The sequence below is a fragment of the Bacillus sp. AFS018417 genome (assembly GCF_002560985.1).
In the GTDB taxonomy this organism is placed as follows: domain Bacteria; phylum Bacillota; class Bacilli; order Bacillales; family Bacillaceae_G; genus Bacillus_A; species Bacillus_A rhizoplanae.
Genome location: NZ_NTTM01000032.1, coordinates 1 through 57,671 on the forward strand (window position 1 = coordinate 1; position 57,671 = coordinate 57,671).

53 protein-coding genes (1 of these 53 running past the window's edge) are annotated in these 57,671 nt (G+C 38.0%); 52 read left to right on the forward strand and 1 reads right to left on the reverse strand.

From position 1 onward, the window contains the following. Nucleotides 1-255: 255 nt before the first annotated feature. The 12 genes from coaBC to spoVM all read left to right on the forward strand — a co-directional run bounded on the left by coaBC (nucleotide 256) and on the right by spoVM (nucleotide 13,098). On the forward strand, nucleotides 256-1,461 hold the full coding sequence (coaBC, locus tag CN326_RS14120; protein WP_098309652.1) for a bifunctional phosphopantothenoylcysteine decarboxylase/phosphopantothenate--cysteine ligase CoaBC: 1,206 nt from the start codon (nucleotides 256-258) through the stop codon (nucleotides 1,459-1,461). Then, nucleotides 1,458-3,863 (forward strand): primosomal protein N', encoded by a 2,406-nt coding sequence (gene priA, locus CN326_RS14125; protein WP_098309653.1) that lies wholly within the window; start codon nucleotides 1,458-1,460, stop codon nucleotides 3,861-3,863. The genes coaBC and priA overlap by 4 nt, the downstream gene beginning before the upstream one ends. Before the next feature lie 11 nt (nucleotides 3,864-3,874). Continuing rightward, nucleotides 3,875-4,351 (forward strand): peptide deformylase, encoded by a 477-nt coding sequence (def, locus tag CN326_RS14130; protein ID WP_090912690.1) that lies wholly within the window; start codon nucleotides 3,875-3,877, stop codon nucleotides 4,349-4,351. 16 nt (nucleotides 4,352-4,367) lie between these two features. After that, nucleotides 4,368-5,312, forward strand: coding sequence for a methionyl-tRNA formyltransferase (gene fmt, locus CN326_RS14135; protein WP_098309654.1), 945 nt, complete (start codon nucleotides 4,368-4,370; stop codon nucleotides 5,310-5,312). Beyond that, entirely contained in the window at nucleotides 5,309-6,643 is a 1,335-nt protein-coding gene (rsmB, locus tag CN326_RS14140) for a 16S rRNA (cytosine(967)-C(5))-methyltransferase RsmB (RefSeq protein WP_098309655.1), read from the forward strand. Before fmt ends, rsmB begins: the two co-directional genes overlap by 4 nt. Nucleotides 6,644-6,647: 4 nt before the next feature. Next, a complete protein-coding gene (gene rlmN / locus CN326_RS14145) occupies nucleotides 6,648-7,736 on the forward strand; it encodes a dual-specificity RNA methyltransferase RlmN (RefSeq protein ID WP_098309656.1) in 1,089 nt (362 codons plus the stop codon). Between the two features lie 4 nt (nucleotides 7,737-7,740). Continuing rightward, complete coding sequence (locus CN326_RS14150) at nucleotides 7,741-8,493, forward strand: Stp1/IreP family PP2C-type Ser/Thr phosphatase (RefSeq protein WP_098309657.1); 753 nt, start codon at nucleotides 7,741-7,743, stop codon at nucleotides 8,491-8,493. An 8-nt stretch (nucleotides 8,494-8,501) separates the two neighbouring features. Beyond that, nucleotides 8,502-10,472, forward strand: coding sequence for a Stk1 family PASTA domain-containing Ser/Thr kinase (gene pknB, locus CN326_RS14155; RefSeq protein WP_098309658.1), 1,971 nt, complete (start codon nucleotides 8,502-8,504; stop codon nucleotides 10,470-10,472). 133 nt (nucleotides 10,473-10,605) lie between these two features. After that, nucleotides 10,606-11,487, forward strand: a complete 882-nt coding sequence (gene rsgA / locus CN326_RS14160; RefSeq protein WP_098309659.1) for a ribosome small subunit-dependent GTPase A — start codon at nucleotides 10,606-10,608, stop codon at nucleotides 11,485-11,487. Nucleotides 11,488-11,489: 2 nt separating this feature from the next. Continuing rightward, nucleotides 11,490-12,134, forward strand: a complete 645-nt coding sequence (gene rpe, locus CN326_RS14165; RefSeq protein ID WP_098309660.1) for a ribulose-phosphate 3-epimerase — start codon at nucleotides 11,490-11,492, stop codon at nucleotides 12,132-12,134. Nucleotides 12,135-12,310: 176 nt separating this feature from the next. After that, on the forward strand, nucleotides 12,311-12,952 hold the full coding sequence (locus CN326_RS14170) for a thiamine diphosphokinase (RefSeq protein WP_098309661.1): 642 nt from the start codon (nucleotides 12,311-12,313) through the stop codon (nucleotides 12,950-12,952). 65 nt (nucleotides 12,953-13,017) lie between these two features. Further along, nucleotides 13,018-13,098, forward strand: coding sequence for a stage V sporulation protein SpoVM (spoVM, locus tag CN326_RS14175; RefSeq protein ID WP_098309662.1), 81 nt, complete (start codon nucleotides 13,018-13,020; stop codon nucleotides 13,096-13,098). 73 nt (nucleotides 13,099-13,171) lie between these two features. Here the strand turns inward: spoVM and rpmB are convergent, their stop codons facing one another. Further along, on the reverse strand, nucleotides 13,172-13,360 hold the full coding sequence (gene rpmB / locus CN326_RS14180) for a 50S ribosomal protein L28 (protein WP_000124776.1): 189 nt from the start codon (nucleotides 13,358-13,360) through the stop codon (nucleotides 13,172-13,174). 373 nt (nucleotides 13,361-13,733) lie between these two features. Between rpmB and CN326_RS14185 the strand changes: the two genes are divergently transcribed. From CN326_RS14185 to CN326_RS14385, 40 genes are all read left to right on the forward strand, one after another. Continuing rightward, a complete protein-coding gene (locus tag CN326_RS14185; protein ID WP_098309663.1) occupies nucleotides 13,734-14,096 on the forward strand; it encodes an Asp23/Gls24 family envelope stress response protein in 363 nt (120 codons plus the stop codon). 22 nt (nucleotides 14,097-14,118) lie between these two features. Continuing rightward, the gene (locus CN326_RS14190; RefSeq protein WP_098309664.1) at nucleotides 14,119-15,795 is read left to right on the forward strand and encodes a DAK2 domain-containing protein; all 1,677 of its coding nucleotides are present in this window, start codon (nucleotides 14,119-14,121) and stop codon (nucleotides 15,793-15,795) included. Nucleotides 15,796-16,367: 572 nt separating this feature from the next. Beyond that, nucleotides 16,368-18,416, forward strand: coding sequence for an ATP-dependent DNA helicase RecG (gene recG, locus CN326_RS14200; RefSeq protein WP_098309665.1), 2,049 nt, complete (start codon nucleotides 16,368-16,370; stop codon nucleotides 18,414-18,416). Nucleotides 18,417-18,503: 87 nt separating this feature from the next. Further along, nucleotides 18,504-19,094 (forward strand): transcription factor FapR, encoded by a 591-nt coding sequence (gene fapR / locus CN326_RS14205; protein WP_098309771.1) that lies wholly within the window; start codon nucleotides 18,504-18,506, stop codon nucleotides 19,092-19,094. Beyond that, complete coding sequence (plsX, locus tag CN326_RS14210; RefSeq protein ID WP_098309666.1) at nucleotides 19,091-20,083, forward strand: phosphate acyltransferase PlsX; 993 nt, start codon at nucleotides 19,091-19,093, stop codon at nucleotides 20,081-20,083. The genes fapR and plsX overlap by 4 nt, the downstream gene beginning before the upstream one ends. A 15-nt stretch (nucleotides 20,084-20,098) precedes the next feature. Further along, nucleotides 20,099-21,043 (forward strand): ACP S-malonyltransferase, encoded by a 945-nt coding sequence (gene fabD, locus CN326_RS14215; RefSeq protein WP_098309667.1) that lies wholly within the window; start codon nucleotides 20,099-20,101, stop codon nucleotides 21,041-21,043. Further along, nucleotides 21,043-21,786, forward strand: coding sequence for a 3-oxoacyl-[acyl-carrier-protein] reductase (fabG, locus tag CN326_RS14220; RefSeq protein WP_098309668.1), 744 nt, complete (start codon nucleotides 21,043-21,045; stop codon nucleotides 21,784-21,786). Before fabD ends, fabG begins: the two co-directional genes overlap by 1 nt. A gap of 154 nt (nucleotides 21,787-21,940) precedes the next feature. Beyond that, complete coding sequence (gene acpP, locus CN326_RS14225; protein WP_098309669.1) at nucleotides 21,941-22,174, forward strand: acyl carrier protein; 234 nt, start codon at nucleotides 21,941-21,943, stop codon at nucleotides 22,172-22,174. Between the two features lie 60 nt (nucleotides 22,175-22,234). Next, a complete protein-coding gene (gene rnc / locus CN326_RS14230) occupies nucleotides 22,235-22,972 on the forward strand; it encodes a ribonuclease III (protein WP_098309670.1) in 738 nt (245 codons plus the stop codon). A 66-nt stretch (nucleotides 22,973-23,038) separates the two neighbouring features. After that, the gene (gene smc, locus CN326_RS14235) at nucleotides 23,039-26,608 is read left to right on the forward strand and encodes a chromosome segregation protein SMC (protein ID WP_098309772.1); all 3,570 of its coding nucleotides are present in this window, start codon (nucleotides 23,039-23,041) and stop codon (nucleotides 26,606-26,608) included. 15 nt (nucleotides 26,609-26,623) lie between these two features. Beyond that, on the forward strand, nucleotides 26,624-27,613 hold the full coding sequence (gene ftsY, locus CN326_RS14240) for a signal recognition particle-docking protein FtsY (RefSeq protein ID WP_098309671.1): 990 nt from the start codon (nucleotides 26,624-26,626) through the stop codon (nucleotides 27,611-27,613). 222 nt (nucleotides 27,614-27,835) lie between these two features. Then, entirely contained in the window at nucleotides 27,836-28,168 is a 333-nt protein-coding gene (locus CN326_RS14245; RefSeq protein WP_098309672.1) for a putative DNA-binding protein, read from the forward strand. 12 nt (nucleotides 28,169-28,180) lie between these two features. Further along, nucleotides 28,181-29,530, forward strand: coding sequence for a signal recognition particle protein (gene ffh / locus CN326_RS14250; protein WP_098309673.1), 1,350 nt, complete (start codon nucleotides 28,181-28,183; stop codon nucleotides 29,528-29,530). Between the two features lie 101 nt (nucleotides 29,531-29,631). Next, complete coding sequence (rpsP, locus tag CN326_RS14255) at nucleotides 29,632-29,904, forward strand: 30S ribosomal protein S16 (protein ID WP_090912726.1); 273 nt, start codon at nucleotides 29,632-29,634, stop codon at nucleotides 29,902-29,904. Nucleotides 29,905-29,918: 14 nt separating this feature from the next. Continuing rightward, nucleotides 29,919-30,146, forward strand: a complete 228-nt coding sequence (locus CN326_RS14260; RefSeq protein WP_098309773.1) for a KH domain-containing protein — start codon at nucleotides 29,919-29,921, stop codon at nucleotides 30,144-30,146. A gap of 120 nt (nucleotides 30,147-30,266) precedes the next feature. Next, nucleotides 30,267-30,782 carry a ribosome maturation factor RimM gene (gene rimM, locus CN326_RS14265; protein WP_098309674.1) on the forward strand — a complete coding sequence of 172 codons (516 nt, stop codon included), beginning with the start codon at nucleotides 30,267-30,269 and terminating at the stop codon, nucleotides 30,780-30,782. Continuing rightward, nucleotides 30,782-31,516: a tRNA (guanosine(37)-N1)-methyltransferase TrmD gene (gene trmD / locus CN326_RS14270; RefSeq protein WP_098309675.1), complete on the forward strand. Its 735-nt coding sequence runs from the start codon at nucleotides 30,782-30,784 to the stop codon at nucleotides 31,514-31,516. Before rimM ends, trmD begins: the two co-directional genes overlap by 1 nt. Before the next feature lie 142 nt (nucleotides 31,517-31,658). Continuing rightward, nucleotides 31,659-32,003: a 50S ribosomal protein L19 gene (rplS, locus tag CN326_RS14275; RefSeq protein ID WP_098309676.1), complete on the forward strand. Its 345-nt coding sequence runs from the start codon at nucleotides 31,659-31,661 to the stop codon at nucleotides 32,001-32,003. Between the two features lie 99 nt (nucleotides 32,004-32,102). After that, complete coding sequence (gene lepB, locus CN326_RS14280) at nucleotides 32,103-32,654, forward strand: signal peptidase I (protein ID WP_098309677.1); 552 nt, start codon at nucleotides 32,103-32,105, stop codon at nucleotides 32,652-32,654. A gap of 22 nt (nucleotides 32,655-32,676) precedes the next feature. Further along, a complete protein-coding gene (gene ylqF / locus CN326_RS14285) occupies nucleotides 32,677-33,540 on the forward strand; it encodes a ribosome biogenesis GTPase YlqF (protein ID WP_098309678.1) in 864 nt (287 codons plus the stop codon). Nucleotides 33,541-33,843: 303 nt separating this feature from the next. After that, on the forward strand, nucleotides 33,844-34,620 hold the full coding sequence (locus CN326_RS14290) for a ribonuclease HII (protein ID WP_098309679.1): 777 nt from the start codon (nucleotides 33,844-33,846) through the stop codon (nucleotides 34,618-34,620). Between the two features lie 191 nt (nucleotides 34,621-34,811). Next, nucleotides 34,812-35,972 carry an ADP-forming succinate--CoA ligase subunit beta gene (gene sucC / locus CN326_RS14295; RefSeq protein ID WP_098309680.1) on the forward strand — a complete coding sequence of 387 codons (1,161 nt, stop codon included), beginning with the start codon at nucleotides 34,812-34,814 and terminating at the stop codon, nucleotides 35,970-35,972. Between the two features lie 20 nt (nucleotides 35,973-35,992). Continuing rightward, a complete protein-coding gene (sucD, locus tag CN326_RS14300) occupies nucleotides 35,993-36,895 on the forward strand; it encodes a succinate--CoA ligase subunit alpha (RefSeq protein ID WP_098309681.1) in 903 nt (300 codons plus the stop codon). 89 nt (nucleotides 36,896-36,984) lie between these two features. After that, entirely contained in the window at nucleotides 36,985-37,857 is an 873-nt protein-coding gene (gene dprA, locus CN326_RS14305; RefSeq protein WP_098309682.1) for a DNA-processing protein DprA, read from the forward strand. A gap of 202 nt (nucleotides 37,858-38,059) precedes the next feature. Further along, nucleotides 38,060-40,138 carry a type I DNA topoisomerase gene (gene topA / locus CN326_RS14310; protein ID WP_098309683.1) on the forward strand — a complete coding sequence of 693 codons (2,079 nt, stop codon included), beginning with the start codon at nucleotides 38,060-38,062 and terminating at the stop codon, nucleotides 40,136-40,138. 51 nt (nucleotides 40,139-40,189) lie between these two features. Then, on the forward strand, nucleotides 40,190-41,494 hold the full coding sequence (gene trmFO, locus CN326_RS14315) for an FADH(2)-oxidizing methylenetetrahydrofolate--tRNA-(uracil(54)-C(5))-methyltransferase TrmFO (protein WP_098309684.1): 1,305 nt from the start codon (nucleotides 40,190-40,192) through the stop codon (nucleotides 41,492-41,494). Between the two features lie 65 nt (nucleotides 41,495-41,559). After that, entirely contained in the window at nucleotides 41,560-42,465 is a 906-nt protein-coding gene (gene xerC, locus CN326_RS14320; RefSeq protein ID WP_098309685.1) for a tyrosine recombinase XerC, read from the forward strand. 43 nt (nucleotides 42,466-42,508) lie between these two features. Further along, nucleotides 42,509-43,051: an ATP-dependent protease subunit HslV gene (gene hslV / locus CN326_RS14325; protein ID WP_098309686.1), complete on the forward strand. Its 543-nt coding sequence runs from the start codon at nucleotides 42,509-42,511 to the stop codon at nucleotides 43,049-43,051. A 22-nt stretch (nucleotides 43,052-43,073) separates the two neighbouring features. Further along, complete coding sequence (gene hslU / locus CN326_RS14330) at nucleotides 43,074-44,471, forward strand: ATP-dependent protease ATPase subunit HslU (RefSeq protein WP_098309687.1); 1,398 nt, start codon at nucleotides 43,074-43,076, stop codon at nucleotides 44,469-44,471. A gap of 76 nt (nucleotides 44,472-44,547) precedes the next feature. Further along, nucleotides 44,548-45,327, forward strand: coding sequence for a GTP-sensing pleiotropic transcriptional regulator CodY (gene codY, locus CN326_RS14335; protein WP_020059163.1), 780 nt, complete (start codon nucleotides 44,548-44,550; stop codon nucleotides 45,325-45,327). Nucleotides 45,328-45,677: 350 nt separating this feature from the next. Continuing rightward, entirely contained in the window at nucleotides 45,678-46,379 is a 702-nt protein-coding gene (gene rpsB / locus CN326_RS14340; protein ID WP_090912758.1) for a 30S ribosomal protein S2, read from the forward strand. Nucleotides 46,380-46,482: 103 nt separating this feature from the next. Next, entirely contained in the window at nucleotides 46,483-47,370 is an 888-nt protein-coding gene (tsf, locus tag CN326_RS14345) for a translation elongation factor Ts (protein ID WP_098309688.1), read from the forward strand. Nucleotides 47,371-47,435: 65 nt separating this feature from the next. Then, nucleotides 47,436-48,158, forward strand: coding sequence for a UMP kinase (gene pyrH, locus CN326_RS14350; protein WP_098309689.1), 723 nt, complete (start codon nucleotides 47,436-47,438; stop codon nucleotides 48,156-48,158). Nucleotides 48,159-48,160: 2 nt separating this feature from the next. Next, a complete protein-coding gene (frr, locus tag CN326_RS14355; protein WP_098309690.1) occupies nucleotides 48,161-48,718 on the forward strand; it encodes a ribosome recycling factor in 558 nt (185 codons plus the stop codon). Nucleotides 48,719-48,803: 85 nt separating this feature from the next. Continuing rightward, entirely contained in the window at nucleotides 48,804-49,580 is a 777-nt protein-coding gene (locus CN326_RS14360; protein WP_098309691.1) for an undecaprenyl pyrophosphate synthase, read from the forward strand. A gap of 17 nt (nucleotides 49,581-49,597) precedes the next feature. Then, nucleotides 49,598-50,386, forward strand: coding sequence for a phosphatidate cytidylyltransferase (locus CN326_RS14365; RefSeq protein ID WP_098309692.1), 789 nt, complete (start codon nucleotides 49,598-49,600; stop codon nucleotides 50,384-50,386). Between the two features lie 23 nt (nucleotides 50,387-50,409). Continuing rightward, a complete protein-coding gene (gene dxr, locus CN326_RS14370; RefSeq protein WP_098309693.1) occupies nucleotides 50,410-51,552 on the forward strand; it encodes a 1-deoxy-D-xylulose-5-phosphate reductoisomerase in 1,143 nt (380 codons plus the stop codon). Between the two features lie 18 nt (nucleotides 51,553-51,570). Further along, nucleotides 51,571-52,827, forward strand: coding sequence for an RIP metalloprotease RseP (gene rseP / locus CN326_RS14375; RefSeq protein ID WP_098309694.1), 1,257 nt, complete (start codon nucleotides 51,571-51,573; stop codon nucleotides 52,825-52,827). A 15-nt stretch (nucleotides 52,828-52,842) separates the two neighbouring features. Further along, on the forward strand, nucleotides 52,843-54,540 hold the full coding sequence (locus CN326_RS14380; RefSeq protein WP_098309695.1) for a proline--tRNA ligase: 1,698 nt from the start codon (nucleotides 52,843-52,845) through the stop codon (nucleotides 54,538-54,540). Between the two features lie 82 nt (nucleotides 54,541-54,622). Continuing rightward, nucleotides 54,623-57,671, forward strand: the 5' portion of a protein-coding gene (locus CN326_RS14385; RefSeq protein ID WP_098309696.1) for a PolC-type DNA polymerase III. 1,253 nt of this gene lie beyond the right edge of the window; only the first 3,049 of its 4,302 coding nucleotides appear in the window; it begins with the start codon at nucleotides 54,623-54,625; its stop codon lies off the right edge, out of view.

Genomic DNA, 57,671 nt, shown 5'->3' on the forward strand with positions numbered 1-57,671 from the left:
ACGGGCAGTTATCCCCCATCTATCTTTTTTTGCTTCTCACTCAATCTTGGGGTGGGGGTCTTACTGCCCGTTAATGCGGGACTAAGAGAGAAAGCGAGTGCAGGTTCTTCTCCATAGCAGCAATCTATATGTCGAAAAATCAAAATGGCTTCATATAGGATGGAGAATAACGGCAGCTTGTATTTTATGTTGTGATGGTGAATGATTTGAATTTCGAGTAGGACTAAGTTTCATGAAAGAAAGAGGACGAGACCTATGCTAAAAGGGAAAAAAATACTTTTATGTGTTACAGGAGGCATTGCTGTATTTAAAGCAGCTGCGTTAACAAGTAAATTAACACAGGCAGGTGCGCTTGTGAAAGTAATAATGAGTGAGTCGGCAATGAAGTTTGTTGCACCGCTTACATTTCAAGCGCTTTCTCGCCATGATGTATATACAGATACATTCGATGAAAAAGATTCAGCAGTGATTGCTCATATTGATTTAGCAGACTGGGCTGATGTTGTTCTTGTTGCACCAGCGACAGCAAACATTATTGGTAAATTAGCAAATGGTCTTGCAGATGATATGATTTCAACGACGCTTCTTGCAACTACAGCTCCAGTGTGGATTGCACCTGCCATGAATGTTCATATGTACGAAAATCCAGTTGTTCAAAAAAACATGCAAACATTAAAAAAATTAGGTTATACATTTATTGAGCCTGGTGAAGGATTTTTAGCTTGTGGATATGTTGCTAAAGGTCGATTAGAAGAACCGGAAAACATTGTAGCAATGTTAGAAGTACATTTTTCACAAGGGAAGCCACTTCAAGGAAAACGGATATTAGTGACGGCGGGACCAACGCGTGAGAAGATTGATCCAGTTCGCTTTATGACAAATTTCTCATCTGGCAAAATGGGTTATGCGCTTGCGGAAGTTGCGGCAAGTCTTGGAGCAGAAGTCATTCTTGTTTCTGGTCCAACAGCACTAACGCCACCTGCGAATGTAACAACAATACAAGTACAATCAGCGCAAGATATGTTAGAGGCGGTTTTACATCATTATTCCAATATGGATGTTGTGATCAAAACAGCTGCCGTTGCAGATTATCGACCGAAAATCGTTTATGATGAAAAAATGAAAAAGAAAAATGGCGATACGGTTATTGAACTTGAACGCACGATAGATATTCTTAAAACGTTAGGTGAACGAAAAGAACATCAATTACTCATTGGTTTTGCAGCAGAAACAACAAATGTTGAAGAGTATGCGACGAAAAAATTACGTGAGAAAAATGCTGACATGATTGTTGCTAATGATGTAAAAGCAGAAGGTGCAGGGTTTGGTACGGATACAAATATTGTTACGATGTATAAACGAAATGGCGCTATGATTAAATTGCCACTGCTAACAAAGCAGGAGGTAGCTAGAGAAATTTTACTACAAGTTGAAAAAATGCTGGAAGAGGATCCCGCATGAAATTTGCAAGCGTAATTGTTGATGTTCCAGCAAGGCAAACGGATAGGCCATTCGATTATATAATTCCTAAGCGCTGGGAAGATCTTGTCCAAACAGGCATGCGAGTTGTTGTTCCATTTGGACCACGAAAATTACAAGGATTCGTTATTGACATAAAAGATACAGTAGATGTAGATGTAAATAAGTTGAAAACATTGCATGAACTGTTAGACGTAACACCTGTATTGAATGCAGAATTGTTGCAACTTGGAAATTGGCTTACGGAAGAAACACTTTGTTTCACAATTTCAGCGTTCCAAGTTATGCTGCCAGCAGCGATTAAAGCGACATATAAAAAGCGGTTGCATCTCCATCGTTCTGAAGATATAGCTGAGAATGTAAAATTTCTCTTTCAAGGAAAAGAAAGTATCGATTGGAGTGTGCTCGATGAACAACCACATTTGTACCGTGCAGTCCAAACAGAAATTGCTAAAGGAACAGTGGAAGTTGTCTATGAAGTAAAAGATAAGGCGCAAAAGAAAAAACAAAAAATGATCCAACCTGTGTTGTCTTATGAAGAATTAGAGGAAGCGGCCTTTAACTTAAAAAGTAAAAAACAGCAAGATATATTGTATTACTTTATGGAACATTATCGGTCCATACCGTTAAAAATAATAACGGAAGAATTGCAAATTACAGATGCTCCGATAAAATCTCTTGTGAAAAAGGGTCTATTAGCTGAAAAATATGTGGAGATATATCGAAATCCGTATGATGACGATGCTTTTGAGCGCACAAAACCATTCCCGCTTACAGAAGAACAACAACAAGTTATTGCACCGATCTTAACTTCTATTACAAAAGAGAAACATGAGACATTTTTACTGTACGGTATAACTGGGAGCGGAAAAACGGAAGTGTATTTACAGTCAATTGAAGAAGTGTTGCGAAAAGGAAAAGAAGCTATTGTACTTGTACCGGAAATTTCGTTAACTCCCCAAATGGTTGATCGCTTTAAAGGGCGCTTTGGTTCGCAAGTTGCAGTTCTTCATAGTGCGCTATCTGTTGGGGAAAAATATGATGAATGGCGTAAAATCCTGCGAAAAGAAGTAAAAGTAGTTGTAGGGGCACGTTCAGCAATTTTTGCACCATTTGAGAATTTAGGAATCATTATTATTGATGAAGAACATGAATCAAGTTACAAACAAGAGGATAATCCGCGTTATCATGCACGTTCTGTTGCAATTTGGCGGGGAGAATATCACAATTGTCCTGTTGTACTAGGAAGTGCCACACCTACATTAGAATCGTTTGCTCGTGCAAAAAAAGGTGTATATGAGCTGCTTACAATGACAAAGCGTATGAATCAAAGGGATTTGCCGACAGTTGAGATTATTGATATGAGAGAAGAACTTCGGGAGGGAAATCGTTCTATGTTTTCTCAGCTTCTTCATGAGAAAATAGCGGATCGGTTAGAGAAAAAGGAACAAATGGTGCTCTTTTTAAACAGAAGAGGTCATTCGACATTTGTCATGTGCCGTGATTGCGGTTATGTAGTACAATGTCCGCACTGTGATATTTCACTTACATATCACAGGATGAATAATCGTTTGAAATGTCACTATTGTAGTTATGAGGAAAATTTGCCAAATGCTTGTCCTGCTTGTAATAGTTCCTATATCCGCTTCTTTGGGACAGGAACACAAAAGGTTGAAGAAGAAATTACAAAACTGTTTCCTGAAGCGCGCGTCATTCGAATGGATGTTGATACGACAAGTCGTAAAGGGATGCATGAAAAGCTCCTGAAGTCATTTGGTGCAGGAGAGGCAGATATTTTACTTGGAACACAAATGATTGCTAAAGGTCTGGATTTTCCGAATGTGACGCTTGTAGGTGTATTAACAGCAGATACGATGCTGCATTTGCCGGATTTTAGAGCGAGCGAAAAAACATATCAGCTTTTAACGCAAGTGAGCGGCCGAGCTGGACGTCACGAACTTCCAGGTGAAGTCGTTATTCAAACGTATACACCCGAGCATTATAGTGTACAATTAGCGAAACAGCAGCAGTATGATATGTTCTTTGAACGCGAGATGTATATGAGGAAAATTCGGCAATATCCACCATATTATTATGTCGCATTAGTTACAGTATCTCATCCAGAATTATTAAAAGCAGTGCAGGTAACAGAGAAGATCGTTGGTTTTTTACGGCAACATTGTGCCCAGCAAACGGTGATTTTAGGTCCGGTTGCTTCGGCAATTCCTCGTATTAAAGATAGATATCGCTACCAATGCGTGATAAAATACAAACGGGAACCAAACTTAAAGTACGTGCTCAAAATGGTAAATGAACATTATCAGGCAGAAATGCAGAAAGACTTGCAAATCTCAATTGATTTTAATCCAACTATGTTAATGTAGCGGAGGAAAAAATGGCAACGTTAGAAATTGTAAAACATCCAAATGAAGTATTAGAAACGCCGTGTGAACGTGTTATAAATTTTGATAAAAAGTTAGTGAAGCTTTTAAAAGATATGCACGAAACAATGCTGATTGCAGATGGTGTTGGTTTAGCAGCACCACAAGTTGGCGTAAGTCTGCAAGTTGCTGTTGTAGACATTGATGATGATAACGGAAAAATTGAGTTGATTAATCCTGTTATTTTAGAACAACGTGGTGAACAAGTAGGTCCCGAAGGCTGCTTAAGTTTTCCGGGGCTTTTTGGTGATGTAACACGTGCCGAGTACATTAAAGTACGTGCCCAAAATCGCCGTGGAAAAGTATTTTTACTAGAAGCAGACGGGTTTTTAGCTCGTGCAATTCAACATGAAATCGATCATTTACACGGTGTATTATTTACATCTAAAGTAACGCGATATTATGAGGAAAACGAATTAGAAGAGATGTAAAAGGAGAGTTTTTTGAATGGTGAAAGTTGTATTTATGGGTACACCGGACTTTTCAGTGCCGGTGCTTTGTCGTCTTATTGAAGATGGATATGATGTGATTGGTGTTGTGACACAGCCGGATCGTCCAGTAGGCAGAAAAAAGGTTATGACACCAACACCTGTTAAAGTGGAAGCAGAAAAACATGGTATTCCGGTGTTACAACCTTTAAAAATTCGTGAAAAAGATGAATATGAAAAGGTGTTGGCATTAGAGCCTGATTTAATTGTGACAGCTGCGTTCGGGCAAATTGTGCCAAACGAAATTTTAGAAGCACCGAAGTACGGATGTATTAATGTCCATGCTTCATTACTCCCAGAACTTCGCGGCGGTGCACCTATTCATTATTCCATCATGCAAGGAAAAGAAAAAACAGGCATTACGATTATGTATATGGTTGAAAAATTAGATGCTGGTGATATTTTAACGCAAGTAGAAGTAGAAATTGAAGAACGTGAAACAACTGGTTCATTATTTGATAAATTAAGTGAGGCTGGAGCGCACTTATTATCAAAAACTGTTCCGCTGTTAATACAAGGGAAATTAGAACCAATTAAACAAAACGAGGACGAAGCAACATTTGCTTACAATATTAAACGTGAGCAAGAAAAGATTGATTGGATGAAAACAGGTGAAGAGGTTTACAATCATATTCGTGGTTTAAACCCATGGCCAGTTGCTTATACGACTTTAGCGGGGCAAGTTGTAAAAGTATGGTGGGGAGAAAAGGTTTCTGTAAAAGAGCAAGCCGAAGCTGGAACAATTATAGCAGTTGAAGAAGAGGGTTTTGTTGTGGCAACAGGAAATAAAACAGCAATTAAAATTACCGAGTTGCAACCATCTGGTAAAAAGCGCATGAGTTGTTCACAATTTTTGCGTGGAACAAAGCCTGAAATTGGTACGAAGTTAGGAGTAGACGCATGACACAAAACGTTCGTGAATTAGCTCTTGACGGTTTATTACAAGTTGAAAAAAGCGGCGCATACAGTAATTTGCTTTTGAACAATCTTATTGAAAAAAGCAACATTGATAAAAAAGATGTTGGATTGTTAACAGAAGTTGTATATGGAACAATTCAAAGACGTGATACACTTGATTATTATTTACAGCCGTTTTTGCGAAAAAAGATTGAACTGTGGGTGAAAGTGCTACTTCGCTTATCTTTATATCAAATGTTATATTTAGATCGTGTTCCAGAGCGAGCAGCAATTCATGAAGCGGTTGAAATTGCAAAACGCCGTGGTCATAAAGGAATTGCAGGGCTTGTTAACGGAGTACTCCGTTCCATTCAGCGTGAAGGCATTCCATCATTAGATGAGATTAAAAGTTCTGAAAAGCGACTTGCAATTGCAACAAGCCATCCAGAATGGCTTGTAAAAGAATGGATAGAAGCATACGGAATTGAAACGGCACAAAAAATGTGTGAAGTAAACCAACTTCCACCAGTTCCAACCGCTCGAGTAAATGTAGCGAAAGGGTCTGTAGAAGAGGCGCTTAAAACACTAGAAACAGAAGGAATTCAAGCAAAATATGGTGATTTGTCAGAAGATGCAATTCAAATTGAAAAAGGAAATGTAGCTCATACAAAAGCATTTCAAGAAGGATTGCTATCTATTCAAGATGAAAGTTCTATGCTTGTGGCTCGTGCGCTTAATCCGGAAGCGGGAGATATTATCCTTGATAGTTGCGCTGCTCCTGGCGGGAAAACAACGCATATTGCAGAACGCTTGCAAGGAACAGGGAAAGTCATTTCTCTTGATTTACATCCACACAAAGTGCGTTTAATTCAGCAGCAAGCAAAACGTCTTCAATTGGAAAATATAGAAGCGAAAACGCTCGATGCACGGAAAGTACAAGAGCATTTTGAACAAGAGAGTTTTGATAAGGTATTGGTAGATGCTCCGTGCTCTGGATTTGGTGTAATTCGCCGTAAACCAGATATTAAAATTGGAAAACAAAAAGAAGATAGTGAAAGACTTGCAAATATTCAGCTATCCATTTTAGAAAAGGTAGCTCCTTTGTTGAAAAAGGGAGGACGCCTTGTTTATAGTACGTGTACAATTGAAAAAGTAGAAAACGAACAAGTAGTAGAGCTGTTTTTACAATCACACCCTGAATTTGAATGGGATACAACAATGAAAGAACGATTGCCAAAAGCTGTGCATCCGTATGTAATAGAAGGCGGAGTACAAATTTTACCGCATTACTTTGCAACGGATGGATTTTATATTGCTTGTTTAAGAAAGAAGGTGTAGCATCATGGAAACAACTGTGAAAAAACAAAAAAAAGAATTAGAAACAAACAAACCGTCTATTTATTCCTTGCAGCTTCATGATATGGAACAATGGTTAAAAGAACAAGGAGAACCTAAATTCCGTGCTGGTCAAATTTTTGATTGGCTTTATAAAAAACGTGTAATAACTTTTGAGGATATGTCAAACCTTTCTAAAGGATTGCGTGAAAAATTGTCGAATTCCTTTGATATTACAACTTTAAAAACATTAGTAAAGCAAACATCTTCAGATGGAACAATTAAATTCTTATTCCAACTGCATGATGGCTATTCTATTGAAACAGTATTAATGCGCCATGATTACGGAAATTCAATTTGTGTAACAACACAGGTTGGTTGCCGAATTGGCTGTACGTTTTGCGCATCAACACTTGGCGGCTTAAAACGCAATTTAGAGGCTGGTGAGATTGTTGCACAAGTTGTCGAAGTACAACGTGAGCTAGATACTACAGATGAGCGTGTAAGCTCTCTTGTTGTTATGGGAATCGGAGAACCGTTTGATAATTATGACAGCTTAATGGCGTTTTTACGTATCGTAAATCATGAAAAAGGACTTCACATTGGAGCGCGTCATATGACGGTATCAACAAGTGGAATTATCCCGAAAATTTATAAGTTTGCTGAAGAAAATATACAAATTAACTTTGCGGTTTCCTTACATGCTCCAAATACAGAACTGCGATCAAAATTAATGCCAATTAACCGGGCATACAAGCTACCAGATTTAATGGAAGCTATCAAATATTACATCGAGAAAACAGGGCGCCGTGTTTCATTTGAATATGGTTTATTTGGAGGAGAAAACGACCAAGTCGAACATGCTGTGGAATTAGCTCAGCTGTTAAAAGGTGTGAAATGTCATGTTAACTTAATTCCAGTTAACTATGTACCAGAACGCGATTATGTGAGAACACCGCGCGAACAAATTTTCTTGTTTGAAAAAACATTAAAAGATCGTGGTGTTAACGTAACGATTCGTCGTGAACAAGGTCATGATATTGATGCAGCCTGCGGTCAATTGCGTGCAAAGGAGCGCAAAGAAGAGACGAGGTGAGATAATGAAAACCGTGTTTCTATCAGATAAAGGAAAAGTTCGTCAACATAATGAAGATAGTGCAGGAGTATTTCATAATCTAGATGGAGATGTTTTAGCTGTTGTAGCAGATGGAATGGGAGGTCATCGAGCAGGCGATGTTGCCAGCTCGATGGCAATCCAACTGTTCCATGACTATTGGAAACAAACGTACAATATGGATACGCCTAAAAAAGCAGAGCAATGGTTACATAATCATGCTCAAATTATTAATGAACGAGTATATAAATATTCTGGAGAACATCCAGAATGTAGTGGAATGGGAACGACAATCGTTGCTGCTATATGCACAGCTGCTTTTGTTACAATTGGCCATATTGGAGATAGCCGCTGTTATATGTTATCGGACGATTATATGTCACTTGTAACCGAAGATCATTCCCTTGTAAATGAACTCGTTCGACATGGAGAAATTTCAAAAGAAGATGCTGAATATCATCCAAGGAAAAATGTTTTACTAAGAGCGCTTGGTACGGAAGAAACCGTTATATTAGATGTGAAAACTTTAGTATTAGAAGAGGGAGATCTATTGTTACTCTGTTCTGATGGATTATCTAATAAAGTTGCAATGGGTCGTATGAAAGAGATTTTACAATCTGATGAGCTTTTACAAATAAAAAGCGAACAACTTGTGCAGCTTGCAAATGACCTTGGCGGGGAAGATAACATTACTCTTGTCATTATTGATTATGCGGATTCGGCGAACGAAAGTAGGTGAATTACAACGTGATGATTGGAAGACGCCTAAATGACCGTTACAAGCTGCTTAAAATGATTGGTGGCGGAGGAATGGCCAATGTATATTTGGCGCATGATGACATACTTGATCGTGATGTAGCTGTAAAGATGTTACGGCTTGATTATTCAAATAACGAGGAATTTATTAAGCGTTTCCATCGAGAAGCGCAATCGGTTACAACGTTGTCACATCCAAATATTGTTAATATGTATGATGTCGGAGAAGAAGACGGAATTTATTATCTTGTTATGGAATATGTACCTGGCCAAACGTTAAAGCAATACATACAACAGCGAGGTCTTCTTCCCGTAGGAGAAGCGCTTGATATTATGGAACAATTAACTGCTGCGATGGCCCATGCGCATCATTTTGAAATTGTTCACCGTGATATTAAGCCTCATAATATTTTAATTCGAAGTGACGGTGTTGTGAAGGTTACAGATTTTGGTATTGCAACAGCGACAAGCGCAACGACGATCACACATACAAATTCTGTTCTTGGTTCTGTTCATTATTTATCTCCTGAACAGGCAAGAGGCGGTGTTGCCAATAAGCAATCAGATATTTATTCACTTGGAATTGTGATGTTTGAACTATTAACAGGAAGGCCGCCGTTTTCCGGAGAATCTGCTGTTTCTATTGCTCTTAAACATTTGCAAAATGAAACACCATCTCCGAAAAGGTGGAATCCTGATATTCCACAAAGTGTAGAAAATATTATTTTAAAAGCAACAACGAAAGACCCATTTCATCGCTATCAATCTGCAAATGCAATGAAACGTGATATTGAAACAGCATTATATCCAGAGCGAATAAATGAACAACCTTTCCATATACCTGAAGATATGGAAGCAACAAAAGCAATTCCTATTATTCAGCAGGAGCAATTGATAAATACGAATAGTGAAGAAACAATTATTTTATCTGGAAATTCGAAAGAAGAAAAGCAGCAGAATGAACTAAAACAAGAAGAACAACAAAAAAAGAAAAGCAATCGATGGCTCAAGATTTTACTTACGACTTTCATATTTTTAGTTGTGTGTGGAATATTGGCAGTAACAGTTATTCCAGGTTTCTTTATTCCAAAAGAAGTTAAAGTGCCTGATGTATCTGATATGACATATGAAAAAGCTGTCAATACACTTGTTGATAAAGGATTCGAATTGACGGGACCGCAAGTTATATATACAGATGAAGTCGAAGAAGGTAAGGTCATTAAAACAAATCCAGCTGCAGGAAGAGTTGTGAGAGAGAATACAAAAATTACGATTTTTCAATCAGGTGGAAAACAGAAGAAAAAAATGCCTAATTTAATTGGGAAAGAATATAGTCAGATAAAAGATGAATTGACTCAATATAAGGGCGTTGTTCCTTATTATATTGAAAGCGAAAAGCCGAAGGATGAAATTGTAGAACAAATTCCTGAAGCAGGACAATCTATTGTAGAGGAAGAGCAAGAAATAAAAGTGTGGATTAGTAAGGGTCCGAAACAAATTCGACTCGTTGATTTTTCTGGTTGGACAGAAAATAGTGTGAACAGCTATTTGAACGAGAAAAAGCTTGTGCCAGAAATAAGGAGAGAGTATTCAAATACAGTTGATAAAGGGCTTGTTATTTCACAATCACCAAAGCCAGATACGAATTTACAAGAAGGGGCAAAAGTAACAATTGTTGTCTCTGAAGGACCGAAAGAAAAGCCGACGAAGACTGTAAAAGTCGACAATATTCCAATTGAGTATCAAGCACCGGCAACTGGAGAGAAAAAACCACAAACAATTGAAATATATAAAGAAGATATGCAGAATACTATGGATAAGCCGTTTGAAACGAGAACGATAACGGAGTCTACGACAATTTCTCTTGATTTTGTTATTCAAGAAGGAAAAAAAGGACGTTATAAAATTGTTCGTGACGGAACGACGTTAATTGAAAAAGATGTTCTGTATCCAACAGAATAAAGTGAAACTCCCGTTAGGAATGCTTACAAATGGTGAGTTGAACGAATCTCGTTCTAAAGTTCAGTATGAATATCTATGAAAAGAAGTTGGCTTTTTATGTTCTTTAGAACAAGATAAATGAAGGAGAGAATGTATGCCAGAAGGGAAAATTATAAAAGCTTTAAGTGGATTCTACTATGTGCAGCATGAAGAGGGGGTAACGCAGTGCCGCGGACGTGGTGTATTTCGTAAACATAAAATTACACCGCTTGTTGGCGATCAAGTCGTATTCCAAGCTGAAAATCCGAGCGAAGGATATGTTCTAGAAATATTCGAGCGAAAAAATGAACTTGTGCGCCCACCAATTGCGAACGTTGATCAAGCGCTGCTTGTGTTTTCTGCAGTAGAACCAGAGTTTAATCCATTGTTATTAGACCGTTTTTTAGTTTTAATTGAGTTTCATAATATTAAACCAATTATTTGTATTAGTAAGATGGATTTAATAGATGCGAAAACACGTGAAACAATTGAAGCGTATGCGCGGGATTACATTGCAATTGGTTATGATGTGGTATTTACTTCAACGACAACTTCAGAGAGTATAGAAGTGTTAAAACCGTTTTTACAAGGTTGTGTTTCTGTTGTAGCGGGTCAATCTGGTGTAGGGAAATCTTCTCTTTTAAACGTGCTACGTCCAGATTTAGCGTTAAAAACGAGTGGAATTTCAGCTCATTTAGGCCGAGGTAAGCATACGACAAGGCATGTGGAATTAATTGAAGTAGGGAGCGGCCTTGTTGCGGATACACCTGGGTTTAGTTCGCTGGATTTTATCGATATGGAAGTAGAAGATCTCACATATTGTTTTCCAGAGTTGAAAGAACAGAGTCAATACTGTAAATTTAGAGGTTGTACACATCTTTCTGAACCGAAGTGTGCGGTGAAAGATGCTGTAGAAGAAGGTAGCATTACACGTTATCGTTATGAGCACTATATGCAATTCGTTGAAGAAATTAGAGAGAGAAAGCCGAGGTATTAAGGATGATTAAAATTGCACCATCGATTTTATCAGCAGACTTTTCAAGATTGGGAGAAGAAATTAAAGATGTAGAAAAAGGTGGAGCAGATTACATACATGTCGATGTAATGGATGGGCATTTTGTTCCAAATATTACGATTGGTCCGTTGATTGTAGAAGCAATTCGTCCAATTACTTCTTTACCACTAGATGTCCATCTTATGATTGAAAATCCGGATCAGTACATTCCTGCTTTTGCGAAAGCGGGAGCGGATATTATTACAGTACATGTAGAAGCGTGTCCACACTTGCATCGTACGATTCAATTAATTAAGTCGCAGGGTATTAAAGCGGGGGTTGTTTTAAATCCACATACACCTGTTTCGATGATTGAGCATGTATTAGAAGATACAGATATGGTGCTACTTATGACGGTAAACCCAGGCTTTGGTGGTCAAAAGTTCATTCATTCTGTATTGCAAAAAATTAAACAGGTTGCTGACATGGTTCGTGAACGCAATTTACAAGTAGAGATTGAAGTTGATGGCGGCGTTAATGTAGAAACAGCGAAATTATGTGTAGAAGCAGGAGCGAATGTTCTCGTTGCAGGATCTGCTGTATATAATCAAAAAGATCGCGGGGCAGCAATTGCAGCTATTCGCGGATAAAGTGAAACTTCCAGCGGTGGGGTTTTCTTCATCCCCCACTGCTGGTTAGTTGAACCAATCGTGGTCTTACTGCCCGTTAATGCGGGATAAAAATGAATTTGTAGGTAAATTGGTTAAAGAAAAAAGGTAATCTAGCCATTGGTAGATTGCCTTTTTTCTATAGAAGGAGAGAGAACATGATTATTCATATTTTAGCTGGAGGTCCAGTAGAGTGTTGTGCAGATTTTTCAAAATATGAGAGTGAAGAGGTTGTATGGGCAGCTGTTGATCGAGGAGTATATCATTTGTTGCAGCTTGGAATAATACCACAAGTAGCTTTTGGTGATTATGATTCTGTTACAGAAGAAGAGTTAGTATGGATGCAAACACAGAAACGAGACTTGCATATTGTGCCGAAAGAAAAGGATCAAACGGATTTGGAGATTGCAATTAACTGGGCTTTAGAGCAAGAACCAGAACAAATTCGTATTTTTGGTGCAACAGGTGGAAGGATGGATCATAGTTTAGCTAACATTCAAATGTTACTAAAAGGTTTACAAGCAAATGTAAACATGAGCATTGTAGATTATAAAAATGAAATTTCTGTTAAAGAATCGGGTACATATACAATAGAAGAAAATTCATCATTCCCTTACATATCTTTTGTTCCTGTTACAGAAATAGTAACGGGAATTACACTTCGCGGTTTTAAATATCCTCTTACAGATAAAACGATAAAATGGGGATCGACACTTTGTATTAGTAATGAACTCGTTGCGGAAAAAGGTACTTTTTCATTTACTTCTGGCATATTAATGGTGATAAGAAGCACTGATTGAAGAACTACTTTTGTTGCTACGCCATATAGTAAACAAGTGGAGTAATGGGGATTAGGAGGGAAACCATGAGATTTTATACAATTAAGTTGCCGAAATTTCTTGGTGGAATTGTTCGCGCGGTGTTAAATACCTTTAAAAAGGAATAAAAAAAGCACCTGTTACCGGTGCTTTTTTCATGAGGATAATAAAAAAAGAGCCAATAGGCTCTCTTTTTTATTATTAAACACGTTCGATTTTGCCAGATTTTAATGCTCTAGCAGAAACGTAAACACGTTGAACTTTACCGTCAATGCGTACGCGAACTTTTTGAAGGTTAGCGCCCCATTTACGTTTTGTAGCGTTCATTGCGTGAGAACGAGAGTTACCAGAACGAGCTTTTCTTCCAGTAATAGCACAAACACGAGCCATCTATATTTCCCTCCCTTAACTACCGTAACTTACGTAATTTTCAATGTTAGTCTTTTATGCAATGCTAAAAACACTACTATAATTTAACACAACTAAAAAGAGAATGCAACAGTGTATAAGAAAGAAATCAAGAAAAATTACTTGACACTATATGTAAGAAAAGCGGAAATCAAGAAAAATTACTTGACATATCGTAGGGGTATGTGTTGTATAATAACAATGGACTATTTTGCTCATCATAAAAAGAAGTGCTATATTATTCTATAAGTACGAGGGCGAAAGTAAAGAACGTTGGAATTTTTTTTGAAAAGATTATATGATAGTAATTAAAGTAGTCTAGCTCACTTTCACCATTTCTAAAGGGGGAAAAGAGATGTCAATTGAAATTAAAACAAAGTACGGTCAAATTGATATTAGTACAGAAGTAATTGCAACAATTGCTGGGGGCGCTGCAGTAGATTGCTACGGCATCGTTGGTATGGCGTCAAAAAATCAATTAAAAGATGGATTAACAGAAATCTTACGAAAAGAAAATTTCACAAGAGGCGTTATTGTTCGTAAAGAGAACGATGAAGTACATATTGACATGTATATTATCGTGAGCTATGGTACAAAAATTTCAGAGGTAGCACACAATGTTCAAACGAAAGTGAAGTATACATTAGATCAAACAGTAGGACTAGCTGTAGATTCTGTGAACATCTACGTACAAGGAGTTAAAGTAACAAACTTGTAATGTGCATTAAGGAGGAAAATCTGTGTCAATTCAAAAAATTGATGGGAAGCGTTTAGCCCAAATGATTCTGCAAGGGGCAAATAATTTAACAAATAACGTCAAGCTAGTTGATGCTTTAAACGTTTTTCCAGTTCCAGATGGCGATACCGGTACAAACATGAATTTATCGATGACTTCAGGAGCGCGAGAAGTAAAGAAAAATCCTTCTGAGCATGCTGGGAAAGTCGGAGTGAGCTTAGCAAAAGGATTATTAATGGGAGCGCGTGGAAATTCTGGCGTAATTTTATCTCAGCTTTTCCGTGGTTTCTCAAAATCTATTGAGCAAAAAGAAATGTTAACAACAGTTGACTTTGCTGATGCTTTAGAAGCTGGTGTAGGAACTGCATATAAAGCAGTTATGAAACCGATTGAAGGAACGATTTTAACTGTTGCAAGAGAAACGAGTGAATATGCAGTCACAGTTGCGAAAAAACAACGCGACTTTGTTTTGTTTATGGAAGAAGTTGTGAAAGAGGCGAACGCATCTTTAAATCGTACGCCGGATTTATTACCTGTATTAAAGCAAGTTGGTGTTGTAGATAGCGGTGGTAAAGGCCTTGTTGTTGTGTATGAAGGATTTTTAGCTGATTTAAAAGGTGAAACAATTACTTCTGATGAGCCAGTGCAACCATCTATGAATGAAATGGTACGTGCAGAACATCACCGTAGTGTACAAAGCCAATTGAGTACAGAAGATATCACATATGGCTACTGTACAGAATTTATGGTCAAGCTAGACGAAGAGAAGATGAAAGAACATAACTTCTCTGAGCAAAAATTCCGTGAAGATATTAGTGCATATGGTGATTCATTGCTGGTTGTAGCTGATGATGAAATCGTGAAAATTCACATTCATGCAGAGCATCCTGGAGATGCAATGAACTACGGACAACGTTATGGTAGCTTAATTAATATTAAAGTAGAAAATATGCGTGAACAACATACCGCTTTGTTAGATGAGCCTGCAATGATGCAGGAAGAAGCGAAACAACCTGCAGAAAAGCAGACTTATGGAGTTGTAACGGTGGCGATGGGGTCTGGTATTAAAGAATTGTTTGAAAGTATCGGCGCGACGGTAGTTATTGAAGGCGGTCAAACGATGAACCCAAGTACAGAGGATATTGTAAAAGCGATTGAAGAAGCTAATGCAGAAAAAATTATTATTTTACCGAACAACGGTAATATTGTAATGGCTGCAGAACAAGCTGCTTCTATAGTGAACCAAGAAGTAATCGTTGTTCGTTCGAAAACAGTTCCGCAAGGTATGGCGGCGATGCTTGCTTTCAATCCAGCAGGAACGCTTGAAGAAAATGAAGCGAATATGAACGAAGCGCTTGCTCATGTGAAGACAGGTCAAATTACGTATGCGGTTCGTGATACAGAGATTGATGGCGTGACAATTCACAAAGATGATTTTATGTGCATTGCAGACGGAAAAATTGTATCAACAGATACAGAAAAATTGAACGCTGCGAAAAAGCTGTTAGAAAATATGCTTGATGAAGATGCAGAAATCTTAACGATTTTACAAGGTGAGGATGCATCGGAAGAAGAAGTAGCTGCATTAGTAGCATTTGTAGCAGAAAACTTTGAAGATGTAGAGGTAGAAGTTCATAATGGAAATCAGCCTATATATTCTTTCATTTTTTCTGTAGAATAAGGTGAAACTTCATCCCTGTTGATGGTTAGTTCCACCAATCTAGATTTGCAGGTAGCGTATCTTTATTGAAAAATGGGATTACTCTCTGTATTAGGGTGAGACAATATAAATGATGAGAGGGCCTTACTAGCTAATACAGTGAGGCTCTCTTTCTTATTTATCCCGCTATTCGCGGGCAGTAAGACCCCCACCTCAAGATTGAGAGAGAAGCAAGGAAGATAGGTGGGGGATAACTGTCCGAAAAAGCTCTATTGGTGAGAGTTTGCCACAAGCAGCGAGATGAAAAACCCTACTTGTGGAAGTTTCACTTTATAATAAGTGTTGTGATTAAGAAAATAGTAGGAAAATAGAAAAAGCTATTTAGATGAAATTTGAATTGATATATATGGGTAGATAAAGGTGAAACGACTACTACGCTCTACTAATGCTATGGTAGAATAGGAGAGGTAGCGACTGTATATTCGAAATGAAAATGAGGATATGTAATTATTATGATATAACGTGTGAAGAAAGAAGATATGTGTTAGTGCATGTGAATGGTTAGGAATAAGATTTGACGGGGCGTGAAGATCTTGAGTGAAGTTGTGCAAGTTCCTATTACGGATGTGAAAGGGATTGGAGAAGAAACAGCTGTATTATTAAATGAGATGGGGATTTTTACGGTTTCTGATTTGTTAGAACATTTTCCGTATCGTTACGAAGACTATGCAATGAAAGATTTAGCTGAAGTTAAGCATGAAGAACGTGTAACGGTGGAAGGGAAAGTACATAGTGCCCCTCTTTTGCAGTATTATGGAAAAAAGAAATCACGTCTCACTGTTCGTGTTCTCGTTGGGCGTTATTTAATTACAGCGGTATGCTTTAACAGACCGTACTATAAGCAAAAATTAAATATTGATGAAACAGTCACAATAACTGGAAAGTGGGATCAACATCGTCAAACGATTTCAGTGTCGGAACTTCACTTTGGACCAGTTGTTCGTCAGCAAGAAGTAGAACCGGTATATTCAGTTAAAGGAAAATTGACGGTAAAACAGATGCGTCGTTTTATTGCACAAGCTTTTAAAGAATATGGTTCTTTTGTGAAAGAAGTACTGCCAGATGGGCTGTTGTCCCGCTACAAATTATTATCTCGTTATGAGGCGCTGTATGCCCTGCATTTTCCTAGCGGACAAGAAGATATGAAACAGGCGCGCCGTCGTTTTGTATATGAAGAATTTTTCTTGTTTCAATTAAAGATGCAGGCACTTCGCAAAATGGAACGAGAAAGCTCAAAGGGTGTAACAAAAAGTGTCTCTCTTGAGCAGTTAGAAGAGTTTATAGAAGCGCTGCCCTTTCCGTTAACAAATGCGCAGTATCGCGTTGTTTCGGAAATTATGAAAGATTTGCAGTCGCCGTATCGAATGAATCGTTTATTACAAGGGGATGTAGGTTCTGGGAAAACGATAGTTGCCGCAATTGCTTTATATGCTGCGAAATTAGCTGGATATCAAGGGGCATTAATGGTACCGACAGAAATTTTAGCGGAGCAGCATTATCAATCACTCGTATCTATATTTTCTTATTTTAATATGAACATTGAATTATTAACAAGCTCTGTAAAGGGAGTGCGTCGCCGTGAAGTATTAGCTAGGCTAGAACAAGGAGAAATTGATATTCTCGTTGGAACGCATGCTCTAATTCAAGATGAAGTTATATTTCACAGACTTGGGCTCGTTATTACGGATGAACAACATCGTTTTGGTGTAGCTCAGCGTCGCGTTTTAAGAGAAAAAGGTGAAAGTCCAGATGTTTTATTTATGACAGCGACACCAATTCCTCGTACATTAGCAATTACTGCGTTTGGTGAAATGGATGTATCAATCATTGATGAGATGCCAGCAGGTCGTAAAGTGATTGAAACGTACTGGGCGAAACATGATATGTTTGAACGTGTTCTTGGATTTGTCGAGAAAGAAGTGAACAAAGGACGACAAGCATATGTCATTTGTCCACTAATTGAAGAATCAGAGAAACTAGACGTACAAAATGCAATTGATTTGCATAGTATGCTGACCCATCATTATCAAGGGAAATTTCAAGTTGGATTGATGCATGGGCGCCTTTCTTCTCAGGAGAAAGACGAAGTAATGCATCAATTTAGCGAAAATAAAGTGCAAATTCTCATTTCGACAACAGTTGTAGAAGTTGGTGTGAACGTGCCAAATGCAACAATGATGGTTATCTATGATGCAGAACGTTTTGGATTATCGCAACTTCACCAACTTCGTGGGCGTGTGGGGCGTGGAAGTGAACAATCTTACTGTATTTTAATTGCTGATCCGAAATCAGAAACAGGAAAAGAACGTATGCGCATCATGACAGAGACGAATGATGGTTTTGTGTTATCAGAAAAAGATTTAGAATTGCGTGGTCCTGGAGATTTCTTTGGAAGTAAGCAAAGTGGTTTGCCTGAATTTAAAGTAGCTGATATGGTACATGATTATCGAGCATTAGAAACAGCTAGGCAAGATGCTGCTTTACTTGTTGATTCAACTGCATTTTGGCAAAGTGAGCAGTATGAAATGCTGCGAAGTTATTTGGAAAAATCAGGAGTTTTCCAAGGGGAAAAGCTTGATTAAAACGGAAGAAACAAAAAAATGTTGCATTCTGTATTTAATGCTTATATACTACTGTTAGTACCTAGTCATAAAAATGGATGGTGCGGAATGAAAAAAAGAAGGAAAAAAGAAAGACAAGAGTTGTTACAACAAACAATAGAAGCAAATCCGTTTATTACGGATGAAGAATTAGCTGAACAATTTCAAGTGAGTATTCAAACAATTCGTCTTGATCGCATGGAATTATCAATTCCAGAATTAAGGGAACGGATTAAACATGTGGCAACGAAACAACATGAAGAAGATGTAAAATCCTTGCCCCTTGATGAAGTGGTAGGAGAAATTATTGATATAGAATTAGATAGACATGCGATTTCGATTTTTGAAGTGAAAGAGGAACATGTCTTTAAACGTAATCAAATTGCTCGTGGGCATCACTTATTTGCGCAAGCGAACTCATTAGCTGTTGCAGTTATTGATGAAGAATTAGCTTTAACTGCGAAGTCTACCATTCGATATATTCGTCCTGTAAAATTAGGAGAGCGTGTTGTTGCAAAAGCGCGTGTTGAAGATGTGGAGAATGATAAAGGACGGACGGTTGTCAAAGTGCAAAGTTTTGTTGGAGATGAACTTGTTTTTAAAGGCACTTTTGAAATGTATCGATCTAGTAATTATAGTGAGGAAGGTAACAACTTATGAGAATCGCAATAGATGCAATGGGTGGCGATCATGCGCCGAAATCTGTCGTACTTGGAGCAATGAAAGCAACTAAACAATACGCAGACTTACATATTACATTAGTTGGAAAAGAAGACGAAATTCGTAAGTATTTAACAAGTGAAGAACGTATTACTGTACTGCATACAGATGAAGTAATTGAAGGAACGGATGAGCCGGTACGAGCAGTACGTCGCAAAAAACAAGCTTCGATGGTACTTGCTGCGCAGCAAGTAAAAGAAGGTGCAGCTGATGCTTGTATTTCCGCAGGGAATACGGGGGCTCTTATGGCAGCTGGATTATTTGTAATTGGACGCATAGAAGGGATTGAGCGCCCAGCTCTTTCGCCTACTATGCCAACAGTAGACGGTAATGGCTTTGTTATGTTAGATGTTGGAGCAAACGTCGATGCAAAAGCAATTCATTTATACCAATATGCTGTAATGGGATCTGTATATGCAGAGAAAGTGAGAGGAATTGCTAATCCTCGCGTAGGTCTTTTAAATGTTGGAACTGAGGATGGAAAAGGAAACGAGCTTTCTAAGCAAGTTTTTGCAATGCTAAAAGATGCACCGATTAACTTTGTTGGAAATGTAGAATCACGAGACTTATTACAAGGTGTAGCTGATGTGGTTGTTTGTGATGGATTTACCGGAAATGTTGCCCTTAAAACGTTAGAGGGTACTGCACTTGCATTATTCTCGATGCTAAAAGAGCAATTAATGAGTTCGTTTACAAGTAAACTAGCGGCGGCGGTATTAAAACCAAAGCTTATGGTGTTAAAAGATAAAATGGATTATTCAGAGTATGGAGGAGCTGCTTTATTTGGATTGAAAGCTCCTGTCATCAAAGCGCATGGTTCTTCCAATGACCAATCGATTTTTAGCGCGATTCGTCAAACTAGAGAAATGGTAGCGAAGGAAGTTATTCCTACTATTACGAGTGTAATAGAGGAGGAACCGCTTCAATAATGAGGAGGATTTGAAATGGGAAAACTAGCACTTCTTTTTCCAGGACAAGGTTCACAGGCAGTTGGAATGGGAAAACAATTAGCAGAAAGTCATGAAGAGGTTGCGAAAGTATTTCATCAGGCTGATGAAATTTTAAAAGATTCTCTTTCATCACTTATTTTTGAGGGACCTCAAGAAACGTTGACGTTAACAACAAATGCACAACCAGCATTGTTAACGACAAGTATTGCAATTTTAAAGGCATTGGAGCAATATGAGATTAAACCTGACTATGTTGCAGGACATAGTTTAGGTGAGTATAGTGCACTAGTAGCAGCGGGTGCTATGTCATTTGAAGATGGTGTATACGCTGTAAGAAAACGCGGTGAGTACATGGAAGAAGCTGTGCCGAATGGCGAAGGTGCAATGGCAGCTATTCTGGGAGCGGATCCGGATATGTTAAAGCAGGTGACTGAAGAGGTGACGCAGGAAGGATATGCTGTTCAAGTTGCGAATATGAACAGCACGAAGCAAATTGTCATTTCTGGTACAAAGCAAGGTGTGGAATTGGCTTCAGAAAGAGCGAAAGAAAATGGTGCGAAGCGTGCAATTCCACTGCGCGTTAGCGGTCCGTTTCATTCATCGCTTATGAAACCAGCTGCTGAGAAGTTTCGTGGTGTATTAAATGAAATTTCAATTCACGATGTGAAGATTCCCGTTGTTGCAAATGTAACAGCAGATTGCATTACTCGTAAAGAGGATATTCAAGAAAAATTAATTGAACAACTCTATTCCCCTGTATTATGGTACCCATCCATTGAACGGATGGTAGAGCTTGGTGTGGATACATTTATTGAAATTGGGCCTGGGAAAGTTTTAGCTGGTCTTATGAAATCAATCGCTCCATCTGTGAAAGTATATGCAATATATGATGAAGAGACGATGAAGGATACCATTTCAAAACTGAGAGGAGAAGGCTAATGTTATTAAAAGATAAAGTCGTATTAGTAACGGGAGCATCTCGCGGAATCGGCCGTGCAATTGCATTAGATTTAGCAAAACAAGGTGCGAAAGTAGTTGTAAACTACGCAGGAAACGAATTAAAAGCAAATGAAGTTGTAGATGAGATTAAAAAATTAGGTTCAGAAGCAATTGCAGTAAAAGCAAATGTTGCTAGTAGCGAAGAAGTGACTGATATGGTAAAACAAACTGTGGATACATTTGGTCAAATTGATATTCTTGTCAATAACGCTGGTATTACAAAAGACAATTTATTAATGCGCATGAAAGAAGAAGAATGGGATGCTGTTATTAATACAAACTTAAAAGGTGTCTTTTTATGTACAAAAGCTGTATCTCGCTATATGATGCGTCAACGTCACGGTCGTATTATTAATATCGCCTCTGTTGTTGGTGTTACTGGAAACCCAGGACAAGCAAACTACGTTGCAGCAAAAGCGGGTGTAATTGGATTAACAAAAACTTCAGCAAAAGAGCTAGCAAGTCGTAATATCACAGTAAATGCAATTGCTCCTGGATTTATCGTAACAGATATGACAGATGTATTGGCGGAAGATGTGAAGAATGAAATGCTAAAATTAATCCCAATTGCAAAATTTGGAGAAGCAGAAGATATTTCAAATGCGGTTGCATTTTTAGCATCAGATGCGAGCCGTTATATCACTGGGCAAACACTTCATGTTGACGGCGGCATGGTGATGTAAAAGGAAAAACTACAGAAATAGGTTGATTTCATCTAGCTTTTCTGTACAATATTAAATATAATGGCTTGAGAAGATCGGAAAAATAGTGATCTAATTTATAGATAAATTTAAAAAAGTAATTGTTTGTCAATACTTTTAAAGGAGGTGAATGAATATGGCAGACGTTTTAGAACGTGTAACGAAAATTATCGTAGATCGTCTAGGAGTAGACGAAACAGAGGTAACAACAGCTGCAAACTTTAAAGAAGATTTAGGTGCTGATTCTCTAGATGTAGTAGAACTTGTAATGCAACTAGAAGATGAGTTTGAAATGGAAATTTCTGATGAGGAAGCAGAAAAAATTGCTACTGTTGGCGATGCTGTGACTTACATAGAGAGTCATCTATAATGCTTGATGAAGTCCCGTTTATATACGGGGCTTTCTCAGCATATATATCTGGAGGGACCTATGCCGTACAGAAAGTATAGAGATAAGAAGTATGAAGCGAAATATCGCGAGGCTTTTAAAAAGTTTCAAGCGAAAATAGGTATTACATTTACAAATGAAAAATTGTTGATACAAGCATTTACGCATTCATCGTATGTGAATGAGCATCGGAAAAAGCCACATGAAGATAATGAGCGTCTTGAATTTCTTGGTGATGCGGTACTAGAACTGACGGTTTCGCAATATTTGTTTCAAAAATATCCGACAATGAGCGAGGGAGAATTAACAAAACTTCGCGCGGCTATTGTATGTGAACCTTCTCTCGTTCGTTTTGCGAATGAGCTGGTATTTGGTAATCTTGTCCTTTTAGGAAAAGGGGAAGAAATGACAGGAGGTCGCGAACGTCCAGCGTTATTAGCGGATGTCTTTGAAGCGTTTATTGGTGCACTTTACTTGGACCAAGGTTTAGACAAGGTATGGGGATTTTTAAAAACAGTTGTTTATCCGAAAATTAATGAAGGTGCTTTTTCTCATGTGATGGATTTTAAGAGTCAACTACAAGAATTAATTCAGCGTGATGGTAGCGGTAATATAGAATATCAAATTTTGCAAGAAAAAGGACCAGCCCATAATCGAGAGTTTGTATCGCGTGTTACATTAAACGGCGAAGCATTAGGGCTTGGAAGTGGAAAGTCTAAGAAAGAGGCAGAACAGCATGCTGCCCAAGAAGCGTTAGAAAAATTAAAAGAGCATTCATAGAGCATTCATAGAGAATCCCCCTTATACTTAGGGGGATTCCTTGTGCATAAAGGGGGAAGGCCTTTCGTGTTTTTAAAACGGTTAGAGATAGCAGGATTTAAATCTTTTGCAGAACGTGTATCGATTGACTTTGTACCAGGTGTAACGTCTGTAGTAGGTCCAAATGGAAGCGGAAAAAGTAACATTACAGATGCCATTCGTTGGGTACTTGGTGAGCAATCCGTAAAGTCGCTGCGCGGTGCGAAAATGGAAGATATTATTTTTTCGGGTAGTGATACACGTAAAGCGTTGAATGTTGCTGAGGTAACATTAACATTAAATAATGAGGATCAGCGTCTGCCGATTGAATATAACGAAGTAAGTGTAACGAGACGAGTATATCGTTCAGGAGATAGTGATTTTCTTATTAATAAACAACCTTGTCGTTTAAAAGATATTGTAGATTTATTCATGGACTCAGGTATGGGACGTGAAGCATTTTCTATTATCAGTCAGGGGAAAGTAGAAGAGATTTTAAGTAGTAAAGCGGAAGATCGCCGTAGTATTTTTGAAGAAGCAGCTGGTGTACTGAAATATAAAATCCGTAAAAAGAAAGCGGAAGGAAAATTAGCAGAGACGCAAGATAATTTAAATCGTGTAGAAGATATTATTCATGAATTGAGTGATCAAGTTGAACCTCTCGAAAGACAAGCTTCTATTGCAAAAGACTATCTTGAGAAAAAAGAAGAATTAGAAAAAGTTGAAGCGGCATTAATTGTATATGAAATTGAAGAGTTACATGAAAAATGGGAAGCGCTTCGCGAGCAATTTAAACATAACAAAGATGAAGAAGTGAAATTATCAGCACAACTTCAAAAAAATGAAGCGGATTTAGAAGAAGTGCGTGGAAATGTACAAGCCATTGATGAATCTGTTCAATCTTTGCAAGAGGTTCTTCTTCTTTCTAGTAAAGAACTTGAAAAATTAGAAGGACAACGCGAGCTGCTGAAAGAAAGAAAGCACAATGCAACAACACATTGTGCACAGTTAGAAGCACTGATTCATGAATTAACAGATAAAGTTTCTGCATATGAAGGCAGTGTTGCGCAAGGAACAGACGAATTAATGAAATTAGCAAATCATGTGAAAGAGTTAGAACAGAAACTGCATGATAATGAAAGATTGTTGTCTACATATGTACAAAATTTAGATGAGCAAATCGAGTATTTAAAAGGTGATTATATTGAACTTTTAAATCAACAGGCAAGTTATCGAAATGAACTTTCTATGTTAGAGGAACAATTTAAACAAAGAGATTTCAAAAACCAGCGTCTTGACGAAGAAAATGAAAAATATGTACAGATGCGCATAGAAATTGCACAGAAAAAATCAACGTTCGTTGAAAAATATGAACATATAAAAGAGCAAATTACAAATCTGCTGTCAAGTATGCAGCAAACGGACATTGCACTTGGAAAATGTAAAGAACAATATAGTGAAAATGAGAGCAAATTGTATCAAGCATATCAATACGTTCAGCAAGCTCGTTCTCGTAAAGAAATGCTTGAAGAAATGCAAGAGGATTATTCAGGATTTTATCAAGGAGTCCGTGAAGTATTAAAGGCACGTGATAGCCAGTTGCATGGTATTGAAGGTGCAGTTGCAGAACTTCTTACTGTACCGAAAAAGTACGAAGTGGCAATGGAAATTGCGCTTGGAGCAGCAATGCAGCATGTTGTTGTACAAACAGAAGAACATGCGCGCCGAGCAATTGCATTTTTAAAGCAAAATCGTCATGGACGTGCGACCTTTTTACCGCAAAGTGTAATTAAAGGGAGAGCACTTAGGACAGAGCAGCTTCGGATTGTAAACCAGCACTCATCATTTATAGGAGTAGCTTCAGAGCTTGTGCAGTACAATAATAAATATGAAGATGTTATTACAAATTTATTAGGTACGGTAATTGTCGCTCATGATTTAAAAGGAGCGAATGAATTAGCAAAGCAGCTACAATATCGTTATCGTATTGTTACATTAGAAGGCGACCTTGTAAATCCAGGGGGTTCAATGACGGGTGGTGCTGTGAAGCAAACGAATTCATCTTTATTAGGACGCCAACGTGAGTTAGAAGAGTGGAACGAAAAGTTGACAGATATGGAAGAAAAGACGGCGAAGCTAGAAAGCTATGTCAAAGAGCTAAAACAAGAAATACAAGAAAAAGAAGTGCAGATGAAAGAACTTCGACAAAGCGTCGATGAAAAGCGTGTAGATGAACAAGCATGTAAAGAAGAGATTAATCAGTTAGAACTAGAAGAGCATCGCATTAATGAACGCTTATCTATTTATGATTTAGAGCTAGAAGGATTTTTGCAAGATCAAGTGAAGATACAAGGGCGGAAAACAGAGCTAGAAAAAACGCTTACAGAGCTGCAAGAAAAAATTATGCAGCTTGATACAACAATTAAAGAATTAACAAAGCAAAAGAGTGAGCAACATTCTTCGAAAGAAAAAGTGCAGATAGAAATTACGGAGTTAAAAGTGCAAGTAGCTGAAAAGCAACAACGATTATCAAATCAAAAAGAGACAGTAGACCGCCTCACAAAAGAACAAGATGAGACGAAAAAGAATCTTATAAAGACAAAAGAAGATTTAGCATTCTTGAAACAAGAAATGACATCGAATTCCAGTGGTGAAGAGCAAATTACAAGTATGATTCAAAAGAAAACCCACGATCGAAATCAAACTGTTGAATTAATTAGCTCACGCCGTGAACAACGTCTGGATTTACAAGGGCGACTAGAATATTTAGATTTAGAAGTAAAAGAAGCGAAACGTCAGCATAAATATTTGCTTGATGTATTAAAAGATGAAGAAGTAAAAATAAATCGTTTAGACGTGGAGCTAGAAAACCGCTTGCAGCACTTACAAGAAACGTATACCATTTCTTTTGAAGCGGCGAAACAAAAGTATACGATGACAATGTCTGGTGATGAAGCTCGTAAAAAAGTGAAATTAATTAAATTATCCATTGAAGAACTTGGGACAGTAAACTTAGGTTCAATTGATGAATACGAGCGTGTATCTGAGCGTCATACGTTCTTATTAGAGCAGCGTGATGATTTGGAAGAGGCGAAAACAACACTGCATCAAGTAATTGACGAGATGGATGAGGAAATGAAAAAACGCTTTTCTTATACATTCCAAGCAATTCGTACAGAATTCCAGTTTGTGTTTAGTGAATTATTTGGCGGAGGGCGTGCGGATTTAGTTATGACAAACCCGCAAGATTTATTAAATACAGGAATTGATATTGTTGCACAGCCACCAGGAAAGAAATTGCAAAATTTAGGTCTTCTTTCTGGAGGAGAACGAGCATTAACAGCAATTGCATTGCTGTTTAGTATTTTAAAAGTTCGTCCTGTACCGTTTTGTGTACTTGATGAGGTTGAAGCAGCGCTGGATGAAGCGAACGTTGCTCGTTTTGCGCAGTACTTGAGAAAGTTTAGTGATGAAACACAATTTATAGTTATTACACACCGAAAAGGAACAATGGAAGAATCAGATGTACTATATGGTGTAACGATGCAGGAATCTGGCGTTTCCAAGCTTGTATCCGTTCGTTTAGATGACGGAGCAGAAGTTGTGACAAGTGAATAGAAAGGATGGGAAAGAATGAGCTTTTTTAAAAAATTAAAAGAAAAAATTTCAAAACAAACAGATACGGTATCAGAGAAGTTTAAACAAGGTTTAGAGAAAACGAGAAATTCTTTTGCTGAAAAGGTAAATGACTTAGTATATCGTTATCGTAAAGTTGACGAAGATTTCTTCGAAGAGTTAGAAGAAATTTTAATTGGTGCGGATGTGGGTGTGTCCACAGTAATGGAATTAATTGACCAATTAAGAGATGAAGTGAAACGTCGTAATATCCAGGACCCAAGAGAAGTACAAGCTGTTATCTCTGAAAAACTAATTGAGATTTACAAAGGAGACGGTAACTTTAATAATGAGTTAAATGTACAAGATAACGCCTTGACAGTTATTTTATTTGTTGGGGTAAACGGTGTTGGGAAAACAACGACGATTGGAAAAATGGCACATAAATTTAAAGCAGACGGCAAGTCTGTATTATTGGCAGCTGGCGATACATTCCGTGCTGGTGCGATTGAACAGCTAGAAGTATGGGGAGAACGTGTTGGTGTAGATGTAATTAAACAAGGATCAGGTTCGGATCCAGCAGCTGTTATGTACGATGCAATTCAGGCTGCAAAATCACGAAAAGTTGATGTATTGTTATGCGATACAGCAGGCCGTTTGCAAAACAAAGTTAATTTAATGAAAGAGTTAGAGAAAGTAAAACGTGTAATCGAACGTGAAGTTCCTGGAGCTCCTCATGAAGTATTACTTGTCATTGATGCAACAACAGGACAAAATGGTTTAAGTCAAGCGAAGACATTCCGCGAGGCGACAAATGTAACAGGCATTGTCCTAACGAAATTAGACGGAACTGCTAAAGGTGGAATTGTATTAGCAATTCGTAATGAGATGGATGTACCGGTGAAATTTGTCGGCCTTGGAGAACAAATGGATGATTTACAAGCATTTGATCCAGAACAATATGTATATGGACTATTTGCAGACTTTGTAGAAACAGAAGTGGAATAAAGCAAGGTTTTTATTAGTGATAGACTTTATCTGCTACTAATAGTTTATTGAATTTACGTATATCTAAGTAGAAAATGTTTTTGGTAAAAAATAAGAGGCGGTGCTTGCCGCTTCTTATTTTTAAATTTAAATAAGATGTTAAGAAAAAAACTTGACACACTTTTGCTCTCCATGTAAACTAATTCATGTAAAGGTAATTCACTTAACAAAGGGTGATTCAACATGCTCGAAAAAACAACGAGAATGAATTATTTATTTGATTTTTATCATTCGTTGTTAACGCCAAAACAAAGAAGTTATATGTCACTTTACTATCTTGATGATCTATCGCTTGGTGAAATTGCAGAAGAATTTGAAGTGAGCCGCCAAGCAGTGTATGATAACATTAAACGGACAGAAGCGATGCTTGAAGAATATGAAGAAAAGTTATTGTTACTTCAAAAGTTTCAAGAAAGGCAGCAACTTGTTGCAAAGTTAAAGCAGCTAATCAGCGAAGAAGAGCATGTAGATGAACAAGTGAAACAAGTTGTTGAAGCTATCGAAAATTTAGATTAGGAGGGCGGCAATATGGCATTTGAAGGATTAGCCGACCGACTTCAACAGACAATGCAAAAAATTCGCGGCAAAGGGAAAGTAACTGAAGCCGACGTAAAAGAAATGATGAGAGAAGTTCGTCTTGCTCTTTTAGAGGCAGACGTTAACTTTAAAGTAGTAAAAGATTTTGTTAAGCGTGTGTCTGAACGTTCTGTCGGACAAGATGTAATGAAAAGTTTAACACCTGGACAGCAAGTTATTAAAGTAGTACAGGAAGAACTTACAGAATTAATGGGTGGGGAGCAGAGTAAAATTGCAGTCTCTAACCGTCCGCCAACTGTCATTATGATGGTTGGTTTGCAAGGTGCAGGTAAAACGACGACAACAGGTAAGCTTGCGAATTTGCTTCGTAAAAAGCATAATCGTAAACCGATGTTGGTCGCGGCTGATATTTATCGCCCAGCAGCAATTAAACAGCTTGAAACACTCGGTAAGCAATTGGATATGCCGGTTTTCTCTTTAGGCGACAAGGTAAGTCCTGTTGAAATTGCCAAGCAAGCGATTGCGAAAGCTAAAGAAGATCACCATGATTATGTTCTTATTGATACAGCAGGCCGTCTGCATATTGATGAGGAGCTCATGGATGAATTAGCACAAGTTAAAGAAGTAGCCAATCCGGATGAAATTTTCCTTGTTGTTGATGCAATGACAGGACAAGATGCGGTTAATGTGGCTCAAAGTTTCCATGAACAGCTTGGTTTAACGGGTGTCGTATTAACAAAATTAGATGGTGATACGCGCGGAGGTGCAGCACTATCTATTAAAGCTGTTACAAACACACCAATTAAATTTGCTGGTATGGGTGAGAAATTAGATGCATTAGAGGTATTTCATCCAGAACGTATGGCATCGCGTATTTTAGGTATGGGTGATGTTCTGACGTTAATTGAAAAGGCGCAGGCGACAGTTGATGAAGAAAAAGCAAGAGAACTTGAGCAAAAAATGCGTACACTTTCCTTTACGTTGGATGATTTTCTAGAGCAATTAGGACAAGTGCGTCAATTGGGACCGCTTGATGAACTTCTTAATATGCTTCCTGGTGCCGGGAAAATTAAAGGATTAAAAAATGTTCAAGTTGATGAAAAGCAAATTGGGCACATTGAAGCGATTATTCGCTCAATGACGAAATTAGAGCGTGAACAACCGGAAATGATTAACGCCAGTCGTAAGAAACGTATCGCTAAAGGTAGCGGTACAACTGTACAAGAGATCAATCGTCTTTTGAAACAATTTGAAGATATGAAAAAGATGATGAAAACGATGTCTGGTATGCAAAAAGGTAAGAAAAAAGGACTAGGTGGCATGAAGTTTCCATTTATGTAAGGAAAAAAAGATGGCTCTGTTAAGAAATTTTACTTTACAAAGGGTCACTCTTTTTGCTAATATTATTATCTGTGTGAAATATATTCGGAGGTGCTTTATAAATGGCAGTTAAAATTCGTTTAAAACGTATGGGAGCTAAAAAATCTCCTTTCTATCGTGTAGTTGTTGCAGATTCTCGTTCTCCTCGTGACGGACGTTTCATCGAGGAAATCGGAACTTACAATCCAGTTGCTCAACCAGCTGAAGTTAAAATCAACGAAGAAGCAGCATTAAAATGGTTAGGAAACGGTGCGAAACCATCTGATACAGTTCGTAACCTGTTCTCTAAACAAGGTATCATGGAGAAATTCCATTTATCTAAACAAGGTAAGTAATTCGAACAATGGCTATGGCAGGGTTAATCGAAACAATTGTTAAACCCCTTGTGGATCATCCTGAAGATGTAAAGGTTACACAGGAACTGTACAACGGAGAGATGAAGTATCGATTAACCGTACATCCTGAGGATGTGGGTAAAGTCATTGGGAAACAAGGGCGAGTTGCAAAAGCAATTCGAACGATCTTATATGCAGCGGGACATCATCAAAATGAGAAAGTAACGCTGGAAATTCAATAAGCATAAAAAGGGCGAGGATCTGTTCCTCACCCTTTTTTAACATTTTAAGATAAATCGCATCTTCAGCATAGAGAATGGAGATGCTAACGACATATAACAAACAGGGGTGACGTGCTGTTTATGACAAAATGGTTTAATGTAGGGAAAATTGTAAATACTCACGGTGTTAGAGGAGAATTGCGTGTAATTTCACGTACAGATTTTCCGGAAGAGCGTTATAAAGTAGGAAACACATTATACATATGGCAAGAGAAAGGGACTGAGCCACTGGCTGTAAAGGTAACTTCTCATCGTCAGCATAAATCTTTTGATTTACTGACTTTTGAAGGTTATAACAATGTAAATGAAGTAGAGCAATTGAAAGGCTCTTTATTAAAAGTTCCAGAGGAGCAGCTTGGAGACTTGGCTGAAGGAGAGTATTATTATCACGAAATTATTGGTTGTACCGTTGTAACAGAAGACGGAGAAACAATTGGTACGATTAAAGAAATTCTTTCTCCTGGCGCAAACGATGTTTGGGTTATCAAACAACCAAAAGGCCAAGATGTTTTAATCCCATATATCGAGGAAGTTGTCTTACAAGTAAACATTGATGAAAAGCTTGTAACAATTCAAGTAATGGAAGGATTACTGTAATGAAAATCGATATTTTAACCTTGTTTCCAGAAATGTTCACAGGTGTTTTTGGTTCTTCTATATTAAAAAAAGCACAAGAAAAAGAAGCTGTGCAACTAAGAGTTGTGAACTTCCGTGATTATTCAACCAATAAACATAATAGTGTCGATGACTACCCGTATGGCGGGGGAGCGGGGATGGTGTTAACACCACAGCCGATTTTTGATGCGGTAGAACAGTTAACGAAGGAAACAGAGCGTAAACCACGTATTGTGTTAATGTGTCCGCAAGGAGAGCGTTTTACGCAAAAGAAAGCTGAAGAGTTAGCGAAAGAAGAACATATAATTTTTGTTTGTGGTCATTATGAAGGGTATGATGAGCGTGTTCGCGAGCACCTTGTAACAGATGAAATTTCAATAGGAGATTATGTATTAACAGGCGGAGAACTGGCATCTATGGTTATTACAGATAGTGTTGTCCGTCTATTGCCTGATGTCCTAGGAAATCAACAATCACAAATAGAAGATTCATTTAGTACAGGCTTACTCGAACACCCGCATTATACAAGACCAGCGGATTTTCGTGGAATGAAAGTACCAGATGTACTTACGTCTGGTAATCATAAATATATTGAAGAATGGCGTCATAAAGAATCACTTCGTCGTACGTATATGCGCCGCCCTGATTTATTAGAGGAACGTAGTTTATCAAAACAAGAAGAAAAATGGTTGGCGGAATTGAAAGAAGAGAAGTAAAAAAATGCTATTGCAACAGAACGAGCAATATGCTATTATAACACTTGTGCTACTTATAGAGAGTAGCCGTTAACAACGGTGTTCCGCTGTAATTTATGAAATGACTTTGCAAGAGCATCTGTTTGGAAGGAGAGAATTGAATATGCAACAATTAATCGCAGACATTACAAAAAATCAATTAAAAACTGATTTACCTTCATTCCGTCCTGGTGACACTTTACGCGTACACGTAAAAGTAGTAGAGGGTACTCGTGAGAGAATTCAGATTTTTGAAGGTGTTGTAATTAAACGTCGTGGTGGCGGAATTAGCGAAACATTCACAGTTCGTAAGATTTCTTACGGTGTAGGTGTTGAACGTACATTCCCAGTTCACACGCCAAGAATCGCGAAAATCGAAGTACTTCGCCGTGGTAAAGTACGTCGTGCTAAGTTATACTACTTACGCAACCTTCGCGGTAAAAAAGCACGTATTAAAGAAATTCGATAAGACATGTATGGGAGCTTGTATTTGCAAGCTCCCTTTTTCCAATCTAGCTTTATTTTTGCTCGTATACAAACAGCTTACATAATTGTGGAGGGGAACCGCATGACGAAACAAAAAAGTACACTTTGGGAATGGATAAAAGCCATTTTAATCGCTGTTGTCTTAGCTTGGATTATTAGACAGTTTTTCTTTGCTCCGATTCTTGTAGATGGTGTATCTATGTCACCAACTCTTCATGATCGTGATCGAATGATTGTCAACAAAATTGGGTACCACATTAGCGAACCAAAACGCTTTGATATTATTGTGTTTCAAGCAACGGAAGATAAAGATTACATTAAACGTGTCATTGGTTTGCCAGGTGATCAGGTAGAATATCGAAACGACACACTCTATATTAACGGAAAGCCGTATGAAGAGCCGTATTTAGCTGAGGAAAAAAAGCAGCTTTCTGAAGGTCCGCTAACATATGATTTTAAGCTTGAAGAAATTACAGGGAAGACAACGGTTCCTGAAGGAGAATTATTTGTATTAGGAGACAATCGCCGTTTTAGTAAAGATAGTCGTACAATTGGAACAATTTCAATAGACCAAGTGATTGGGAAAGCTAATATGTTATATTGGCCATTAAAAGATGCTCGTATTGTAAAATGAACGTAGAAAAGAAGGTGGAAATATGGTAATTCAATGGTTTCCAGGTCATATGGCCAAAGCAAGGCGGCAAGTAACAGAAAAGTTAAAATTAATCGATGTTGTAATTGAACTTGTTGATGCAAGACTGCCATTATCATCACGAAATCCGATGATTGATGAAATTATTACGCATAAGCCAAGGCTTGTCGTTTTAAATAAAGCGGATATGGCAGATGATCGTGTAACAAAGGAATGGATTGCGTATTTTGAGGGAAAAGGTCATAAAGCAATTTCTATTAACGCGCAAGCTGGACAAGGTATGAAAGAAATTACAGCAGCATGTAAGGAACTGGTGAAAGAAAAGTTTGATAAGATGGTTGCAAAAGGTATTAAACCGCGAGCAATTCGCGCTTTAATTGTTGGTATTCCGAACGTTGGAAAATCAACATTAATTAATAAATTAGCAAAGAAAAATATTGCGAAAACAGGCGATCGTCCAGGTGTAACAACGGCCCAGCAGTGGATTAAAGTAGGAAAAGAAATGGAATTACTAGATACGCCGGGTATTTTGTGGCCGAAATTTGAAGATGAAATGGTTGGGCTTCGTCTTGCGACGACTGGTGCGATTAAAGATTCTATTTTAAATTTACAAGATGTGGCTGTATATGCACTTCGGTTTATGGAGAAACAGTATCCAGAACGTTTGAAAGAGCGTTATAAGTTAAATGACATCCCAGAAGATATTGTGGAACTATTTGATGCAATTGGAAAGAATAGAGGCTGTTTAATGGGTGGAGGACTTGTTGATTATGACAAGACATCAGAACTTGTTCTTCGTGAGCTTCGTGGTGGTAAACTTGGAAAAATGACATTTGAAACACCAGAAGAAATAATAGAAGAAGCATAAAGTGAAATTTTCATCAGTGGGGATTTTCTTTATCTCCCCCTGATGAAAAGCTCTCACCAATCGGGCTTATATCCCCCGCTTATCTTCTTCGCTACTCTCTGAATCTTGCGGGGGATATTATACTGCCCGCGAATAGCGGGATAAAGCTAGATTTCTAGTTGGTTCGTTTCATTCATTTAATTTTTACTGGTAGTTATTTTAAACCCGGTGTCTTTCGTTCTTCTGAATACAGAGATAATATTAAACGGGAAAGAAAAAGGCGCGCTTTTGCACGCCTTTTCTTATTTGGAGGAGGAACTGTGTATGTCTAAAAAACAAACAATTCAAGAAATAGAAGAGCTATTGCAAGAAATTGTACAAGAAGACGACGAACGTTTTGCTATGTTATTAGCAGACGAACGAAAAGGTGTGCAAAGACTCATTACAAAATGGAAAAAACAACAAGGGGATAAAGAAAAAGAAAAACAAAAATTTATTGAGATGTCAATTTATGAAGGTGCGCTCCGGCAAAAAGGGATTGTATCTATTGCTGGTATTGATGAAGTGGGAAGAGGACCGTTAGCGGGGCCTGTTGTTGCTGCTGCTGTTGTGCTTCCAGAAGATTTCTATATACCAGGTTTAAATGATTCGAAAAAGCTGAGTGAGGCGAAGCGTGAGCGGTTTTATGGTGAAATTCAAGAGAAGGCATTAGCAATCGGGATTGGGATTATACCACCTAATGTAATCGATGAAATAAATATTTACCAAGCGACGAAACAAGCGATGCTGGATGCTGTTGCAAATTTATCTTGTACACCAGAGCATTTGCTAATTGATGCGATGGAACTTCCGACTTCAATCCTTCAAACGTCTATTATTAAAGGAGATGCGAAAAGCATTTCTATTTCGGCTGCATCTGTAATTGCGAAAGTAACGCGTGATCGCATGATGAAGGAGCTTGGAAAACGATATCCGCAGTATGGATTCGAGCAACATATGGGTTATGGAACGAAACAGCATTTACAAGCGATTGAAACTTATGGTGTGTTAGATGAGCATCGAAAAACATTTGCTCCAATTAAAGATATGATTAAAGAATAAGCTGTAATCTACAGCTTATTCTTTATTTTTGTATATTAACATTACTATTTTCAAAAAAGAATAAAGCGATTTCAGTTTTCTGACACTTTATTGTAGACAGCGTGGCAATCATTTTATACAATGACAATGTAGTGTTTAAAAACATTAAAAAACTTTTCGAGTAAAATAGGAAAATAGGGGAGGATGGGACCATGAATATCCACGAGTATCAGGGGAAAGAAGTCCTTAGAAACTATGGGGTAAGCGTTCCGAACGGGAAGGTTGCCTTTACAGTAGAAGAAGCTGTAGAAGCAGCGAAAGAATTAGGAACGAGTGTATGTGTAGTAAAAGCACAAATTCATGCTGGCGGACGCGGCAAAGCCGGCGGTGTAAAAGTAGCAAAGAACTTAGATGAAGTTCGTACATATGCAGAGGAAATTCTAGGGAAAACGCTTGTAACTCATCAAACAGGTCCTGAAGGTAAAGAAGTAAAGCGCTTACTTATCGAAGAAGGATGCGACATTAAAAAAGAATATTATGTTGGTCTTGTATTAGATCGTGCAACTTCTCAAGTTGTGTTAATGGCGTCTGAAGAAGGCGGCACAGAAATTGAAGAAGTAGCAGAGAAAACACCAGAAAAAATCTTTAAAGAATATATTGATCCTGCGGTAGGCTTGCAAGGCTTCCAAGCACGTCGTATTGCATTTAATATCAATATTCCAAATCAGCTTGTTGGACAAGCTGTTAAGTTTATGATGGGCTTATACCGTGCGTTTATTGAAAAAGACTGCTCTATTGCAGAAATTAACCCGCTTGTTACAACAGGTGACGGAAAAGTTATGGCGTTAGATGCAAAATTAAACTTCGATTCTAATGCTTTATATCGTCATAAAGATATTTTAGAACTTCGTGATCTTGATGAGGAAGATCCAAAAGAAGTGGAAGCTTCTAAATATGACCTAAACTATATTTCATTAGATGGAAATATTGGTTGTATGGTAAATGGTGCAGGACTTGCGATGGCAACGATGGATATTATTAAACATTATAGCGGCGATCCAGCTAACTTCTTAGATGTTGGTGGCGGTGCTACAGCTGAAAAAGTTACAGAAGCTTTCAAAATTATTCTTTCTGACAAAAATGTAAAAGGTATTTTTGTTAACATTTTCGGTGGAATTATGAAATGTGATGTAATTGCGGAAGGTGTTATCGAGGCAACAAAACAAGTGGGCCTTGAATTACCACTTGTTGTTCGTCTTGAAGGTACTAATGTAGAGTTAGGAAAGAAAATTTTAAATGAATCTGGTTTAAATATTGTTGCAGCAGAATCTATGGCAGACGGTGCACAAAAAATTGTTTCACTAGTAGGCTAATAGAAAGCGGGGGAGAAAAAATGAGCGTATTAGTTAATAAAGATACAAAAGTTATTGTACAAGGTATTACAGGTTCTCAAGGTTTATTCCACACAAAGCAAATGATTGAATATGGTACAAAAATCGTCGGTGGTGTAACTCCTGGTAAAGGTGGTACTGAAATCGAAGGTGTACCAGTATTTAATACAGTAGAAGACGCTGTAAAAGCAACAGGTGCAAACGCTTCTGTTGTATACGTTCCACCTGCTTTTGCTGCGGATGCAATTATGGAAGCTGTTGATGCAGAGCTTGATTTAGTAGTATGTATTACAGAAGGTATCCCTGTATTGGATATGGTAAATGTTAAGAAATATATGCAAGGCAAAAAGACACGTCTTCTTGGACCAAACTGCCCAGGTGTTATTACGCCAGATGAGTGTAAGATTGGTATTATGCCAGGATACATTCATAAAAAAGGTCATGTTGGTATCGTATCTCGTTCAGGTACGTTAACATATGAAGCTGTACATCAATTAACACAAGAAGGAATCGGCCAGTCAACTGCAGTTGGTATTGGTGGTGACCCTGTAAATGGTACAAACTTCATCGATGCATTAAAAGCATTCAATGAAGATGAAGAGACACATGCGGTTATTATGATTGGTGAAATTGGTGGAACAGCAGAAGAAGAAGCTGCTGAGTGGGTAAAAGCGAACATGACGAAACCTGTTGTTGGCTTTATTGGCGGTCAAACAGCACCTCCAGGAAAACGCATGGGCCATGCAGGTGCGATTATTTCTGGTGGTAAAGGTACAGCTGCTGAAAAAATTAAAACGATGGAAGCTTGCGGTATTAAAGTTGCTGAAACACCAGCTGTTATGGGTGAAACTTTAATTTCTGTTTTAAAAGAAAAAGGTTTATTTGAAACTTGTAAAAATTATTAATAGCTTAGAAAGACACCTTCTGTAAAAGAGGGTGTCTTTTATACCTTCGATTGTTTACATAATATTAATTATGGGTAAGGAGAATGAATATGAAACGTGAAAGATTGTTACATCTTCATTACTATTTGGCGGATCAGTGGAAAGTACTCCGGCGTTTACTATCTATCGACCCTCAGTTAACCGATATTTATTCCTTTCAAGCTCCTCAAATTGAAAAACATCTTGGGCTGCCTATGCAAAAAGCCTCTGCACTTGTTTCGTATCTTCAAAAAACACATCCTTCTTTCTGTATTCAAAAATTACAAGATGAGCACATTTTTTATATAACGATATGGGATGATGACTATCCGAGTTTATTGCGCGAAATTCCTGATCCTCCGTTTGTTTTATATGGAAAGGGAAGAAAAGAATTGCTACAATGGACAAAAAAATTAGCCGTTGTGGGAACGAGAAATCCGTCTTTATACGGAAAAGGAAGCATACAATCTATTTTACAACCGCTTATGAAAAATGAATGGTTAATTGTGAGTGGGCTTGCAAGTGGTATCGATTCAATTGCGCATGAAATTGCAGTAGAGCACCGCTTTGCGACAATTGCAGTATTAGGACACGGCTTACAATATATGTATCCAAAAAAGAATCAATCTTTTTATGAAAAATGGAAAGAACAAATCGTACTTGTAACGGAGTATCCCCCGCATTATGCACCGCAAAAATGGTATTTTCCGAGGCGAAACCGCATTATAAGTGGACTTTGTCAAGGTGTTCTCGTGGTAGAGGCGAATGCTCGGAGTGGTTCTCTTATTACAGCGGACTTTGCTTTAGAACAAAATAGAGAAGTATTTGCCTTACCAGGTCCTAACTATATTGAGAGTGCTGCGGGAACGAATCAACTCATCCAACAAGGAGCGAAATTAGTTCAATGTGCAAAAGATGTGATAGAAGAACTTTCAAATTGCTAGTATATTTTATATTTTTATTAAACAATTATTGACAAATGGTAGATTGTCACTGTATGTTATATTCATTGTTGATTGACAAAAACGAGAGAAATCAATAATATTAGTCAATAATCCATCCAAAAAAGTTTTAAGAGCTTTGAGGAAGGAGCATTTGTGTGAAAAAAGATGAAGACTTGAATCCACCTCTTAAGGAGGCACTAGCATGTCAGATTACCTTGTAATCGTGGAGTCGCCTTCTAAGGCGAAAACCATTGAAAAATATTTAGGGAAAAAATACAAAGTAATCGCGTCTATGGGCCATGTTCGCGATTTACCTAAAAGCCAAATGGGAATAGAAGTAAAAAACAATTTCACCCCAAAATATATTACCATTCGTGGTAAAGGTCCTGTTTTAAAAGATTTGAAGACAGCAGCAAAAAAAGCAAAAAAAGTCTATCTCGCAGCCGATCCAGATCGTGAGGGAGAAGCGATTGCTTGGCATTTAGCAAATACGCTGAATGTAGATATAGAGTCAGATTGCCGTGTTGTATTCAATGAAATTACAAAAGATGCCATTAAAGAATCCTTTAAACATCCTCGTGCGATTAATATGGATTTAGTGGATGCACAGCAAGCAAGACGCGTGCTTGACCGACTTGTTGGTTATAATATTAGTCCTTTACTATGGAAGAAAGTAAAAAAAGGATTAAGTGCAGGGCGTGTGCAGTCTGTTGCAGTACGCTTAATTATAGATCGCGAAAAAGAAATTCAAGCGTTTACACCAGAAGAATTCTGGACGATTAAAACTGAATTTGTAAAAGGAAAAGAGACGTTTGAAGCATCCTTCTATGGAATAAATGGGGAAAAAGTAGAATTAACAAATGAACAACAAGTAAATGAAATCATTGAAAAAATGCAAGAAAATGCATTTTCAGTTGAAAGTGTAACGAGAAAAGAACGAAAACGTAATCCTGCATTACCATTTACGACATCTTCTCTGCAACAAGAAGCTGCGAGAAAATTAAATATGCGAGCAAAGAAAACGATGATGCTTGCACAGCAGCTTTATGAAGGTATTGATATTGGAAAGCAAGGGACGGTCGGATTAATTACATATATGAGAACAGATTCAACGAGAATTTCAGAAACAGCGCAACAAGAAGCACGTTCTTATATCGAAGAAGCGTTTGGGGCAGACTACATAGGGACACAAAAAAAGAAAGAGTCGAAAAATGCAAAGGCACAAGATGCGCACGAAGCGGTTCGACCTTCATCTGTCTTGCGTAAACCAGATGAATTAAAAAGCTATTTGAGCCGTGACCAATATCGTTTATATAAACTGATTTGGGAGCGATTTGTTGCAAGTCAGATGGCATCTGCTATAATGGATACCGTTACAGCTACATTGATAAACAATTCTGTTCAATTTCGTGCAAATGGATCTGTTGTGAAATTCCCGGGATTTATGAAGGTATATGTGGAAACAAAAGATGATGGAGCAGAAGAGAAGGATAGAATGTTACCTAAGTTAGACATAGGAGAAACAGTCTTTTCTAAAGATGTCGAACCGAAACAACATTTCACTCAGCCCCCACCGCGTTATACAGAGGCGCGTTTAGTAAAGACGTTAGAGGAACTTGGAATTGGTAGACCATCTACATATGTACCGACGCTAGAAACGATTCAAAAACGCGGATATGTAGGGTTAGACAATAAGCGATTTATTCCAACTGAGCTTGGCGAAATTGTAATTGAACTTATTTTAGAGTTTTTCCCAGAAATTATTAATATCGAGTTTACAGCTAATATGGAGCAAAATCTTGATGAAATAGAAGAGGGAAATGCAAATTGGGTACAAATTGTTGATGATTTCTACAAAGAGTTTGAGCCGCGTTTAGAGAAAGCGGAGAAAGAAATGCGCGAAGTAGAAATTAAAGATGAGCCTGCCGGAGAAGATTGTGAGCTGTGCGGTAACCCAATGGTCTTCAAAATGGGGAAATTCGGAAAGTTTATGGCTTGTTCTAATTTCCCGGATTGCCGAAATACAAAACCGATTGTTAAAGAAATCGGTGTTACATGTCCGAAGTGTGACGAAGGACAAATTATTGAACGACGAAGTAATAAAAAGAAACGTCTTTTTTACGGCTGCGGCACATATCCAGAGTGCGACTTCGTTTCTTGGGATAAGCCAATTGGTCGGAAATGTCCAAAGTGCGAAGGGATGCTTGTTGAGAAGAAGTTGAAAAAAGGCGTTCAAGTACAGTGTATTTCTTGTGATTATGAAGAAGAACAACAAATGTGAGCCTACCAGCTCACATTTTTTTCGGGAAATGAAAAAAGAAAGGTGAGACAAATGACAACACAAGTAGTAAACGTAATTGGTGCAGGTCTTGCAGGAAGCGAAGCAGCTTATCAAATCGCAAAGCGCGGGGTTCAAGTAAGATTATATGAAATGAGACCAGTAAAACAAACACCAGCTCATCATACAGATAAATTTGCTGAGCTTGTATGTAGTAACTCGCTTCGTGCAAATACATTAACAAATGCGGTTGGTGTAATTAAAGAAGAGATGCGCCGTATGGATTCTGTTATTATTCGTGCAGCAGATGAGTGTTCTGTACCAGCGGGCGGTGCTTTAGCTGTAGACCGTCATGAATTTGCGGCGAAGGTAACGGAATATGTGAAAAATCATCCGAACGTAACGGTAATGAATGAGGAAATTACAGAAATTCCAGAAGGACCTACTGTAATTGCAACAGGACCGCTTACTTCACCAGCGCTATCAGCACAACTAAAAGAGCTAACGGGTGAGGATTATTTTTACTTCTATGATGCGGCGGCACCTATTGTGGAAAAAGAAAGCATTGATATGGAGAAAGTATATTTAAAATCTCGTTATGATAAAGGTGAAGCAGCATATTTAAACTGTCCTATGACAGAAGAAGAATTTAACCGTTTTTATGATGCGTTAATTGCTGCGGAAACAGTGCCATTAAAAGAATTTGAGAAGGAAGTTTTCTTTGAAGGGTGTATGCCTGTAGAAGTAATGGCAAACCGCGGCCGACAAACATTACTATTTGGACCGATGAAACCAGTTGGATTAGAAGATCCGAAAACAGGGAAAACACCGTATGCGGTTGTTCAATTACGTCAAGATGATGCGGCAGGAACATTATACAATATTGTTGGTTTCCAAACACACTTAAAGTGGGGGCCGCAAAAAGAAGTGTTACAATTAATTCCTGGACTAGAAAATGCAGAGATTGTACGTTATGGTGTGATGCATCGTAATACATTTATTAATTCGCCAAAATTACTTCGTCCAACATACCAATATAAAAATCGGGATGATTTATTTTTCGCTGGACAGATGACTGGAGTAGAGGGATATGTAGAATCAGCTGCTTCGGGCCTGTTAGCGGGTATAAACGCAGCTCGTCTTGTGAAAGGTGAAGAGTCGGTTGTTTTACCACCAGTAACAGCAATGGGAAGTATGGCAAATTACATTACAACGACGAATGTAAAAAACTTCCAGCCGATGAACGCGAATTTCGGGTTGTTTGCACCGCTAGAAAAGAAAATCAAGAAGAAGCAAGAACGCAACGAAGCGTATGCAAATCGCGCTTTAGAAACAATTCAAAATTTTGTAAATATTTAGTCAAATTTCTTGCAAAGGCTACTAAATTGTGATACGATTTAGTAGCCTTTATTGAGGTGAAGAGTATGGATAAACATGTGAATAAAATGTTACAATTATTCGTCGGATATTTACAAATTGAAAGAAATTATTCAAAATATACAGTTGAAAGTTATCAAAATGATTTAGAACATTTTGTACAATTTATGAAGCGAGAAGGTATTTCCTCTTTTTCGGACATTACGTATGTTGATGTTCGTTTATATTTAACCACTTTGCATAATGAAAAGTTAGCAAGGAAATCTGTAGCGCGAAAGATCTCGAGTTTACGAAGTCTGTACCGTTTTTTGATGCGTGAAGGATATCGGGAAGATAATCCATTTGCACTTGCGTCACTTCCTAAAAAAGAATGGTCAATCCCAAAATTTTTGTACGTTGAAGAATTAGAGCAGTTATTTGAGGTTTCTGATACTGCCAAGCCGTTAGGACAGCGAGATCAAGCTTTATTGGAGCTCATGTATGCGACGGGTATTCGTGTCAGTGAATGTGTGAAACTTCAACTTACGGATATTGATTTTTCAACTGGGACGATTTTGGTGACAGGGAAAGGAAGGAAACAGCGCTATGTTCCCTTTGGGAGTTATGCACAAGATGCTTTACTAACTTACATAGAAAATGGGAGAAAACGATTGGAGAAAAAATCGGAGAAATACTCCCAAATGGTGTTTTTAAATGCGAAAGGTACACCGTTAACAGATCGGGGCGTTCGATATATTTTAAATGAACTAATAAAAAAAACTTCCCTTACAATGAATATAAGCCCTCATATGTTAAGACATACATTTGCGACTCATATGTTAAATGAAGGGGCAGACTTACGAACTGTACAAGAGCTATTAGGGCATGAAAATTTATCGGCAACACAAATTTATACGCATGTCTCAAAGGAAAGGTTGCGTTCTGTTTACATGATGCATCATCCACGCGCATAAATTGCTTTTAAAAGCTATAAAAACAAATAAAGGAGTTTTTTCTATGGGAAATTTCCATGCTACAACGATATTTGCAATTCACCATAATGGAGAATGTGCAATGGCTGGAGACGGGCAAGTTACGCTTGGGAATGCTGTTGTTATGAAGCATACAGCTCGTAAAGTTCGAAAGCTATTTCACGGTAAAGTGTTAGCTGGTTTTGCGGGTTCTGTCGCAGATGCTTTTACGTTATTTGAGATGTTCGAAGGGAAGCTTGAAGAGTACAACGGTAATTTGCAGCGGGCTGCTGTAGAAATGGCAAAGCAGTGGCGAGGAGATAAAATGCTTCGCCAATTAGAGGCAATGTTAATTGTTATGGATAAAAATACGTTGTTACTTGTTTCAGGGACAGGTGAAGTGATTGAACCTGATGATGGCATTTTAGCGATTGGATCTGGTGGGCATTATGCACTTGCAGCAGGGCGTGCTTTAAAACAGCATGCAGGTGATCATTTTACAGCAAGAGAAATTGCGAAAGCAAGTTTAGAAATCGCTAGCAATATTTGTGTATATACGAACGAAAATATTATTGTGGAAGAATTGTAGAACTGTAAGGGAGGCGTTTTATATGCATTTACATTTTACTCCGCGACAAATTGTAGAGAAGCTAGATCAATATATTATTGGTCAAAGAGATGCGAAAAAAGCGGTTGCAGTAGCGCTCCGAAATCGTTATCGCCGTAGTAAGTTAGCGGAAGGACTTCGCGATGAAATTGCACCCAAAAATATCTTAATGATTGGGCCGACTGGGGTCGGGAAAACAGAAGTGGCGAGACGAATCGCAAAGCTTGTCGGTGCTCCCTTTATTAAAGTAGAGGCGACAAAATTTACAGAAGTAGGCTATGTTGGCCGTGATGTTGAATCTATGGTTCGTGATCTTGTGGAAACTTCTGTTCGAATTGTGAAAGAAGAAAAAATGGTTCATGTTAAAGATAAAGCGGAAGAGCAAGCGAACCAGCGGATTGTTGAAATTTTAGTACCGTATAAACAAAAAGAGTCAGGGTTTAAAAATCCGTTAGAGATGTTATTTGGCGGATATCAAAATCAAAGCACAACTCCAGCATCGGAGCAGCAGGATGAGCGGGAAGTTGAGCAGAAACGAAAAGAAGTAGAAAAGCAGCTTGCTGCAGGTTTATTAGAAGATGAAGCGATTACAATCGAAGTGACAGAACAACAATCATCTATGTTCGATATGCTTCAAGGTACAGGAATGGAACAAATGGGCATGAATTTTCAAGATGCGCTTGGAAGTTTTATGCCGAAAAAAACGAAGAAACGTAAACTTTCTGTAAAAGAAGCGAGAAAAGTCTTGACAAATGAAGAAGCACAGCGCTTAATTGATATGGATGAAGTTACACAAGAGGCTGTTTATCGTGCTGAACAGCTTGGAATTATTTTTATTGATGAGATTGACAAAATTGCTGGTAAACAATCGAATAGCGTTGATGTATCACGTGAAGGCGTACAGCGGGATATCTTACCGATTGTGGAAGGATCGACTGTTGTGACAAAGTATGGACCGATAAGAACTGATTACGTTTTATTTATTGCAGCGGGCGCTTTTCATATGTCAAAGCCGTCAGATTTAATTCCAGAACTACAAGGAAGATTCCCGATTCGAGTAGAGTTAACGAAATTGTCAGCAGATGATTTTGAGAAAATCCTTGTAGAGCCAGATAATGCTTTGGCAAAACAATATATAGCATTATTGGAAACGGAAGGTATAGAAATTGAATTTTCTGACGAAGCTATTCGTAAGATTGCCGAGATTGCCTATCAAGTCAATCAAGATACAGATAATATTGGAGCAAGAAGGCTTCATACTATTATGGAAAAGCTTCTTGAAGATTTATCGTTTGAAGCATCTGAAATTACGTTAGAAAAGGTAACGATAACACCTCAGTATGTAGAGGAAAAGTTAGCGACGATTGCTAAAAATAAAGATGTGAGCCAGTTTATTTTGTAATAGTATCATCAGGTGACTCGCCCTAGTTTCCAAGAGAGTAAAAGTATGTGAATAATATGTAGGAGGAAATTTTGAAATGGAATTATTAGCAAAAACAAGAAAGCTGAATGCGTTATTACAGAGCGCAGCAGGAAAACCAGTAAACTTTAGAGAAATGGCTGACACAATGTGTGAAGTAATTGAAGCGAACGTATTTATTGTAAGTCGTCGTGGAAAATTATTAGGATATGCAATTCACCAACAAATCGAAAATGAGCGCATGAAACAAATGCTTGCTGAGCGTCAATTCCCAGAAGAGTATACAAAGAACTTATTCAATGTAACTGAAACGTCTCCAAACCTAGAAGTAAACAGTGAGTATACAGCGTTCCCTGTAGAAAACAGAGAGTTATTTGGTCAAGGTTTAACAACTATCGTACCAATCGTTGGCGGTGGTGAGCGTCTAGGTACATTAGTATTAGCGCGTCTTGGTCAAGAATTTTTAGATGATGATTTAATTCTTGCTGAATATAGTTCTACTGTAGTAGGTATGGAAATTCTACGTGAAAAAGCAGAAGAAATTGAAGAAGAAGCACGTAGTAAAGCGGTTGTACAAATGGCAATTAGCTCATTATCATACAGTGAATTAGAAGCAATTGAGCATATTTTCGAAGAATTAAATGGAACAGAAGGCTTACTTGTTGCAAGTAAAATTGCTGATCGTGTAGGTATTACGCGTTCTGTAATCGTAAACGCACTTCGTAAGTTAGAAAGTGCTGGTGTAATCGAATCTCGTTCTTTAGGTATGAAAGGAACATACATTAAAGTATTAAATGATAAATTTTTACATGAACTTGCGAAATTAAAAACAAACTAATTTCAAAAGACTAAGAGCTCTTCTGTATAGTGCAGAAGAGCTCTTTTTTAGTGTTCTCAGCAGAAAAAATTTCTAATGAGGGGGACGCTTTATCATTAAAATAGCTTAGAAATAAGGGAGAATGGCAATACTGTAATATGATTCGATAGTAAAAATAAGTAACTGAAAAGAAAGTTTCATAATGTCTGTATTTTCGACTTGATTGTGATATTTTGTTGTGATATAGTTGTCAGTGGTGTCAGTACAAAGTACACACGTTCATTGATTTAAGTGTTGGTGCTACGCTTGTAGTTTCGCTTAAAGATGAAGTGAACGGAGGATATCAAAAACCATTTAGGAGGAACTAAATTATGTCAGTAATTTCTATGAAGCAATTGCTTGAAGCTGGTGTTCACTTCGGACATCAAACTCGTCGTTGGAACCCAAAAATGAAACGTTACATTTTCACAGAGCGTAACGGTATCTACATCATCGACTTACAAAAAACTGTGAAAAAAGTTGAAGAAGCATTCAACGTAATGAGAGACATCGCTGCTAACGGCGGTAACGTATTATTCGTAGGTACAAAAAAACAAGCACAAGATGCTATTAAAGAAGAAGCAACTCGCGCTGGTATGTACTTCGTTAACCAACGTTGGTTAGGTGGTACGTTAACAAACTTCCAAACAATTCAAAAGCGTATTAAACGCCTTAAAGACATCGAAAGAATGCAAGAAGATGGCACTTTCGAAGTACTTCCTAAGAAAGAAGTTGTACAACTTAAGAAAGAATTAGAGCGTCTTGAAAAATTCTTAGGCGGCATTAAAGATATGAAAGGTCTTCCAGATGCATTATTCGTAGTAGACCCTCGTAAAGAGCGTATCGCAGTTGCTGAAGCACGCAAATTAAACATTCCAATCATCGGTATCGTTGATACAAACTGTGATCCAGACGAAATCGATCACGTAATTCCAGCAAACGATGATGCAATTCGTGCTGTAAAACTTCTTACATCTAAAATGGCAGACGCGATCCTTGAAGCAAAACAAGGTGAAGAAACTGTTACTGCGTAACAAATTTGGAAAGGTGATAAGGGGTTCGGCCTTTTATCACCTTTTTTAAGGTATAAACACCTTTTTAAAAGGTATAAATACATATTTTAGGAGGATGAAAAGTATGGCAATCACTGCACAAATGGTAAAAGAACTTCGTGAAAAAACTGGCGCAGGTATGATGGACTGCAAAAAAGCTTTAACAGAAACTAACGGCGACATGGAGAAAGCAATTGATTTCTTACGTGAAAAAGGTATTGCAAAAGCTGCTAAAAAAGCAGACCGCATCGCTGCTGAAGGTTTAACTTTCATCGAAACAAACGGTAACGACGGTTTAATCTTAGAATTAAACTCTGAAACTGATTTCGTTGCGAAAAACGAAGGTTTCCAAACATTAATTAAAGAATTAGCTGCTCACTTATTAGCTAACAAACCTGCTAACATTGAAGAAGCTATGGCTCAAACAATTGCAAACGGCAAAACAGTAGAAGAGCACATCAACGAAGCAATCGCTAAAATTGGTGAAAAACTTACACTTCGTCGTTTTGAAATCGTATCAAAAACTGATGCAGATGCATTCGGTGCTTACCTACACATGGGTGGACGCATTGGTGTATTAACAGTTCTTGAAGGTTCTGCAGATGAAGCAGCTGCTAAAGATGTAGCAATGCACATTGCAGCAGTTAACCCTAAATACATCGACCGCGATGCTGTAACAGCTGAAGAAGTTGAGCATGAGCGTCAAGTATTAACACAACAAGCTTTAAACGAAGGCAAGCCAGAAAAAATCGTTGCGAAAATGGTTGAAGGTCGTCTTGGCAAATTCTTCGAAGAGATTTGCTTACTTGACCAAGCATTCGTTAAAAATCCTGATATGAAAGTTCGTCAGTTCGTTGAGTCTAAAGGCGGCACATTAAAAGGATTCGTTCGCTACGCTGTTGGTGAAGGTATTGAAAAGCGTCAAGACAACTTTGCTGAAGAAGTAATGAACCAAGTAAAAGGCAGCAACTAATAAAGATTGGGGGACACATTGTGTTCCCTTTTTTAAAATAAAGATGTAGGCAATGGAGGTTCATTATGAGTAAGCCAAAATATAATCGTGTAGTATTAAAGCTGAGCGGGGAAGCTTTAGCTGGAGATAAAGGATTTGGAATTAATCCGTCTGTTATTAAGTCGGTTGCTGAGCAAGTGAAAGAAATTGCTGAGTTAGACGTAGAAGTAGCAGTTGTTGTTGGCGGTGGTAACATTTGGCGCGGTAAGATTGGTAGCGAAATGGGAATGGATCGTGCAACGGCTGATTATATGGGAATGTTAGCAACGGTAATGAACTCTTTAGCTCTTCAAGACAGCTTAGAGAATTTAGGAGTTCAAACACGTGTACAAACTTCTATTGAAATGCGTCAAGTGGCGGAACCTTATATTCGCCGTAAAGCAAATCGTCATTTAGAGAAAAAACGTGTTGTTATTTTTGCTGCAGGTACAGGAAACCCTTACTTCTCTACTGATACAACTGCAGCACTACGTGCAGCTGAGATTGAGGCAGATGTTATTTTAATGGCGAAAAATAATGTAGATGGCGTATATAGTGCAGATCCAACTGTTGATGAAACAGCAACAAAATACGAATCACTTACATATTTAGATGTCTTGAAAGAAGGCTTGGGTGTAATGGATTCTACAGCTTCTTCTCTATGTATGGATAATGATATTCCGTTAATTGTATTCTCCATTATGGAAGAAGGCAACATTAAACGCGCTGTTCTGGGCGAAAATATTGGAACAATTGTGAGGGGGAAATAATAATGGGACAACAAGTTTTAAGCAATACAAAAGAAAAAATGGAAAAAGCAACCGCTGCATATTCTCGTGAACTTTCAACAGTTCGTGCAGGACGCGCAAGTGCTTCTGTATTAGATAAAGTACAAGTAGATTACTACGGTGCACCAACACCTGTTGTACAATTAGCAAATATTACAGTGCCAGAAGCACGTTTACTAGTTATTCAGCCATACGATAAGACATCTATCGGTGATATTGAAAAAGCAATTTTAAAAGCTGACTTAGGATTAAATCCTTCTAATGATGGTTCTGTCATTCGTATTGCATTCCCTGCATTAACGGAAGAACGTCGTCGTGAACTTGTGAAAGTTGTGAAAAAATATTCTGAAGATGCAAAAGTAGCTGTTCGTAACGTTCGCCGTGATGCAAATGATGAGTTGAAAAAACTTGAGAAAAACGGTGAAATTACAGAAGATGATTTAAGAGGGTACACAGAAGATATCCAAAAAGAAACGGATAAATATATCGCAAAAGTTGACGATATTACAAAAAACAAAGAAAAAGAAATTATGGAAGTGTAATCGCGAAGCTTTCGCAAATATGACCCTCTTCTTAAGGGGGTCTTTTTACACTTTTAGGCATATGTCTGCTCGTTGGAGGGTTTGAATGATGTTTAAAAAACTTCCTTTTTTTAAAGGCAATAAGATCGCGTCGTTTGATCATCTCGTAGAAGAAGCAAAAAAAGGAGAAATTCCAGCGCATATTGCAATCATTATGGATGGTAATGGAAGATGGGCGAAAAGAAGGGCGATGCCTCGTATTGCAGGTCATCATGAAGGAATGCAAGTCGTAAAGAAAATTACGAAATTTGCTAGTAAGCTCGGTGTTAAAGTACTGACCCTTTACGCCTTTTCTACAGAGAACTGGAAAAGACCGAAATTAGAAGTGGATTATTTAATGAAACTTCCTGAAGAATTTTTAGGTGCATTTTTGCCAGAGCTCATTGAAGAAAATGTACAAGTACGTGTGATAGGACAAAAGGATCGTCTTCCAACTCACACGCGCAGGGCGCTGGAAAAAGCGATTGAAGATACGAAAGATAACACGGGTTTAATCTTAAATTTTGCGTTAAACTATGGAAGTCGTGATGAAATTGTGTCTGCTGTGCAAAATATGGTTAGGGATAGTGAAGAAGGAAAACTTCGTTCTGCAGAAATAACAGAAGATACTATTTCTTCGTATTTAATGACAAGAACATTGCCTGATCCTGATTTACTAATCCGAACAAGCGGTGAAATCCGTATTAGTAATTTTATGCTATGGCAAATTGCTTATACAGAACTTTGGTTTACCGATGTAAATTGGCCGGATTTTACAGAAGAACATTTATTACAGTCTATTACTGACTTCCAAAATAGAGGTCGCAGATTTGGAGGCGTGTAGAAAGAGAGGGTTTGGTAGTGAAACAGAGAATAATTACTGGAGTGATTGCTGCCGCGCTATTCATTCCCATCGTATTTTACGGTGGCGTGCCTTTTACAATTTTAGTGTATGCATTAGCTTCTGTTGGATTATATGAATTAATTCGAATGAATAAGCTAACGATTATTTCTGTGCCAACAGTTTTAGCAGCATTATTGCTGTGGACTATTTTAGTTCCAAGTAATGTAACGGGCGTATTTGAAACAATTGGTTTAACGAAAGGGGACATTACATTTGTAATTGTCTTATTGCTTTTATCATATACTGTCCTTTCTAAGAATACATTTACTTTTGACAATGCTGCATTTTTATTGATGGCAACAACTTATGTTGCAATGGGGTTCCTTTATTTGAATGAAACTCGTATTGCAGGAATTCAATATGTATTTTATGCATTGTTTGTGATTTGGGCAACGGATTCTGGTGCTTACTTTATTGGAAAAGCAATCGGGAAACGCAAACTTTGGCCAGAAATTAGTCCAAATAAAACGATAGAAGGTTCTATCGGCGGTATTTTATGTGGAATTGTTGTTGCTCTTGTGTATAATGTATTTTTACCGGTTCATTCAAATATAAGTGTCCTTATTGCAGTTACAACTGCAATATCGGTATTTGGCCAAATTGGAGACTTAGTAGAATCTGCATTTAAACGTCATTATGGTGTGAAAGATTCAGGTACAATTTTACCAGGACACGGTGGTATTCTCGATCGAACTGACAGCTGGTTATTTGTATTACCGTTATTACATTTCTTACATTTCATTTAATGAACGAACGAGGAGTTGGAGTAATGAAAACCATTAGTTTATTAGGTGCAAGTGGATCAATTGGAACGCAAACATTAGATGTATTGCGCTCGCACCAAGACCAATTCCGTCTCGTTGCTTTTTCTGTTGGGAGAAACATTGAGTTTGCTCAGCAAATGATTCAAGAGTTTTCTCCTGAGATTGTGTCTGTACAACAAAAGGAAGATGCTTGGCGATTACAAACAGTTTGTGGAAATACGAAAATTGTATATGGAGATGAAGGGCTGCTTGAAGTTGCACTTCATCCAGATGCAGAAATACTTGTAAACGCTGTTGTTGGTAGTGTCGGATTACTACCGACATTACGAGCAATTGAGGCGAAAAAAACGATTGCAATTGCAAATAAAGAAACATTAGTAACAGCAGGGCATTTAGTTATGGAAGCTGCAAAAAAGCATAACGTACCTTTACTTCCTGTAGATAGTGAGCACTCTGCTATTTTTCAATGCTTAAACGGAGAAAATGAGAAGCGTATTTCTCGATTAATTTTGACAGCATCAGGTGGAAGTTTCCGAGATAAAACGAGGAATGAACTTCAGCATGTGACAGTAGAAGATGCACTTCGTCATCCAAACTGGTCTATGGGTTCGAAAATTACAATTGATTCTGCTACAATGATGAATAAGGGACTAGAGGTTATCGAAGCGCATTGGCTTTTTAATATCTCTTATGAGCAAATCGATGTTGTATTACATAAAGAAAGTATCATTCACTCAATGGTTGAGTTTGAAGATCGCAGTGTAATGGCGCAGCTTGGTACACCAGATATGCGTGTTCCAATTCAATATGCACTTACTTACCCTGATCGTTTTTCACTTCCAAACGCTAAACAGCTGAATTTATGGGAAATTGGAACATTACATTTTCAAACAATGGATATGGAACGTTTCCGTTGCCTTCGATTTGCATATGAAGCTGGGAAAACGGGAGGAAGTATGCCAACTGTGATGAATGCAGCTAATGAAGCCGCTGTAGAAGCTTTTCTGCAAAAGAAAATCAGTTTCTTAACAGTAGAAGACCTCATTGAAAAAGCAATGCACCATCACAATGTCATTGCGCGTCCAAGCTTAGAAGAAATTCAGGAAATCGATGCTGCCACAAGACGATTTGTGATGGAACAAATTTAGCAAAGGTGGTTATGGAACTTGAATACAGCGATTACCTTTATTTTAATTTTCGGTGCACTCGTGTTTTTCCATGAACTTGGACATTTGTACTTTGCCAAACGTGCTGGCATTTTGTGTCGTGAATTTGCCATTGGTTTTGGTCCAAAATTGTTCTCGTTTGAAAAAAATGAAACAGTTTATACAGTTCGTTTACTTCCACTTGGTGGTTATGTACGAATGGCTGGAGAGGATCCAGAAACAATTGAACTAAAACCGGGTACAAAAGTTGGACTTGTGTTAAACGAAAAAGAAGAGGTTACGAAAATTGTTTTGGATAATCGTGAAAAATATCCAAATGTTCGTGTTGTTGAAGTGGAACAAGCTGACTTGGAACATAAGCTAATCATATCTGGATATGAAGAGTATGAAGAAGATTTACAAACATTTCGGGTTCACGAGAAAGCTCGTTACGTTTCAGCAGGAGAGGAGACACAGATTGCGCCGTTTAATAGGCAATTTGGCTCAAAAACGTTAGGACAACGAGCGCTTGCTATTGTTGCTGGTCCAGCAATGAACTTTGTTCTTGCTTTCGTTTTATTTATTATCATTGGTTTTGTACAAGGAATTCCTGTAGATAAACCAATGATTGGAAAAGTGGTATCTGGTAGCGTGGCGCAGAAAGCTGGATTACATGAAGATGACATCGTTACGTCCATTAATAATGAACCAACAAATAGTTGGAAAGATGTAGTGAATATCGTTCGTGAAAATCCTGGAAAAGAAATTACGATGAATGTAACACGTGATAGTCAAAAAGTAACGATACAAGTTACTCCTGCTGCTGAAAAAGAAGGGGACGTTACAGTTGGTAGAATTGGAGTGCAATCGCCTGTTGAGAAGTCTCTATTTGGTTCAATTAAAGCAGGATTTGATGAAACATATAAGTGGACAAAACTCATTTTTGGTTCCCTTATGCAGCTAATTACAGGACATTTCTCTATAAATGATTTATCTGGCCCAGTGGGGATTTATAATTTAACAGGTCAAGTTGTAGAGTATGGTACTATTCGTGTTCTTAGTTTAACAGCTGTTTTAAGTATAAATCTTGGTTTGTTTAACTTATTACCTATTCCTGCACTAGACGGGGGACGCCTTTTCTTCTTCTTAATTGAAGCGCTCCGCGGAAAACCGATTGATCGTCAAAAAGAAGGAATGGTTCACTTTATTGGTTTTGCTTTATTGATGTTACTTATGTTAGTTGTGACATGGAATGATATACGGAAGTTTTTCTTATAAAAGAGGTGCTATGAAATGAAACAAAGTATGATATTTAGTCCTACATTGCGTGAAGTACCAGCTGATGCGGAAATTAAAAGCCATCAGCTTCTATTACGCGCAGGATTTATGCGTCAAAATGCTTCGGGTATATATAGCTTTTTACCGCTTGGTCTGAAAGTTTTGCATAAAGTAGAGCATATTGTTCGCGAAGAAATGGAGAAAGCTGGTGCTGTAGAGTTATTAATGCCAGCTCTTCAAGCAGCTGAATTATGGCAAGAATCTGGACGCTGGTATTCATATGGTTCAGAATTAATGCGTATGAACGATCGAAATAATCGTGAGTTTGCTCTTGGAGCAACGCATGAAGAAGTTATTACGGATCTTGTGCGTGACGAGATTAAGTCATATAAAAAATTACCTTTAACACTTTATCAAATTCAAACAAAATTCCGTGATGAACAGCGACCTCGTTTTGGTTTGCTACGCGGAAGAGAGTTTTTAATGAAGGATGCATATTCCTTCCACGCGACGCAAGAGAGTTTAGATGAAGTATATAACCGTCTTTTCCAAGCGTACTCTAACATTTTCACACGTTGTGGTTTAAATTTCCGTGCTGTTATCGCTGACTCTGGAGCAATGGGTGGAAAGGATACACATGAATTTATGGTGTTATCAGATGTAGGAGAAGATACAATTGCATATTCTGATACATCTGATTATGCTGCAAATATTGAGATGGCACCTGTTATTGCTTCTTGTGAAAAGAGCGATGAAGTAGAAAAAGAGCTTGAAAAAGTAGCAACGCCAGATCAAAAATCAATTGAAGAAGTATCTGCGTTCTTAAATATTGAGGCATCAAATTGTATTAAGTCTATGGTCTTTAAAGTAGATGAGAAATTTATTGTTGCTCTTGTTCGCGGAGACCATGAAGTAAACGATGTTAAGGTGAAAAACCTATTCGGTGCTTCTGTTGTCGAACTTGCATCTCATGAAGAAGTAAAAGAATTATTAAACTGTGAAGTTGGCTCTTTAGGTCCAATTGGTGTAACAGAAGTAGAAGTAATTGCTGATCATGCTGTACAAACTATCGTAAATGGATGTTGCGGAGCAAATGAAGAAGGTTTCCATTACGTGAATGTAAACCCAGAACGTGACTTTAAAGTAAGCCAATACACAGATTTACGTTTCATCCAAGAAGGGGACCTTTCTCCAGACGGCAAGGGAACAATTCGCTTTGCTCGCGGTATTGAAGTGGGACATGTATTTAAACTTGGTACACGCTATAGTGAATCTATGAATGCGACATTCTTAGATGAAAACGGTAAAACACAACCAATTATTATGGGTTGCTACGGAATTGGTGTATCTCGTACAGTTGCTGCGATCGCTGAGCAATTTAATGATGAGAATGGCTTAGTTTGGCCAAAGGCAGTTGCACCATTCCATGTACATGTGATTCCAGTAAATATGAAATCTGATGCACAGCGTGAAGTCGGTGAAAATATTTACAATTCATTACGAGAACAAGGGTATGAAGTATTATTAGATGACCGTGCAGAACGTGCAGGCGTAAAATTTGCTGATGCAGACTTATTTGGTCTTCCAGTTCGAGTAACAGTTGGTAAAAAAGCCGATGAAGGCATTGTCGAAGTAAAAGTACGTGCAACAAGTGAATCTGCAGAAGTAAAAGTAGAAGAACTTCACGCATATATTGCAAATATTTTAAAATAAGAAGAGGTACCTCCAGGTGAGGTACCTTCTCTTTCTTTGTGGAACGTTTCAATTTATAATAGCAGATGGAAGGAGGTTGCTTATGTCATTAACAAACGAACAACAAGAGCGATTTCAAATTTTGCTCCAACAGTTACAAATGCCTGAAGACCTTATCAATCAATATTTACAAGGTGGTGGCATTCAAAGGTTAGTTGTTGATAAAGCAAATAAGAGTTGGCATTTTGATTTACAAGTACCACGTATTTTACCAACAGAATTATATGAATTGCTTGAAACACAGCTTAAGCAGTCATTTTCTCATATTGCAAAAACGTCATTTTCACTAGAAACAGAGAATAAGCAATTTACGGAAGAAGAGGTCAAGGCGTATTGGCCGCTCTGTACAGATCGAATTACTTTCTCGCCTATGTTTGCGTATTTAAAAAAGCAACTTCCGCATGTAAACGGAGTGAAGTTGTTACTTGATGTGAATAATGATTTAGAATCTACGGCGCTAAAGAAAAATCTTGCGAAGTCAGTCGGAGACCAATATGAAGTTTTTGGATTTCCTCGTTTTCAGCTAGAAACAAATATAAAACAAAATGAAGAGGAAGTTCAAAAGTTTCGTGAACAAACACAGCAAGAGGATCGACAGCGTGTTATACAAGCCATGGAAGAAATGGCCAAGAAACAAGCGGAAGAAAGTGATGTTGTACACGAGGGGCCGATTGTACTCGGTTATCTCATTAAGCCTGATGAAGAAATTACACCACTTCGTGAAATTCAAGATGAGGAAAGAAGAAAAACATTACAAGGTTATGTATTTGATGTTGAAACGAAAGAACTGCGAAGCGGGCGTACGTTATTGACATTAAAGATAACTGATTATACCGATTCCATTATGATTAAAATGTTCTCACGCGATAAAGAAGATATTCCGCTTTTGCAATCATTGAAAAAAGGAATGTGGGTAAAAGCGCGTGGATCCGTTCAAAACGATACGTTTGTTCGAGACTTGGTCATGATTGCAAACGATATTAATGAAATAACAGGGCCGTCTCGGAAAGATAAAGCACCTGAGGGAGAAAAAAGGGTAGAGCTTCATATGCATACTCCGATGAGCCAAATGGATGCTGTAACATCTGTATCGACACTTGTAAGTCAAGCGGCAAAATGGGGACATGAAGCAGTAGCGGTGACAGATCATGCTGTTGCACAAGCTTTTCCTGAGGCGTATTCTGCTGGGAAAAAAGCGGGAATTAAAGTGATTTTTGGTGTAGAAGCGAACCTTGTTAATGATGGTGTACCAATTGCGTATAATGAAGAACATCGACTACTTGCTGATGAGACATATGTTGTATTCGACGTTGAGACGACAGGGTTATCAGCCGTATATGATACGGTTATTGAGCTTGCTGCTGTGAAAATAAAAGGCGGAGAAATTATCGATCGTTTTGAATCCTTTGCAAATCCACATCAACCTTTATCAGCAACAATCATCGAATTAACAGGTATTACGGACGATATGTTAACGGATGCACCAGAAGTAGAAGAAGTGTTTAAAAAGTTTGAACAGTGGATTGGTAATCATACACTTGTCGCTCATAATGCAAGCTTTGATATGGGGTTCTTAAATGTTGGATTTAAGAAAAGTGGTCTAGAAAAAACGAAAAACCCAGTTATCGATACGTTAGAGTTGGCGCGTTTCTTATTTCCAGAGATGAAAAATCATCGTTTAAATACGTTATGTAAAAAGCTTGATATTGAATTAACACAACATCACCGTGCCATTTATGATACAGAAGCAACTGGTTATTTGCTTGTGAAAATGCTAAAAAGTGTAATCGAAAAAGGATTTGAATATCACGATCAGTTAAATGACAGTATGGGACAAGGTGATGCGTATAAACGTGGACGTCCAAGTCATGTGACGCTGCTTGCAACATCGGATGAAGGGCTGAAGAACTTATATAAACTTGTTTCTTACGCGCATCTTCAATACTTCTACCGTGTACCGCGTATTCCGCGCTCTTTATTAAAGAAATATCGCGAAGGTATATTAGTTGGTACAGCTTGTGATAAAGGCGAAGTATTTGAAGCAATGATGCAAAAGGCACCAGAAGAAGTAGAGGAAGTTGCACAGTTTTATGACTACATCGAGGTTATGCCTCCAGAAGTGTTACGACATTTGGTGGAGCTTGAGCTCGTTCGTGATGAAGGTCAATTAAAAACAATTATTTCCAACTTAGTAAAGTTAGGTGAGACATTAGACAAGCCTGTTATTGCAACAGGAAATGTACACTATCTAAATCCTGAAGATGCAATGTATCGTAAAATTTTAGTAAGTTCGCAAGGCGGAGCAAACCCATTAAATCGTCATTCATTGCCGCCTGTATATTTCAGAACAACAGATGAAATGCTAGATTGCTTCTCCTTCTTAGGAGAAGAGAAAGCAAAAGAAATTGTTGTAACAAACACGCAAAAAATCGCATCGATGATAGGTGAAGTAAAGCCTGTAAAAGATGACCTTTACACTCCAAAAATTGAAGGTGCAGACGATGAAACGCGGGATATGAGTTACGAAATGGCGCGGAGTATTTATGGAGATGAACTCCCAGAAATTGTAGAAGCCCGTTTGGAAAAAGAATTAAAAAGTATTATTGGACATGGATTTGCTGTTATTTATTTGATTTCACATAAGTTAGTAAAGAAATCTCTTGTTGATGGCTATCTTGTTGGCTCACGTGGTTCGGTTGGTTCGTCATTTGTTGCGACAATGATGGAGATTACAGAGGTAAATCCTTTGCCACCGCATTATGTTTGTCCAAATTGTAAACACTCACAGTTTTTTAATGATGGTTCGGTCGGTTCTGGATTTGATTTACCTGATAAAGATTGTCCAAACTGCGGAACTGCATATAAAAAAGATGGACATGATATTCCGTTCGAAACGTTCCTAGGCTTTAAAGGAGATAAGGTTCCGGATATTGATTTAAACTTCTCGGGAGAATATCAACCTCGCGCTCATAACTATACGAAAGTGCTGTTTGGTGAAGATAATGTATATCGTGCCGGAACAATTGGTACAGTTGCTGAAAAAACGGCGTATGGTTATGTGAAAGGCTATGCATCAGATCATAATTTAACGA

Coding starts and splice junctions, on each gene's coding strand:
- coaBC (WP_098309652.1), top strand. CDS start 256: ATGCTAAAAGGGAAAAAAATACTTTTATGTGTTACAGGAGGCATTGCT.
- priA (WP_098309653.1), top strand. CDS start 1,458: ATGAAATTTGCAAGCGTAATTGTTGATGTTCCAGCAAGGCAAACGGAT.
- def (WP_090912690.1), top strand. CDS start 3,875: ATGGCAACGTTAGAAATTGTAAAACATCCAAATGAAGTATTAGAAACG.
- fmt (WP_098309654.1), top strand. CDS start 4,368: ATGGTGAAAGTTGTATTTATGGGTACACCGGACTTTTCAGTGCCGGTG.
- rsmB (WP_098309655.1), top strand. CDS start 5,309: ATGACACAAAACGTTCGTGAATTAGCTCTTGACGGTTTATTACAAGTT.
- rlmN (WP_098309656.1), top strand. CDS start 6,648: ATGGAAACAACTGTGAAAAAACAAAAAAAAGAATTAGAAACAAACAAA.
- CN326_RS14150 (WP_098309657.1), top strand. CDS start 7,741: ATGAAAACCGTGTTTCTATCAGATAAAGGAAAAGTTCGTCAACATAAT.
- rsgA (WP_098309659.1), top strand. CDS start 10,606: ATGCCAGAAGGGAAAATTATAAAAGCTTTAAGTGGATTCTACTATGTG.
- rpe (WP_098309660.1), top strand. CDS start 11,490: ATGATTAAAATTGCACCATCGATTTTATCAGCAGACTTTTCAAGATTG.
- CN326_RS14170 (WP_098309661.1), top strand. CDS start 12,311: ATGATTATTCATATTTTAGCTGGAGGTCCAGTAGAGTGTTGTGCAGAT.
- spoVM (WP_098309662.1), top strand. CDS start 13,018: ATGAGATTTTATACAATTAAGTTGCCGAAATTTCTTGGTGGAATTGTT.
- rpmB (WP_000124776.1), bottom strand. CDS start 13,360: ATGGCTCGTGTTTGTGCTATTACTGGAAGAAAAGCTCGTTCTGGTAAC.
- CN326_RS14185 (WP_098309663.1), top strand. CDS start 13,734: ATGTCAATTGAAATTAAAACAAAGTACGGTCAAATTGATATTAGTACA.
- fapR (WP_098309771.1), top strand. CDS start 18,504: ATGAAAAAAAGAAGGAAAAAAGAAAGACAAGAGTTGTTACAACAAACA.
- plsX (WP_098309666.1), top strand. CDS start 19,091: ATGAGAATCGCAATAGATGCAATGGGTGGCGATCATGCGCCGAAATCT.
- fabD (WP_098309667.1), top strand. CDS start 20,099: ATGGGAAAACTAGCACTTCTTTTTCCAGGACAAGGTTCACAGGCAGTT.
- fabG (WP_098309668.1), top strand. CDS start 21,043: ATGTTATTAAAAGATAAAGTCGTATTAGTAACGGGAGCATCTCGCGGA.
- acpP (WP_098309669.1), top strand. CDS start 21,941: ATGGCAGACGTTTTAGAACGTGTAACGAAAATTATCGTAGATCGTCTA.
- rnc (WP_098309670.1), top strand. CDS start 22,235: ATGCCGTACAGAAAGTATAGAGATAAGAAGTATGAAGCGAAATATCGC.
- ftsY (WP_098309671.1), top strand. CDS start 26,624: ATGAGCTTTTTTAAAAAATTAAAAGAAAAAATTTCAAAACAAACAGAT.
- CN326_RS14245 (WP_098309672.1), top strand. CDS start 27,836: ATGCTCGAAAAAACAACGAGAATGAATTATTTATTTGATTTTTATCAT.
- ffh (WP_098309673.1), top strand. CDS start 28,181: ATGGCATTTGAAGGATTAGCCGACCGACTTCAACAGACAATGCAAAAA.
- rpsP (WP_090912726.1), top strand. CDS start 29,632: ATGGCAGTTAAAATTCGTTTAAAACGTATGGGAGCTAAAAAATCTCCT.
- CN326_RS14260 (WP_098309773.1), top strand. CDS start 29,919: ATGGCAGGGTTAATCGAAACAATTGTTAAACCCCTTGTGGATCATCCT.
- rimM (WP_098309674.1), top strand. CDS start 30,267: ATGACAAAATGGTTTAATGTAGGGAAAATTGTAAATACTCACGGTGTT.
- trmD (WP_098309675.1), top strand. CDS start 30,782: ATGAAAATCGATATTTTAACCTTGTTTCCAGAAATGTTCACAGGTGTT.
- rplS (WP_098309676.1), top strand. CDS start 31,659: ATGCAACAATTAATCGCAGACATTACAAAAAATCAATTAAAAACTGAT.
- lepB (WP_098309677.1), top strand. CDS start 32,103: ATGACGAAACAAAAAAGTACACTTTGGGAATGGATAAAAGCCATTTTA.
- ylqF (WP_098309678.1), top strand. CDS start 32,677: ATGGTAATTCAATGGTTTCCAGGTCATATGGCCAAAGCAAGGCGGCAA.
- CN326_RS14290 (WP_098309679.1), top strand. CDS start 33,844: ATGTCTAAAAAACAAACAATTCAAGAAATAGAAGAGCTATTGCAAGAA.
- sucC (WP_098309680.1), top strand. CDS start 34,812: ATGAATATCCACGAGTATCAGGGGAAAGAAGTCCTTAGAAACTATGGG.
- sucD (WP_098309681.1), top strand. CDS start 35,993: ATGAGCGTATTAGTTAATAAAGATACAAAAGTTATTGTACAAGGTATT.
- dprA (WP_098309682.1), top strand. CDS start 36,985: ATGAAACGTGAAAGATTGTTACATCTTCATTACTATTTGGCGGATCAG.
- topA (WP_098309683.1), top strand. CDS start 38,060: ATGTCAGATTACCTTGTAATCGTGGAGTCGCCTTCTAAGGCGAAAACC.
- trmFO (WP_098309684.1), top strand. CDS start 40,190: ATGACAACACAAGTAGTAAACGTAATTGGTGCAGGTCTTGCAGGAAGC.
- xerC (WP_098309685.1), top strand. CDS start 41,560: ATGGATAAACATGTGAATAAAATGTTACAATTATTCGTCGGATATTTA.
- hslV (WP_098309686.1), top strand. CDS start 42,509: ATGGGAAATTTCCATGCTACAACGATATTTGCAATTCACCATAATGGA.
- hslU (WP_098309687.1), top strand. CDS start 43,074: ATGCATTTACATTTTACTCCGCGACAAATTGTAGAGAAGCTAGATCAA.
- codY (WP_020059163.1), top strand. CDS start 44,548: ATGGAATTATTAGCAAAAACAAGAAAGCTGAATGCGTTATTACAGAGC.
- rpsB (WP_090912758.1), top strand. CDS start 45,678: ATGTCAGTAATTTCTATGAAGCAATTGCTTGAAGCTGGTGTTCACTTC.
- tsf (WP_098309688.1), top strand. CDS start 46,483: ATGGCAATCACTGCACAAATGGTAAAAGAACTTCGTGAAAAAACTGGC.
- pyrH (WP_098309689.1), top strand. CDS start 47,436: ATGAGTAAGCCAAAATATAATCGTGTAGTATTAAAGCTGAGCGGGGAA.
- frr (WP_098309690.1), top strand. CDS start 48,161: ATGGGACAACAAGTTTTAAGCAATACAAAAGAAAAAATGGAAAAAGCA.
- CN326_RS14360 (WP_098309691.1), top strand. CDS start 48,804: ATGATGTTTAAAAAACTTCCTTTTTTTAAAGGCAATAAGATCGCGTCG.
- dxr (WP_098309693.1), top strand. CDS start 50,410: ATGAAAACCATTAGTTTATTAGGTGCAAGTGGATCAATTGGAACGCAA.
- CN326_RS14380 (WP_098309695.1), top strand. CDS start 52,843: ATGAAACAAAGTATGATATTTAGTCCTACATTGCGTGAAGTACCAGCT.